This is a genomic window from Ruegeria sp. BJ6 (genome assembly GCF_056537885.1).
In genome coordinates this window covers 110,266-166,692 of record NZ_JBQFSG010000004.1, presented here as the reverse complement: position 1 = coordinate 166,692, position 56,427 = coordinate 110,266, and the positions used below count along the sequence as shown (strand labels likewise).

General features: G+C 58.5%; 59 protein-coding genes (2 of these 59 cut by a window edge). 30 read left to right on the top strand and 29 right to left on the bottom strand.

Features of this window, described 5'->3' with window-relative positions:
- Both ACR0D6_RS11525 and ACR0D6_RS11520 read left to right on the top strand, forming a co-directional pair.
- Positions 1-778: the 3' portion of a sulfite exporter TauE/SafE family protein gene (locus ACR0D6_RS11525; protein ID WP_480765597.1), read on the top strand. 146 nt of this gene lie to the left of the window's left edge; the window shows 778 of its 924 coding nt (coding positions 147-924); the start codon falls outside the window, past its left edge; the stop codon is at positions 776-778.
- A gap of 1 nt (position 779) precedes the next feature.
- Positions 780-1,544 carry a TIGR02186 family protein gene (locus ACR0D6_RS11520; RefSeq protein WP_480765596.1) on the top strand — a complete coding sequence of 255 codons (765 nt, stop codon included), beginning with the start codon at positions 780-782 and terminating at the stop codon, positions 1,542-1,544.
- A gap of 3 nt (positions 1,545-1,547) precedes the next feature.
- Here the strand turns inward: ACR0D6_RS11520 and ACR0D6_RS11515 are convergent, their stop codons facing one another.
- The 6 genes from ACR0D6_RS11515 to ACR0D6_RS11490 form a co-directional block, all read right to left on the bottom strand.
- A complete protein-coding gene (locus ACR0D6_RS11515; RefSeq protein ID WP_480765595.1) occupies positions 1,548-2,276 on the bottom strand; it encodes an SDR family oxidoreductase in 729 nt (242 codons plus the stop codon).
- Complete coding sequence (locus ACR0D6_RS11510; RefSeq protein WP_480765594.1) at positions 2,273-3,805, bottom strand: ATP-dependent DNA helicase; 1,533 nt, start codon at positions 3,803-3,805, stop codon at positions 2,273-2,275. Before ACR0D6_RS11510 ends, ACR0D6_RS11515 begins: the two co-directional genes overlap by 4 nt.
- 61 nt (positions 3,806-3,866) lie before the next feature.
- Positions 3,867-4,505 (bottom strand): acyl-homoserine-lactone synthase, encoded by a 639-nt coding sequence (locus ACR0D6_RS11505; protein ID WP_480765593.1) that lies wholly within the window; start codon positions 4,503-4,505, stop codon positions 3,867-3,869.
- An 83-nt stretch (positions 4,506-4,588) separates the two neighbouring features.
- Positions 4,589-5,308 (bottom strand): helix-turn-helix transcriptional regulator, encoded by a 720-nt coding sequence (locus ACR0D6_RS11500; RefSeq protein ID WP_170654718.1) that lies wholly within the window; start codon positions 5,306-5,308, stop codon positions 4,589-4,591.
- Positions 5,309-5,671: 363 nt separating this feature from the next.
- On the bottom strand, positions 5,672-6,958 hold the full coding sequence (gene ccrA, locus ACR0D6_RS11495) for a crotonyl-CoA carboxylase/reductase (RefSeq protein WP_170654716.1): 1,287 nt from the start codon (positions 6,956-6,958) through the stop codon (positions 5,672-5,674).
- 113 nt (positions 6,959-7,071) lie between these two features.
- Positions 7,072-8,460, bottom strand: coding sequence for a 1-acyl-sn-glycerol-3-phosphate acyltransferase (locus ACR0D6_RS11490; RefSeq protein WP_480765592.1), 1,389 nt, complete (start codon positions 8,458-8,460; stop codon positions 7,072-7,074).
- A gap of 146 nt (positions 8,461-8,606) precedes the next feature.
- On the opposite strand from ACR0D6_RS11490, the gene ACR0D6_RS11485 reads away from it, so the two are divergent.
- The 3 genes from ACR0D6_RS11485 to deoD all read left to right on the top strand — a co-directional run bounded on the left by ACR0D6_RS11485 (position 8,607) and on the right by deoD (position 11,726).
- On the top strand, positions 8,607-10,574 hold the full coding sequence (locus ACR0D6_RS11485; protein WP_480765591.1) for a methylmalonyl-CoA mutase family protein: 1,968 nt from the start codon (positions 8,607-8,609) through the stop codon (positions 10,572-10,574).
- A 106-nt stretch (positions 10,575-10,680) separates the two neighbouring features.
- Entirely contained in the window at positions 10,681-10,998 is a 318-nt protein-coding gene (locus ACR0D6_RS11480; RefSeq protein WP_480765590.1) for an H-NS histone family protein, read from the top strand.
- Positions 10,999-11,012: 14 nt separating this feature from the next.
- Positions 11,013-11,726: a purine-nucleoside phosphorylase gene (deoD, locus tag ACR0D6_RS11475; protein WP_480765589.1), complete on the top strand. Its 714-nt coding sequence runs from the start codon at positions 11,013-11,015 to the stop codon at positions 11,724-11,726.
- A 51-nt stretch (positions 11,727-11,777) separates the two neighbouring features.
- Here the strand turns inward: deoD and ACR0D6_RS11470 are convergent, their stop codons facing one another.
- The 11 genes from ACR0D6_RS11470 to ACR0D6_RS11420 all read right to left on the bottom strand — a co-directional run bounded on the left by ACR0D6_RS11470 (position 11,778) and on the right by ACR0D6_RS11420 (position 20,245).
- Positions 11,778-12,623: an urea carboxylase-associated family protein gene (locus tag ACR0D6_RS11470; protein WP_480765588.1), complete on the bottom strand. Its 846-nt coding sequence runs from the start codon at positions 12,621-12,623 to the stop codon at positions 11,778-11,780.
- Between the two features lie 321 nt (positions 12,624-12,944).
- Positions 12,945-13,091, bottom strand: coding sequence for a hypothetical protein (locus tag ACR0D6_RS11465; protein WP_480765587.1), 147 nt, complete (start codon positions 13,089-13,091; stop codon positions 12,945-12,947).
- Positions 13,092-13,228: 137 nt separating this feature from the next.
- Positions 13,229-14,008: a succinate dehydrogenase iron-sulfur subunit gene (locus tag ACR0D6_RS11460; protein ID WP_170654704.1), complete on the bottom strand. Its 780-nt coding sequence runs from the start codon at positions 14,006-14,008 to the stop codon at positions 13,229-13,231.
- A gap of 12 nt (positions 14,009-14,020) precedes the next feature.
- Complete coding sequence (gene sdhA / locus ACR0D6_RS11455; protein ID WP_480765586.1) at positions 14,021-15,826, bottom strand: succinate dehydrogenase flavoprotein subunit; 1,806 nt, start codon at positions 15,824-15,826, stop codon at positions 14,021-14,023.
- Between the two features lie 18 nt (positions 15,827-15,844).
- Positions 15,845-16,216, bottom strand: coding sequence for a succinate dehydrogenase, hydrophobic membrane anchor protein (gene sdhD, locus ACR0D6_RS11450; RefSeq protein ID WP_480765585.1), 372 nt, complete (start codon positions 16,214-16,216; stop codon positions 15,845-15,847).
- A gap of 12 nt (positions 16,217-16,228) precedes the next feature.
- A complete protein-coding gene (gene sdhC / locus ACR0D6_RS11445; RefSeq protein WP_170654698.1) occupies positions 16,229-16,615 on the bottom strand; it encodes a succinate dehydrogenase, cytochrome b556 subunit in 387 nt (128 codons plus the stop codon).
- 212 nt (positions 16,616-16,827) lie between these two features.
- Positions 16,828-17,490, bottom strand: a complete 663-nt coding sequence (locus tag ACR0D6_RS11440; protein ID WP_480765584.1) for a DUF1194 domain-containing protein — start codon at positions 17,488-17,490, stop codon at positions 16,828-16,830.
- Between the two features lie 88 nt (positions 17,491-17,578).
- Entirely contained in the window at positions 17,579-18,607 is a 1,029-nt protein-coding gene (locus tag ACR0D6_RS11435) for a MaoC family dehydratase (protein ID WP_480765583.1), read from the bottom strand.
- Entirely contained in the window at positions 18,607-18,813 is a 207-nt protein-coding gene (locus ACR0D6_RS11430) for a DUF1737 domain-containing protein (protein WP_480451495.1), read from the bottom strand. The genes ACR0D6_RS11435 and ACR0D6_RS11430 overlap by 1 nt, the downstream gene beginning before the upstream one ends.
- Before the next feature lie 12 nt (positions 18,814-18,825).
- Positions 18,826-19,380, bottom strand: coding sequence for an NnrU family protein (locus tag ACR0D6_RS11425; protein ID WP_480765582.1), 555 nt, complete (start codon positions 19,378-19,380; stop codon positions 18,826-18,828).
- Positions 19,381-19,387: 7 nt separating this feature from the next.
- Complete coding sequence (locus ACR0D6_RS11420; protein WP_480765581.1) at positions 19,388-20,245, bottom strand: HpcH/HpaI aldolase/citrate lyase family protein; 858 nt, start codon at positions 20,243-20,245, stop codon at positions 19,388-19,390.
- 180 nt (positions 20,246-20,425) lie between these two features.
- Between ACR0D6_RS11420 and ACR0D6_RS11415 the strand changes: the two genes are divergently transcribed.
- Positions 20,426-20,731: a hypothetical protein gene (locus ACR0D6_RS11415; protein WP_480765580.1), complete on the top strand. Its 306-nt coding sequence runs from the start codon at positions 20,426-20,428 to the stop codon at positions 20,729-20,731.
- Here the strand turns inward: ACR0D6_RS11415 and ACR0D6_RS11410 are convergent.
- Positions 20,728-21,483 carry a sulfite exporter TauE/SafE family protein gene (locus ACR0D6_RS11410; protein WP_480765579.1) on the bottom strand — a complete coding sequence of 252 codons (756 nt, stop codon included), beginning with the start codon at positions 21,481-21,483 and terminating at the stop codon, positions 20,728-20,730. The two genes, ACR0D6_RS11415 and ACR0D6_RS11410, sit on opposite strands and share 4 nt — an antisense overlap.
- Before the next feature lie 159 nt (positions 21,484-21,642).
- Between ACR0D6_RS11410 and mdh the strand changes: the two genes are divergently transcribed.
- From mdh to ACR0D6_RS11350, 12 genes are all read left to right on the top strand, one after another.
- Entirely contained in the window at positions 21,643-22,605 is a 963-nt protein-coding gene (gene mdh / locus ACR0D6_RS11405; protein WP_480765578.1) for a malate dehydrogenase, read from the top strand.
- 428 nt (positions 22,606-23,033) lie between these two features.
- Positions 23,034-24,341 (top strand): Hint domain-containing protein, encoded by a 1,308-nt coding sequence (locus ACR0D6_RS11400; RefSeq protein ID WP_480765577.1) that lies wholly within the window; start codon positions 23,034-23,036, stop codon positions 24,339-24,341.
- A gap of 364 nt (positions 24,342-24,705) precedes the next feature.
- On the top strand, positions 24,706-25,899 hold the full coding sequence (gene sucC, locus ACR0D6_RS11395; RefSeq protein WP_170654678.1) for an ADP-forming succinate--CoA ligase subunit beta: 1,194 nt from the start codon (positions 24,706-24,708) through the stop codon (positions 25,897-25,899).
- 84 nt (positions 25,900-25,983) lie between these two features.
- Positions 25,984-26,865, top strand: coding sequence for a succinate--CoA ligase subunit alpha (gene sucD, locus ACR0D6_RS11390; RefSeq protein WP_058278790.1), 882 nt, complete (start codon positions 25,984-25,986; stop codon positions 26,863-26,865).
- A complete protein-coding gene (locus ACR0D6_RS11385) occupies positions 26,862-27,623 on the top strand; it encodes an alpha/beta hydrolase family protein (protein ID WP_480765576.1) in 762 nt (253 codons plus the stop codon). The genes sucD and ACR0D6_RS11385 overlap by 4 nt, the downstream gene beginning before the upstream one ends.
- 91 nt (positions 27,624-27,714) lie before the next feature.
- Positions 27,715-28,269, top strand: a complete 555-nt coding sequence (locus tag ACR0D6_RS11380) for a DUF805 domain-containing protein (RefSeq protein ID WP_480765575.1) — start codon at positions 27,715-27,717, stop codon at positions 28,267-28,269.
- A 12-nt stretch (positions 28,270-28,281) separates the two neighbouring features.
- Positions 28,282-29,016: a sulfotransferase family 2 domain-containing protein gene (locus tag ACR0D6_RS11375; RefSeq protein ID WP_480765574.1), complete on the top strand. Its 735-nt coding sequence runs from the start codon at positions 28,282-28,284 to the stop codon at positions 29,014-29,016.
- A 39-nt stretch (positions 29,017-29,055) separates the two neighbouring features.
- The gene (locus ACR0D6_RS11370; RefSeq protein ID WP_480765573.1) at positions 29,056-32,013 is read left to right on the top strand and encodes a 2-oxoglutarate dehydrogenase E1 component; all 2,958 of its coding nucleotides are present in this window, start codon (positions 29,056-29,058) and stop codon (positions 32,011-32,013) included.
- Between the two features lie 3 nt (positions 32,014-32,016).
- Positions 32,017-33,534, top strand: a complete 1,518-nt coding sequence (gene odhB / locus ACR0D6_RS11365; protein WP_480765572.1) for a 2-oxoglutarate dehydrogenase complex dihydrolipoyllysine-residue succinyltransferase — start codon at positions 32,017-32,019, stop codon at positions 33,532-33,534.
- A gap of 1 nt (position 33,535) precedes the next feature.
- The gene (locus ACR0D6_RS11360; protein ID WP_170654668.1) at positions 33,536-33,805 is read left to right on the top strand and encodes a hypothetical protein; all 270 of its coding nucleotides are present in this window, start codon (positions 33,536-33,538) and stop codon (positions 33,803-33,805) included.
- 74 nt (positions 33,806-33,879) lie between these two features.
- The gene (lpdA, locus tag ACR0D6_RS11355; RefSeq protein WP_480765571.1) at positions 33,880-35,268 is read left to right on the top strand and encodes a dihydrolipoyl dehydrogenase; all 1,389 of its coding nucleotides are present in this window, start codon (positions 33,880-33,882) and stop codon (positions 35,266-35,268) included.
- 163 nt (positions 35,269-35,431) lie between these two features.
- The gene (locus tag ACR0D6_RS11350; RefSeq protein WP_480765570.1) at positions 35,432-36,280 is read left to right on the top strand and encodes a tellurite resistance TerB family protein; all 849 of its coding nucleotides are present in this window, start codon (positions 35,432-35,434) and stop codon (positions 36,278-36,280) included.
- A 15-nt stretch (positions 36,281-36,295) separates the two neighbouring features.
- Here ACR0D6_RS11350 and ACR0D6_RS11345 read toward each other — a convergent pair whose 3' ends face one another.
- The 4 genes from ACR0D6_RS11345 to ACR0D6_RS11330 are packed head-to-tail and all read right to left on the bottom strand — an operon-like array spanning position 36,296 to position 39,201.
- Positions 36,296-36,901, bottom strand: a complete 606-nt coding sequence (locus ACR0D6_RS11345; protein ID WP_480451519.1) for a pyridoxamine 5'-phosphate oxidase family protein — start codon at positions 36,899-36,901, stop codon at positions 36,296-36,298.
- Entirely contained in the window at positions 36,888-37,628 is a 741-nt protein-coding gene (locus ACR0D6_RS11340) for a lysophospholipid acyltransferase family protein (protein WP_480765569.1), read from the bottom strand. The genes ACR0D6_RS11345 and ACR0D6_RS11340 overlap by 14 nt, the downstream gene beginning before the upstream one ends.
- On the bottom strand, positions 37,628-38,527 hold the full coding sequence (locus ACR0D6_RS11335) for a cell division protein FtsX (protein ID WP_480765568.1): 900 nt from the start codon (positions 38,525-38,527) through the stop codon (positions 37,628-37,630). The genes ACR0D6_RS11340 and ACR0D6_RS11335 overlap by 1 nt, the downstream gene beginning before the upstream one ends.
- Positions 38,524-39,201 (bottom strand): ATP-binding cassette domain-containing protein, encoded by a 678-nt coding sequence (locus ACR0D6_RS11330; protein WP_170654902.1) that lies wholly within the window; start codon positions 39,199-39,201, stop codon positions 38,524-38,526. The genes ACR0D6_RS11335 and ACR0D6_RS11330 overlap by 4 nt, the downstream gene beginning before the upstream one ends.
- A 182-nt stretch (positions 39,202-39,383) precedes the next feature.
- On the opposite strand from ACR0D6_RS11330, the gene ACR0D6_RS11325 reads away from it, so the two are divergent.
- On the top strand, positions 39,384-40,127 hold the full coding sequence (locus ACR0D6_RS11325) for a zinc-ribbon domain-containing protein (RefSeq protein ID WP_480765567.1): 744 nt from the start codon (positions 39,384-39,386) through the stop codon (positions 40,125-40,127).
- A gap of 18 nt (positions 40,128-40,145) precedes the next feature.
- On the opposite strand, the gene ACR0D6_RS11320 is transcribed toward ACR0D6_RS11325, so the two are convergent.
- The 5 genes from ACR0D6_RS11320 to argH form a co-directional block, all read right to left on the bottom strand.
- Positions 40,146-42,641 (bottom strand): TIGR02302 family protein, encoded by a 2,496-nt coding sequence (locus tag ACR0D6_RS11320; RefSeq protein WP_480765674.1) that lies wholly within the window; start codon positions 42,639-42,641, stop codon positions 40,146-40,148.
- A 68-nt stretch (positions 42,642-42,709) separates the two neighbouring features.
- Positions 42,710-43,975: a diaminopimelate decarboxylase gene (gene lysA, locus ACR0D6_RS11315; RefSeq protein WP_480765566.1), complete on the bottom strand. Its 1,266-nt coding sequence runs from the start codon at positions 43,973-43,975 to the stop codon at positions 42,710-42,712.
- Between the two features lie 53 nt (positions 43,976-44,028).
- Entirely contained in the window at positions 44,029-45,213 is a 1,185-nt protein-coding gene (locus ACR0D6_RS11310; protein WP_480451527.1) for a sugar-transfer associated ATP-grasp domain-containing protein, read from the bottom strand.
- A 138-nt stretch (positions 45,214-45,351) separates the two neighbouring features.
- Positions 45,352-45,534, bottom strand: a complete 183-nt coding sequence (locus ACR0D6_RS11305; RefSeq protein ID WP_170654650.1) for a hypothetical protein — start codon at positions 45,532-45,534, stop codon at positions 45,352-45,354.
- A complete protein-coding gene (argH, locus tag ACR0D6_RS11300) occupies positions 45,531-46,922 on the bottom strand; it encodes an argininosuccinate lyase (protein ID WP_480765565.1) in 1,392 nt (463 codons plus the stop codon). The genes ACR0D6_RS11305 and argH overlap by 4 nt, the downstream gene beginning before the upstream one ends.
- Before the next feature lie 21 nt (positions 46,923-46,943).
- Between argH and ACR0D6_RS11295 the strand changes: the two genes are divergently transcribed.
- The 11 genes from ACR0D6_RS11295 (at position 46,944) to yddG (ending at position 55,399) form a co-directional block, all read left to right on the top strand.
- Complete coding sequence (locus ACR0D6_RS11295) at positions 46,944-47,510, top strand: TlpA disulfide reductase family protein (protein WP_170654646.1); 567 nt, start codon at positions 46,944-46,946, stop codon at positions 47,508-47,510.
- A 64-nt stretch (positions 47,511-47,574) separates the two neighbouring features.
- Complete coding sequence (locus ACR0D6_RS11290; protein ID WP_480765564.1) at positions 47,575-47,937, top strand: hypothetical protein; 363 nt, start codon at positions 47,575-47,577, stop codon at positions 47,935-47,937.
- 90 nt (positions 47,938-48,027) lie between these two features.
- Positions 48,028-48,357: a hypothetical protein gene (locus tag ACR0D6_RS11285; protein ID WP_170654642.1), complete on the top strand. Its 330-nt coding sequence runs from the start codon at positions 48,028-48,030 to the stop codon at positions 48,355-48,357.
- Between the two features lie 59 nt (positions 48,358-48,416).
- Positions 48,417-48,803: a hypothetical protein gene (locus ACR0D6_RS11280; RefSeq protein WP_480451534.1), complete on the top strand. Its 387-nt coding sequence runs from the start codon at positions 48,417-48,419 to the stop codon at positions 48,801-48,803.
- Positions 48,800-49,771, top strand: coding sequence for a sterol desaturase family protein (locus tag ACR0D6_RS11275; protein WP_480765563.1), 972 nt, complete (start codon positions 48,800-48,802; stop codon positions 49,769-49,771). Before ACR0D6_RS11280 ends, ACR0D6_RS11275 begins: the two co-directional genes overlap by 4 nt.
- Before the next feature lie 95 nt (positions 49,772-49,866).
- Positions 49,867-50,058: a hypothetical protein gene (locus ACR0D6_RS11270; protein WP_170654637.1), complete on the top strand. Its 192-nt coding sequence runs from the start codon at positions 49,867-49,869 to the stop codon at positions 50,056-50,058.
- A gap of 109 nt (positions 50,059-50,167) precedes the next feature.
- A complete protein-coding gene (locus tag ACR0D6_RS11265) occupies positions 50,168-51,004 on the top strand; it encodes an EAL domain-containing protein (RefSeq protein ID WP_480765562.1) in 837 nt (278 codons plus the stop codon).
- A 195-nt stretch (positions 51,005-51,199) separates the two neighbouring features.
- Complete coding sequence (locus ACR0D6_RS11260; RefSeq protein ID WP_480451537.1) at positions 51,200-52,375, top strand: acetyl-CoA C-acetyltransferase; 1,176 nt, start codon at positions 51,200-51,202, stop codon at positions 52,373-52,375.
- Positions 52,376-52,561: 186 nt separating this feature from the next.
- Entirely contained in the window at positions 52,562-53,284 is a 723-nt protein-coding gene (gene phbB, locus ACR0D6_RS11255) for an acetoacetyl-CoA reductase (protein WP_170654631.1), read from the top strand.
- 304 nt (positions 53,285-53,588) lie between these two features.
- Complete coding sequence (locus tag ACR0D6_RS11250) at positions 53,589-54,536, top strand: transcriptional regulator GcvA (protein WP_480729390.1); 948 nt, start codon at positions 53,589-53,591, stop codon at positions 54,534-54,536.
- Positions 54,533-55,399, top strand: a complete 867-nt coding sequence (gene yddG / locus ACR0D6_RS11245; protein ID WP_480765561.1) for an aromatic amino acid exporter YddG — start codon at positions 54,533-54,535, stop codon at positions 55,397-55,399. Before ACR0D6_RS11250 ends, yddG begins: the two co-directional genes overlap by 4 nt.
- Here yddG and ACR0D6_RS11240 read toward each other — a convergent pair.
- Entirely contained in the window at positions 55,396-55,560 is a 165-nt protein-coding gene (locus ACR0D6_RS11240; RefSeq protein ID WP_170654624.1) for a DUF465 domain-containing protein, read from the bottom strand. The two genes, yddG and ACR0D6_RS11240, sit on opposite strands and share 4 nt — an antisense overlap.
- Before the next feature lie 109 nt (positions 55,561-55,669).
- On the bottom strand, positions 55,670-56,427 hold the 3' portion of the coding sequence (locus tag ACR0D6_RS11235; RefSeq protein ID WP_480765560.1) for a tRNA1(Val) (adenine(37)-N6)-methyltransferase. It continues 22 nt past the right edge of the window; the window shows 758 of its 780 coding nt (coding positions 23-780); its start codon lies beyond the right edge, outside the window; its stop codon occupies positions 55,670-55,672.

Here is a 56,427-nt window from a genome sequence, read left to right as displayed (position 1 = left end):
TCCAGCCGTCGCGGTTGCCACCGAAGCGAACCAAATCGTCGCATCATCATTTTCGGGCGTTCTGGCCCATTTCCGACGAAAGACCGTGGACCTCAGGATGGGGACGGTATTGCTGATAGGCGGATTAATCGGCGCGGCGCTTGGCGTTGTGGTGTTCAACTATCTCAAAAGCCTCGGTCAGGTCGATCTGCTGGTAAAGCTTTGCTACGTGGTGTTTCTGGGGGTCATCGGTGGGCTGATGTTCATCGAAAGCCTCAACGCCATTCGTAAGCTGCGCAAGGCCGACGGAGCGCCGCCACCCAAACGCCGTCAGCGCGGATGGGTTCATGCGATGCCCCTCAAGATGCGGTTTCGGACATCTGGCCTGTATATTTCGGTCCTCCCACCGCTGGTCGTCGGCCTTTGCGTTGGCGTGTTGTCCGCTATCATGGGCGTCGGCGGCGGATTCATCATGGTTCCAGCGATGATCTACATTCTGGGGATGCCAACCAAGGTCGTGGTGGGAACGTCGCTGTTCCAGATCATCTTTGTCACCGCATTCACCACGATGCTGCACGCGACCACCAACTATACGGTTGATGTGATGCTGGCCGTTCTGCTGCTGGTAGGCGGAGTGATCGGAGCCCAGATCGGTACCCAGATCGGAGCGCGCATGAAAGCCGAGCAGTTGCGTATTTTGCTTGCCCTCATGGTTCTGGCCGTCTGCGGAAAGCTGGCTTTGGAACTGCTTCTTCAGCCATCGGAGCTGTATTCACTTGGCACGGACGGAGGGCACTGAGATGTTGCGTCTGATCGCTGTTTTCTGTCTGTTGTGTTCCTCTGTTCTTGCTGACGGGGAACAGGTTGTTCTTGGCCTCAGTCAGGACCGTGTTGCCATTACCGCCAATTTCGACGGCTCCGATATCCTGATCTTTGGTGCAGTCAAACGTGAAGCCCCAATACCATCGGGCCCACCGCTGGAAGTGGTCGTTGCAGTGTCCGGCCCATCCGAACCGGTGATGGTGCGCCGCAAGGAAAAGAAATTTGGTATCTGGGTGAATGTGGACAGCGTACTGGTGGACTCGGCCCCCAGTTTTTACGCAGTCGCAACCAGTGCACCGTTCGATCAGGTGCTGACCGATACCGAAGACCTGCGGTATCGCATTTCCATCGAGCGGGCCATTCGCTCGGTTGGGGCTGCCATGCATATCCGCGAGGCACAGTCATTTGCTGATGCGGTCGTTCGCATCCGTGAAAAGGAACACCTGTATTCCATTCGCGAAGACACGGTGGCCGTGGATCAGCAGACCTTGTTTCGCACCTCAATCGAGATGCCTGCGGATCTGACCGAGGGCGAGTACGTCGCCCGGATTTTCCTGACGCGCAGGGGAGAGGTCATTTCACAGCTGGAAACCGCAATCGATGTGCGCAAGGTCGGACTGGAACGCTTTCTTTACAACCTGTCACGGCAAAACCCGATGGTTTATGGCCTGATGTCTCTGGCGATTGCCATTGCCGCAGGCTGGAGCGCGTCTACGGCATTCCGTCTGCTGCGCGAGAACTGATCGTCAGCCGCGCCCGATATACGGCATTGTTGTCGCCATCACGGTCATGAACTGTACGTTCGCCTCGGGCGGCAGCGTCGCCATGTGCATAACGGAACGGGCCGCGTCTTCGACAGCCATGGTCGGATCGGGCTGCTGCCCTTGTGTTATCGCCGCATCGACCAAGCCCTGCACCATGGGCGTTCTTGCGTTGCCGATATCGATTTGACCACACGCGATGTTCAGGTCACGACCGTCCAGAGAAAGGCTACGGGTCAGTCCGGTGATCGCGTGTTTGGTTGCCGTGTAGTGAATCGAGTTCGGGCGCGGCACATGTGCCGCGATAGAACCGTTGTTGATGATACGCCCCCCTTGCGGAGACTGCCTGCGCATGGTGCTGAAAGCTGCCCGGGCGCACAGGAACATTCCATTCAGATTAACGTTGACCGTCTGAAACCAATCCTCCAGCGCGATTTCGTCAATCTTTCCTGCTGGGGTAAACACACCGGCATTGTTGAACAGCACATCCAGCCGCCCGGCCTTTTGTGCAAATGACAGAAAGGCGGCGTCGACTGCCTGCGGGTCCGTCACGTCCGCAGTCAGCGGAACAGCGTTTTCGTATTGGTCAGCCATCTCCGACAGAACGCCACCGCTGCGCGCCAAAAGGCCCACAGTCCATCCCTGTTCCAGAAACAGCACGGCAGTGGCCCGGCCTATGCCCGAGCTTGCACCGGTCACGATGATTGAACTCATGTTTCTTCCGCCTCCAGTGTCAGGGATGCAGCCGGAACCTGCCGCAGATCATCCACACGCAGTTCGTGTGTTGGTTTGGCCAAACGATTGCGCACGACCCAGATCAGGCGTTCCTGAGCGCGGGTTATCGCGACATAGGCCAGACGTTTCCACAAGGGCTGTCCGGCCTCAGTCCGGCCCATTCTGGCGGCCGCATAGATATCCGGGGCAAAGACCTGTACCGTGTTCCATTGCGATCCCTGCGCCTTGTGAATCGTGACCGCCGCGCCGTGCAGGAATGTGGCCCCCATGCGTGCGGCGTAGGGGATGAATGGCTCTTCCTCGTCCGGCTTTTCGATTTTGACGATGGATGCGGCACTGACCTGCGGGTCCTCGGCGCCGATAACATGCAGCCGGGAAAACCCCGGTTTCCGCCCCGGCCCCAGATAGATGACCTGTGCGCCTTTGATAAGCCCGCGCGCTTCAAGGTCGAGGCGTTTTTTGCGGTGCTTCAGCGGCAGTTCAATTCCGTCGCAAATCAGCGGCTCGCCTTCCAGAAGTTCCGTTTCAGGCGCACCGTGAACATGCCGGAATGCGTTAATCAATCGTATCCGTGTTGCATTACGCCAGACCAGAACCGGGCTGCGGGCCATCAAATCGACCTCGACCCGCTGGCCCCAGATCACGCGATCATCCTTACGCGAGGTTTGTTCAATCAGGTGCTCGAATTCTTCAAACCCCATCGCCGGGTCGGCCAAAGCATGCGCAAGGTCCAAAATCGGATTGTCCGCGTCCTGTCGGTGGACGCGGTGCAGGGTCAACTTTCGGGGCTCTGCCAATCCGTCAAAGACCATCGATCCGGACTGATTGACAGGCGCCAGCTGTGCCGGATCGCCAAACATCAGAAGCGTCGGAAAAATCTCCTGCAGATCCTCGAACTGCCGGTCGTCCAGCATCGACGCCTCGTCCACAAAGCCGATGTCCAACGGTTCTTCCCTGCGTTTCCAACCGGTTATGAAATCCGACCCGCGCAAACCGGCGGCGGCCAGAGCCCCGGGGATAGACTTGTTTTTCTCGTAAAAGGCAGCCGCTCGATCCAGCGCCTCATCCGTCAGGCCCTCGATCTCGGGGCGGTCCCCGTTGCCAGCAAGCCATTCGGCAATCCGCTCGTATTCAGGGTCATATACGGGCGTATAGAGAATGCGGTGGATCGTGGTCGCCGGGACCCCGCGCAATCGCAGAACACTGGCGGCCTTGTTCGTAGGGGCCAGAATGGCAAGGCTGCGTTTGTCCTTGGACTTGCGGCTTTCGTAATCGCCGGACACAACATTCACACCCGCCTCGGCGAGTGCCTTGTAAAGCTCGGCAAGCAGCAGCGTTTTTCCGGAGCCTGCTTTACCGATTACCGCCATAACCCCGGACTTTCCGCCGCCCGGTGGCCGCAGCAGGGCGTCGTCTTCAAGGTCGATTCCAGCTGTTTTCAGCATCTCGGCGATGCTGTCATAGGCGGTCGCCTGATCGTCGGAAAAGGTCACATTCGGCAAGGACATGGCGCGACCCTACAGGGCCGCGCGACCCATCACCAGATGCGGAATAAGGAATTCGCGGGCATCAGGCCGAAAGGGCGAACCGGGGTTTGGCCATCTTCCCGAAAGCCGCGTTGAACCACATGCGTGACAGTTCCCTGGGGACACCCGCCCTTTCAGCCACACGCGCGCAATCTGCCGGGGAATACGGCCACAGACCAACAGAAATCTGATCCCGGCCTTCGCCTTCCGAACCCAGAATAACCGGAGACGATCCGATCAACCGATAAATGCGCACCATTCGTGCGTCAAATACCCCGGCGATGTGAGTCAGCCCGAAACCTTCCATGACCTCGCCCCCACTCAGCATGATTGCGCCCGCCGTTCGGGCGCTGGCCTTGCGGGACAGGCAGAACCGCGTCACCTCCCAGATCAGCGGGCTGTGAACAGGCTTGCCCCCGGTCAGGTGGCCGAACACATCATTGACCATGACCGGGCCCGTTGTCGGCAGAATTCGCATCGAACCGCCATGACTGCCATCTTCTTCTTCCCAGATCACATAAAGGGGGTTCAGGTCGTCGTATTCATCCCGCTCTTCACCCTTTTCGTTGATCTGAACGTCCCACCCCAACCGGACCTTGAACTGATCTGCGCGATCCTGAAACATCCCTTCAGCAAGTTTCGGATATTTGAATAATTCATCGGCATACACATAACGCAGCATGACTTGTTCCCCTTGTCGTCCATGTCTGGAACAAAGGGGGTACAAACCTATGGTTAATTTACCGTGTGACTACCGAACGCCCGTTAAACCACTATTAAGCCTCTGCTCATTGCCGTTGCAATGGCGTGGGTGGTGTTGAGCGCCCCAAGCTTGAAGCGCGCGCTTTCGATGTAAACCCTTAGCGTATGCTCGGAAATCGATAGTGAATGCGCGACTTGTGCACGGCTGTATCCCAGCGCAAGCAAGGTCATTGCATCGACTTCCCGCGGAGACAATGAGCAAGACGTTTCAGGTGTCCGGTCGCTTTCGAATTCAAGCGCTTTCTTGTTAAAAAAATGTGCAATCAGAATCAGGTCATGGCCATAGGTCTTCATAAAACCCTGCCAGGTTTCGTCATCACAGCTATGGTTGGCGGTGAACAGAGCAAACTGACCGTTCGGCCCTCTGATGGGAATTGAATAGCCCTGATTCCCAATCCCGTGACTCAGCGCATCCTGCAAGAACGCCTTGGCGATTTTGCCCGACCAATCCAGCGTTTTCCAGTCAACCGGCTGGAACCTTTGAAAGCACCCCAGAATTACGGGATCGATTCTGTGGTAATTTCTTTCCAGGTACCGTTCAGCCCAGGCATCCGGATAGGTGGTACACCCATATTGATCGCCGGCGCTGTCTACCCAGTGATAGATGATATGAGCAACACCAAGCCTGTCCCTGATGGAAATCGCTATTCGCTCTAAGTCTTCAAGCGAGTTGGTGTCTTCCAAATCTCCCAGGACCTGGCTCAATTCGACTTTCGTTCCCATAAACTGGCGCCCGTGCCTCATCTTGTAGGGACGCGATCTCGGTTGCGGCGATCAGCTTGGTGTCATCAAGCTGTTCGGCAAGCGTACTCATCCCATTCGCGGCGGCGAAAGTTCTGAGATCCGACAGTACGTCCAGTATCCACTCATTTTGCGCCATCAGGGTCTCTCCGAAAGAGTTAACGAAAGGTTAACACAACCATAGCATGTAAGGCACTGGTGCGAATATTCACCGGTTTCTACTCCCCAAAAATAGCGAGACGCAGAATTGTAACGGACTGAAACTCCTGAGGCTGGTTTCACAATGAAAAAGCCCGCGACTCACCGAAGCGATTCGCGGGCTTTCCAGTCGTGTTTTTTACGCGATCAGTCTTTCGCTTCGAGAACTTCTTCCAGCGTACGGAGACCAGTGCGCGGTGCCTGAACGAGAACAGACATGTTGCCGGGTTTATGTTCGTTCCGGCGCATTTTCATATGTGCCTCGGGCAGATCGGCCCAGGTGAACACTTCGGACATGCAGGGATCAAGACGCCGTTCGACCATCAGCTTGTTGGCCGCCGCCGCCTGCTTGAGGTGCGCAAAGTGTGAACCCTGCAGACGCTTCTGGTGCATCCACATGTAACGCACGTCGAAGGTCAGGTTGTAACCGGTGGTTCCGGCGCAGATCACAACCATGCCACCTTTTTTCACAACAAAGGTGGAAACCGGGAAGGTGCTTTCGCCTGGATGTTCGAACACCATGTCAACGTTCACGCCCTTGCCGGTGATGTCCCAGATGGCTTTGCCGAACTTGCGGGCCTCTTTGAACCACTCAGCATATTCCGGTGTGTTTACGGTCGGCAGCTGACCCCAGCAGTTGAAGTCCTTGCGGTTCAGAACACCCTTGGCGCCCAGCCCCATGACAAAGTCGCGCTTGCTTTCGTCCGAGATCACGCCGATCGCATTCGCACCCGCCGTATTGATCAGCTGGATCGCGTATGAGCCCAGACCGCCCGACGCGCCCCAGACCAGAACGTTCTGGCCTGGCTTCAGGTCATGCGGCTCGTGTCCGAACAGCATCCGGTAAGCGGTTGCCAGAGTCAGTGTGTAACAGGCGCTTTCTTCCCAGGTCAGATGTTTCGGGCGCGGCATCAGCTGCTGTGCCTGAACATTTGTGAACTGCGCGAACGAGCCGTCGGGAGTCTCATAACCCCAGATGCGCTGCGAATCCGAATACATCGGGTCGCCACCGTTACAATGTTCGTCGTCACCGTCATCCTGATTACAGTGGATCACGACCTCATCGCCGACTTTCCAGCGAGTGACCTTTTCACCAACAGCCCAAACGATGCCCGACGCATCCGACCCCGCGATATGATAGGGTGCCTTGTGACCATCAAACGGGCTGATCGGCGTGCCCAGTGACGCCCAAACACCGTTGTAGTTCACACCCGCCGCCATCACGAGAACCAGCACTTCGTGACTGTCGAGCTTTGGGACGTCGACCACTTCAAGCTGCATGGCCGTATTCGGCTCACCATGGCGCTCCTTGCGGATGGCCCAGGCATACATCTGTTTGGGCACATAGCCCATCGGAGGGATCTCTCCCATCTCATAGAGGTCTTTTTCGGGTGCCTCGTATGACGCGATACCGCTGTCCGTGTCCAAAGCCATGGTGGCCTCCTTTGTTCAATTCCGTTGCCGCGACGCAGAATCGCGAACCTCAAAGGAGGAAATATTAGCCCCAAAGAAACAATGCAATAGTTTTTGGGCATAGTTTTGTAATTTTATGACCCAGCGGATGCAGAAATCTCCTTTGCACTCGCAGCATCAGAGATATCGTCAACGACCGGGGCCGATGCGGCGTAATACTCCATCAGGTCCAGCCGCTCGATCGAAGGCAATAACAGGCCCTCTGCGCGGCAAAGGATTCTCCGCTCCACAAGCTGCTCAATGGCCGCATTTGTATCTTCAATACAGCTTTGGGGCTGGCCGCCATTTCGCGCAAGAATTTTGCAGATCCGCTCTTTCACGACCTCCTCCGGCATCGACCCGTTCTCGCGAACAAGCCGACACGCAGCAGGTGCCGGAACTGGCGGGATGGCAGCGCCAATCCTTGCCATCAGTTCGCGCGCCAAATCGGTCATCAAATCCCGCTCCCCACCCTTTCTGAAGGCGCGCAAGGAAATCGGAGTGCCATACCGTACTGAAGCCAGACCAAATCCGCGGTAGCGCCCGATCAAGCGCAACCAGATTTGCTTGAGAAACCATCGCGTGATGACCCCGATTCTTGCCCGGAAGCGCCTCTCGCTGCCCAGCGCCGCGCGGGTAAGTATGGTATCCTCGAGGACCCGGTCATAGTTCAGCGCGACAGGGACGAAAACGACGTCTTTTCCGTCGACGCTGGTGCCGTCAAGAATATACTTCAACAACCCGAGCTTCGGTCGCCCCAGGCCGCCCGTCAGACTCAGCCCGCCTTCGGGAAACATGGCTTGCGTCACACCGGCCTCGGTCGCATGCCGTACGTAACAGGCCAGAACCTGACGATAGAGCTCGCTCCCAGATTTTCTGCGAATGAAATACGCCCCCATCGCCCGGATAAGGCGGCTGAGCGGCCAGACACGCGCCCATTCCCCCACCGCATAAGACAGTGCCGAATGTTGTGCCGCCAGATAGGTGACCAGAACATAATCCATGTTGCTGCGGTGATTCATGACGAACACAACCGTTGCATCACTATCAATGTCTTTCAGCGCCTTTTCGTCCTCGTAACTCAGCCGAACGTGATAAAAGGCGTTACTCAGCCAGCGCGCGAGCCGGATGGCAAAGCTAAAATAGGTAAAGGCCGAGAACGAAGGCACGATTTCCCGCGCATACCCACGAGCCTGTTCCGACGCGACCGCCTCGGGGATACCGGTTTCGCGCGCATGTTCCTGTACCGCCTTACCGACCTGAGGATCGTATATCAGGCGCTGAATCATATCGTGACGCCGCGCCAGCTTGAACGGTTGTATCGGGCGTTGCAGCCGTTGATTCAGCCTTGCGACTGCCCGTTCCAGACGACGCCGAAAAAACCAACGAACGGACGGAAAAAGAAAATGCGAGGCAAATGTGACCGCAGCAAACACGACGATCAACACAAACAGCCAAATCGGAACTTCTACGGTCTGCCACATAGCTGCACCCTGCCACCAATCGCCAGCGGGAACAATCTGAAGAAACCTGCGGATGCCGCAACGCAGCGAATTGACATATCCCGAAAATTGCGATTTAGAACGCTACAGTGAAATATTATTGCCCACTCAAGCACGAGGCCCTTGTCATGACGCAGACGCAGAAAGATCGCCCCTGGCTCATCCGGACTTATGCGGGTCACTCCACCGCCAAAGCCTCGAACCAGCTTTACCGGTCCAATCTGGCGAAAGGTCAGACCGGCCTTTCCGTGGCCTTCGATCTGCCCACCCAGACCGGGTACGACAGCGATCACACTCTGGCGCGCGGTGAAGTGGGAAAGGTGGGCGTCCCCATCTGCCATCTGGGTGACATGCGTGTTCTGTTCGATCAGATTCCGCTTGAGCAGATGAATACCTCAATGACCATCAACGCAACGGCGCCGTGGCTTTTGGCCCTGTATATCGCCGTTGCCGAAGAACAGGGTGCGGATATCTCCAGCCTGCAGGGTACGGTTCAGAACGACCTGATCAAAGAATACCTGAGCCGCGGAACTTATGTCTGCCCGCCCAAGCCATCCCTCAAGATGATCGCTGATGTGGCCGAGTACTGTTACACCAACGTCCCCAAATGGAACCCGATGAACGTGTGTTCGTATCACCTGCAGGAAGCGGGTGCGACGCCCGAGCAGGAACTGGCCTATGCGCTGGCCACTGCGATTGCGGTTCTGGACGAATTGCGCCCACGCGTACCTGCCGACGATTTCCCGGCCCTTTGCGGGCGCATCTCATTTTTTGTGAATGCGGGCATCCGCTTTGTCACTGAAATGTGCAAAATGCGCGCCTTTGTCGACCTTTGGGACGAAATCCTTGAACAGCGTTACAACGTGACGGACCCCAAATTCCGCCGATTCCGGTATGGGGTACAGGTGAACTCGCTGGGTCTGACCGAACAGCAACCCGAAAACAACGTTTATCGCATCCTGATCGAGATGCTGGCGGTGACGCTTTCCAAAAAGGCCCGCGCACGGGCAGTGCAGTTGCCGGCCTGGAACGAAGCACTGGGTCTGCCGCGCCCATGGGATCAGCAATGGTCGATGCGGATGCAGCAGATTTTGGCCTATGAAACCGACCTACTGGAATATGGCGATCTGTTTGACGGCAATCAGGTCGTCGATGCCAAGGTTGAAGAGCTGAAGAACGGCGCGCGAGCCGAACTGGCCAATCTTGAGTCCATGGGCGGCGCGGTTGCTTCGATCGAATACATGAAATCCCGACTTGTTGATTCGAATGCCGAGCGCCTGAACCGCATCGAGCGGAACGAAACGGTTGTCGTCGGCGTGAACAAGTGGGTCGAAGGCGAAAGCTCGCCCCTTCAGACCGAGGATGGCGGCATCATGGTTGTCGATCCGGCAGTCGAGCAGGAGCAGATCAATCGCCTCAATGATTGGAAGTCCTCACGCGACAGTCTGGCGGTCGAGGCTGCGCTGGCCGCACTGCGCGACGCGGCAAAAGCCGGCACCAACATTATGGAACCATCAATCTCAGCCGCCAAAGCCGGTGTAACCACAGGCGAATGGGCCGAAGAAATGCGCAAAGCCTATGGCACCTATCGTGGCCCGACTGGTGTATCGGGATCGGTTTCCAACAAGACCGAAGGACTGGACGATCTGCGCGCCGCCGTGGATGCCGTCAGCGATCAACTGGGGCGCCGCCTGAAGTTCCTGGTCGGCAAGCCGGGGCTGGATGGCCATTCGAACGGCGCCGAACAGATCGCGTTCCGCGCGCGGGATTGCGGGATGGACATCAGCTATGAAGGCATCCGTCTGACGCCTGAGGAAATCGTCAAGGCGGCCGCAGAGGAACAAGCCCATGTGATCGGTCTTTCGATCCTGTCCGGCAGCCACCTTCCGCTGGTTGAAGACGTGATGGTGCGCCTGCGCGAAGCGGGGCTCGGGGAACTTCCAGTGGTGGTTGGCGGCATTATTCCCGATGATGATGCAGAAAGACTGCGCGAAATGGGTGTGGCCAAAATCTATACGCCGAAGAATTTCGAATTGAATTCGATAATGGGCGACATCATTACGCTGGCCGATCCCAAGGATATTGCCGCTGAATAACTCCGACGTCCTTCTCAAATAATTGAGGGATGGATAATGGCGATGTATGTAATTACGGTGGCCAAAAATTGGCCACCTAATTGGCTTTCGCCATACGGAGATAATGATGGGAATCGATCTGAGTAAAATGACCCGCAAGGAATTGACCGAATTGCGGGGCAATATCGACGATGCTTTGAAAGAGGCAGAAGTACGTGAACGCCGTGAGGCACTTGAGGCCGCCGAAAAAGCAGCAGCAGAGTATGGCTTTTCGCTAGCGGAATTGTCTGGGGATGCGCGCCGTTTGGCAAAAGGTGCAAAGGCAAAGGCCAAATACCGCAATCCAGCCAATTCCGACCAGACCTGGTCTGGGCGCGGTCGCAAACCGCAATGGGTGCATGATGCGCTGAAAGCCGGGGCCGACATATCCGATCTGGAAATCTGATCGAGGCGGCGAAGATGACCATTCACATAGGCGCAGAAAAAGGCGACATCGCAGAAACTGTATTGCTGCCGGGTGATCCATATCGGGCCAAATGGGCGGCCGAAACTTTTTTGACCGACGTCCGGAAAATTAACAACGTCCGCGGAATGTTGGGATTTACCGGAACATGGAAAGGATTTCCGGTTACCATTCAGGGCAGCGGAATGGGAATGCCGTCGCTGTCCATTTACGTGAATGAACTGATCCGCGACTTTGGCGCAAAAACCCTGATCCGGATTGGTTCATGCGGGGGAATGCAGGAAAGCATCGATGTGCGTGATGTCATTCTTGCGATGACGTCCACCACACTCAGCACGCCGTCGCGTGGCATCATGAAAGAGCTGAACTACGCCCCCTGTGCAGATTGGGGGCTGTTGCAGGCCGCCGCGAAGGCCGCACAGGCGAAAGGCACGCCAACCCATATCGGCGGTATCTATTCCTCGGATGTTTTCTATGACGAACGCCCCGACCTGAATGAACAGATGGTGCGCCACGGAATTCTCGGGGTCGAGATGGAGGCGGCTGAGCTCTATATCCTCGCCGCACGGCACAAGTGCCGGGCTCTGGCCGTTCTGACTGTTTCGGATCACCTACTGACTGGCGCGGCTTTGCCGTCATCGGAGCGCGAAAGCAGCTTTGGCGATATGGTCGAGATCGCTCTGCAGGCGGCATTTCCAGACGCTGGATGATAATTCTATCCGGGCGAAACCTTCTTTCGCCCGGCCCCCTCAAAATCGCCCTCAGCTTCCATGCGTGCGGTCGTACCCGTTACGAGCAGGGCTTATCCAATCTGACAGTGCGCTGTTTTTAGGCGCAAACACTTCCACTAGCAGCGGATAACAGGCCGCAGTATCGGATGAATGTTCCGACGAGCAATCGCCGCCCGGGCAGGCGCTGAGATTGCCAAGAAGGTCGATTTCGGCAAAGAACTCCAGATAATCGCCGGGTCGAACCGGTGAGGCTTTCATGAAATACTGCCCTGTGTCACGGGTAAACCCGGTGCACATGAAAACATTCAGAACGTCGTGAACGTGCGGTTCAGCTTCGGCTAGCGGTATGGACAAGTGGTCCGCCAGAGCCCGCGTCAGGTTGGAGTGGCAACAGTGATGGTATTGCGATTCGGAAAGCAGGTTGCCCGTATAGGGATCGCACCGGGTTCCAATCACGTCATGAACCGAACCGCCATACTGATCTATGCCATACCAGCTTAGAGTATCTTCTGTGACCGTTGCCATCGGTCGCAGATACGGAAAGCTCGACCACATACGTTCACCGGTGGATATATGGGTACCGTGCAACGCCCGGGTCTTGCCGGAATAGAAGCGTTCCAACAGATCGTCACGATTCCAGAGGTTCAGATCGCCGACCTGCGGGCCTTCTACCGAAGTTATGCGAAAGAAATGTCCGGCCGGAACCTCAAAGCATCGCGCATCACGTGGTGGAACCACCGTTTCCGAAACCTTTTTGGCTTCTACACGAGCCTTGCCATACAATTCCAGATCCGGCTTGGGCAGCGTATCATTCGGATAACAGATGACGGGGGCGATTGCGCGCCGGGCGTTGGCGTCGGATGGTGGGTGGCTCATGATTGCCCTTTCGGAAGTTTCACGCAGATTGGCGCAAACTGCCCGAATAGGAAACCCTGACACGTAAGTGGATTTAAGACCTGTTTCGCAGACATTGCGTCGGCTGAGCGTCACCTTCTGATTTGGCGCCGCAGTAGGTACAAACCCATCGGCCTTCCTTGCGGTGTTGTCGCCAGCGGCAATCCCGAGTCAGAGTTGTTGTCCGCGCGCGCCACAGGAAGTAGGCAAATACACCGGCGGCAAGTAACAAAAGAAGAATGGGCATTCTTTCGGTTTGCCCATTTCCTTCGATAAATTCAATCGACTTTAACGCACCAAGCTTCAGGCGGCGTTTGCATATTCGAAAAGCTCGGGTTCATGTTCGGACGTCGGATAAACCGGTTCAGGTGTGTAATAGGCCCATGCCTGCTCCAGCAGTTTCAGCGCCTCTGCTGCATCCGATTTTTCCGAATTACGGCTCTTGTCCATTGGGGTGACCTTTTTGGTTTTGATCACTCCTCCCCGACGATCAGCCTAGGCTGTTGGCGAAGCGGCCGCACCGCACAATTTCGCAACATCGCTTTGCACTAGCCGCAACGCGGCCAGTGCCTTTTTCATTTTTTTGCTCAGACGGTCCGTTCCACCATCATCTTCTTGATTTCGGCAATTGCCTTTGCGGGGTTCAGACCTTTGGGGCAGGTCTTGGCGCAGTTCATGATGGTGTGGCAGCGATAGAGCTTGAAGGGGTCTTCCAACTGATCCAGACGCTCACCCGTTGCCTCGTCCCGCGAGTCGATGATCCAGCGATACGCATGCAACAACGCAGCCGGGCCAAGATACCGGTCGCCGTTCCACCAATAGCTGGGGCACGAAGTCGAACAGCTGGCGCACATCACACACTCGTAAAGCCCATCCAGTTTCTTGCGATCTTCGATCGACTGCTTCCACTCTTTCGCTGGGCGGTTGGTCTTGGTTTCCAGCCACGGCATGATCGAGGCGTGCTGAGCATAGAAATGGTTCAGATCGGGGATCAGGTCCTTGACCACCGGCATATGCGGCAGGGGATAGATTTTCACATCACCCTTGATTTCATCCATGCCATAAATGCAGGCCAACGTGTTGATCCCGTCGATATTCATCGCACAGGACCCGCAAATTCCTTCACGACAGGACCGGCGGAAGGTCAGCGTCGGATCGACCTTGTTCTTGATATAGATGAGCGCGTCCAGAACCATCGGCCCACAATCGTCCATGTCGACGAAATAGGTATCCACGCGCGGGTTTTGGCCGTCATCCGGGTTCCAGCGGTAAATCTGGAATTTACGGACATTGGTCGCACCGTCAGGTTTGGGCCATGTCTTGCCGGTCGTGATGCGCGAATTCTTCGGGAGGGTCAGTTGTACCATGTGTTCCTCTCCTTAGAAGGTCCGCGCCTTGGGCGCGATTTTCTTGAGGCTGATGCCGCCTTCGTCTTCGGTGGTCAGCGGGTCAACGATGACCGGACGATAGCTGAGGTCGACCTTGTTGCCGTCGATATGGCTGATCGTGTGAACGCGCCAGTTCTCATCGTTGCGCTCGGTGAAATCCTCGTGTGCGTGGGCTCCACGGGATTCCTTACGCGCCTCGGCACCGATGATCGTGGCCAACGCGTTCGGCATCAGGTTGGTCAGCTCAAGCGTTTCCATCAGATCGCTGTTCCAGATCAGGCTGCGGTCGGAAACCTGGATGTCATCCATCTTGGCCGCAATGGCCGTCATCTTTTCAACGCCGTCGGCCATTGTTTTCGCCGTACGGAAAACAGCGGCATCCGCCTGCATGGTTTTCTGCATCTCAAGCCGCAGCTCGGCGGTCGGGATCGAACCGCTGGCGTTGCGGATGGTATCAAAACGGTCGAACGCCTGGTCGACCGAAGCCTGATTCAGCACCGGGTTCGGGGCCTCGGGGTCCACCACCCTGCCCGCCCGAATGGCAGCCGCCCGGCCAAAGACCACAAGGTCAATCAACGAGTTCGAACCCAGACGGTTTGCGCCATGAACAGATGCGCAACCCGCCTCGCCCACGGCCATCAGTCCCGGAACGATGGCGTTCGGATTGTCTGCAACCGGGTTCAGAACCTCACCCCAATAGTTCGTGGGAATGCCGCCCATATTGTAGTGCACGGTCGGCAGAACCGGGATAGGTTCCTTGGTCACATCAACACCGGCAAAGATCTTGGCCGATTCCGAAATACCCGGCAGACGCTCGTGCAGCGCTTCGGCTGGCAGGTGGCTGAGGTTCAGGTGAATGTGATCACCATCTTTACCAACCCCCCGGCCCTCGCGGATTTCCATCGTCATCGAGCGCGAAACATAGTCGCGTGGCGCCAGATCCTTGTACTGGGGCGCGTAACGCTCCATGAACCGCTCACCTTCCGAGTTGGTGAGGTAACCGCCCTCACCCCTCGCGCCTTCGGTGATCAGACAGCCCGAGCCATAAATGCCGGTTGGATGGAACTGAACGAACTCCATGTCCTGCAGGGCCAGCCCGGCACGGGCCACCATACCGCCACCGTCACCGGTGCAGGTGTGGGCCGAGGTGGCTGAGAAATAGGCGCGACCATAGCCGCCGGTCGCCAGCACCACCATCTTGGCGTTGAAGACATGCATGGTGCCGTCGTCAAGCTTCCAGCAGACGACGCCCTGACACTGACCATCGTCAGACATGATCAGGTCGATGGCAAAATACTCGATGTAGAATTCGGCGTTGTTCTTCAGCGATTGGCCATAAAGCGTATGCAGGATGGCGTGGCCGGTCCGGTCGGCGGCGGCGCAGGTGCGCTGAACGGCAGGGCCTTCGCCGAACTCGGTCGTGTGGCCACCAAAGGGACGCTGATAAATCTTGCCCTCTTCGGTGCGCGAAAAAGGAACGCCATAGTGTTCCAGTTCGTAAACAGCCTTGGGCGCGTGGCGGGCGAGGTACTCCATCGCATCGGTGTCGCCCAGCCAGTCCGATCCCTTCACGGTATCGTACATATGCCATTGCCAGTTATCCGGACCCATGTTCGACAGCGACGCCGCGATACCACCTTGCGCAGCAACGGTATGTGAACGGGTTGGGAACACCTTGGTCACACAGGCAGTACGCAATCCCTGTTCGGCCATGCCCAGCGTGGCCCGCAGACCCGCACCACCGGCGCCGACCACGACCACGTCATATTCGTGCGTTTCGTATTCGTAAGCAGCCATTTCTTTCAGCTCCGGTCTTTATAGGGCAATGCGCGCGATGGCGAACAGGCCAGTCGCAGCGGCGGCGTAGGACAAGCAGATCACCAGAATGATCAGTATCTTCTGCATGAGCCCATGCACGTAATCCTCGATCATCACCTGCGCCCCGTCAGCGAAATGTTTGAAGCCAACGATCAGGGTCAGCGCGGCCACGATAGCCGGGAATGGTCGCGAATAATAATCCAGCATCACGTCATACGGTTGGCCCAGAACGGGTCCGAACGTGAAGACAAACAAGGGCACAAGGATCAGCAAAGCCACCGAGCTGACCTTCATGGCCCAGAAATGAGCGGTCCCGGACTTGGCCGAGCCCATGCCAACAGCGCGTTTGCGGTCAGTTAAATAACGCATCGTCCGCCTCCGTTATGCGACAATCAGAAGGGTCAGGATGGTCAGGATGAACGATCCGATCACCACCGCCCAGCCCAGCTTATACGCGGTTGGGATGTCTAGCCCGATGGCATTGTCCCAGATCAGATGCCGGACACCTGCCAGCGTGTGATACCAGATACCCCAAAGCGACAGCGCCATGACCAGATCGCCCAAGACTGAAGTGATGACCCCATTGGCAAAGGCGTAAGCTTCGGGTGAAGTTGCAGCGGCAAGGAACCACCAAACGATCAGCAGAGCGGCAACGATCAGCGCGTTCCCAGTGATCCGGGTCAGGATGGAGGTGACCGAGGTCAGCTGAGGACGATAAATCGTCAGGTGTGGTGAGAGCGGGCGATTGCCCCGATTCACATCGGCCATGGTGGCTCCTTTCCGGTTGGCTACCGAACGTTTTACCGCATTTTGCGACACTGTCACGCGCTGCAAGTGCAAAAAGAAGCGAAAATTGACGCATGTCTACAGATATCGAAGTTATGTGATCACGCAAAATGATCATGTGATCACAAACCAGTGGCCAGGCTAACTATGTGAGCGATATCAACGTCGCGCACTTGTGATCACGAATCTAGAATTCAGCGCAGACCAGCGGTTTGCTGCGTGACCTCACGCAGCAATTTTTTACGGATGCGCTCAGGATAATCCCGGAAACCCGCCGCTGAAACAACAAATGCCCCTTCTCCGACTATGACATTCTCGAAGAAATACGCCGTAAGGTCCGGCTCACTTTCTTCAATTGCAATTGCATTCACCGTGATGCCGTGACTGCGCAGGGATTGGCGCAGCTTGGCGGGCTCGATCCCTTCATTTGAAATGCCGTCTCCTGAGATATCAATCAGATGCCTGTCGCATTCCTGAACCTCTTCAAACGCAGGTATCGTGGTTTCAAGGGCTTCTCCTATCGCGGTGGAGAAGTTTCGCCAGATCCTTGGGTCCTGCGCAACTTGCTGTGCGAAGGTTTCGAGCCTGTCAAAGCTGTCGATATGGGTCCAAGGAATGGTGATCTGTTGTCGCGATGCGCCGGTCCATTGCACCAGCATCAGGCGCGCGTTTGACCGAACCAAAGCCTCGGAGACAACCGGATCACGCAATCCCTCAGCCAGGCCGTCCATCTGTATTCGAAACTCATTGGAATCCACCGACCCCGACACGTCCACTGCCAATGCCAAGGCCAGATCGCAGGCCGCCGCTGGAGGCGCGAGGCATAGGGACACAGCAAGGCAACGCAGAGCTTTCATGATCGCAGACTAGCATGAAATATGGCGTCTGCGATCACATGAATGTCAGGTGGTACAATGACTGTGCCGCGGGCTAAAAAGCCCTTTATTACATGGGCATAAGCGTCCAATAATCCAGATCGAGCAGAACATCGGGACTGTATTTACCGTCATCCGAGCGCAGCACAAACGGGTCACCGCCCTTGGTTGCAACCAGTCGTAGACGGATTGCTCCGACGCCCGGCACATCCGTTTCGGCCTTGTCCAGTACTTCGCTCCAGGCCTTAATGGTGTCGCCTGCGAAACAGGGGTTTGCATGGGCGCCACCGTTAAGGCCGACGATCATCTGCGCATTTGCCAACCCGTTGAAAGATAGTGCCCGCGCCATCGAGATGACGTGGCCGCCGTAGATCAGGCGGCCATCGGGGCGGAAGGTCAGGTCGAAATGCACCTTGGCGGTGTTCTGCCATAGACGGGTCGCCAGCATGTGCTCGGCCTCTTCCACGGTCACACCATCGATGTGATCGATCGTTTCTTCCGTTTTGTAATCATCCCAGCGGTGCGACTCTCCGGATTGTACAAAGCTGTACTTCGAGAAATCGAGCCCCTGCGGCACCACCAGATCCTGCGGATCCAGCGCCTTTTTCAGTTCGGGCACAACGGTGTCCGGCGCGGGGGCGTCGAGGTTCGATTTGCGCACCATCACCCAACGGACATATTCGATCACCACCTCGTCGCGCTGGTTCAGACCCCGGGTTCGGACCCAGACAACGCCGGTCTTGCCGTTGGAATTCTGCTTGAGGCCGATCACCTCGGATTCGGACCGAAGCGTATCGCCGGGATAAACCGGTTTCAGCCAGCGCCCTTCGGCATAGCCAAGATTGGCGACCGCGTTGAGGGATATATCCGGGACCGTCTTTCCAAACACAACGTGGAATGCGGCCAGATCGTCGATGGGACTTTGCGGCAGGCCACAATTCCGGGCGAACTCGTCCGAGGAGTAGAGCGCATGGCGCGCGGGATAGAGCGCGTGGTAAAGCGCGCGCTCGCCATCGGTTACGGTGCGCGGCACCGCATGGTGCAGGACCTGCCCGACATAGTAGTCCTCGAAAAAGTGGCCCGGATTTGTTTTCGCCATTATTGCTGTCCCAGTTTCATTTCGGGTGAGTAGTCGGCCTTAACCTCTTTGGTTACCGCCTGCGCGCAGCGCATCACGTTGTTGGCCGGGTCGAATGCATACGAAGGAGAGCCGTGCAACTCCCACCCTTTTGCCAGCGCGTCCGAAACCTTGTGACAGAAGGCCGAGGTGTCTTCTTCCGTTAGCAACCGATAGAGTTTTGCCATGATGTCAGTTCCTTAACCGCCAAAGGGCCAATAACCCAGCTTCCAATGGATAAAGCCGATGATACCCATCAGCACGATTGAGGCCCCGAAGAACATGGCATCCTTGCCATATGTTCCGGGCTCTCCCGGGGTCCAGTCGGGTTCAGACCTGTTGATCACGATCACTTCGACCACGGCCCATGCCAGCAACCCGCCGAACAGGACGATCGAGGCCAGATCACCGTTCACCAGCAAATGCGCAAAAGCCCATGTTTTGAAACCCGCAAGCATCGGATGGCGCATTCCGTTCAGCAGACGCCCCTTTTGCCCGGCGGGGCTCATCAAATAAATGGCGATCAGCACCAGCAGATTGTTGATGTGAATCATAAAGGGCGGTGGCGACCAGACGTAGATGAAATCGGTCATGCGATAGCCGAAAATCATCAGCAGGATCGACGCCACCAGCGCCAGCGCGACAACGCCCTTGGCCGCGTTGCCCATTGCGGCACGCTGTTCAGGCATCACACGTTTGAAAAGATGCGCGGCCCACCAAAGTGCCACACCCAGAATTAACAGAACAAAGCCCATTGCTGGCTTACCCCGCTTGCAAAGCTACTATCGCTTCTGCTTTTGCCAGAATTTCGCGGGCAGTTACAACGTGCAGGTTTTCAACGATCTTGCCATCGACAACGGCAACCCCCTGCCCCTGCGCCTCTATCTCTTCAAAGGCAGTGATCTGACGGCGGGCCAGATCGATCTCGGCATCCGAGGGGGCATAGGCGGCGTTGGTGACCTCGACCTGGGCCGGATGGATCAGGGTTTTGCCATCAAAACCCATGTCGCGGCCCTGCGCGCATTCGGCGGCCAGCCCCTCATCATCCTTGAAGGCGTTGTAGACGCCATCGATGATAATCAGCCCCTCGGCCTTGGCGGCCAGAAGGCACAGACCAAGCGAGGCCATCATCGGCAAGCGATCAGGGCGGAAGCGGGTTTGCAGTTCCTTGGCAAGATCGTTTGTTCCCATGACAAACCCGGCCATCAGCGGATGGGCGGCAATTTCAGCCGCATTCAGCATCCCGCGCGGCGTTTCCATCATGGCCCAGATAGGCAGATCGCCGGTGATGGCCGCCAGCGCGTCTACATCCGCGGCGGAGCTGACCTTGGGCAGCAAGACGACATCGGCGTTCATATCGCGCACGGCCTCGGCATCGGCGCGACCCCATTCGGTGTCCAGCCCGTTGATTCGCACGATCCTGACACGTTCACCATATCCACCGGTCGCCAGTGCAGCCTTGAGAGTTTCCCGCGCGTTGTCCTTTTCGTCCGCTGCAACTGCATCTTCCAGATCGAAAATAATCGCATCGACCGGCAGGTTACGGGCCTTGTCCAGCGCCCGCTCTTTCGAGGCGGGGATGTAAAGAACGGAACGATAGGGGCGCTGGCGCGGGTCCATTGGCTTCTCCCAGAGAAATAAAGTTGCGCGGAATGGGGCATTTTTTGCCGGAAAGTTCAAGCGCAAAATCGCCGCGATGCAGCATTTGACGCTGCAGGCGGCGCAACGCACGCCGCCTTAACGGTATTTCGCAAGGAGTGCGGCACCCTTTTGAGCATCGGATGAAAGAAGGGGCCGCAGATGAAGAAGACAGTTTTCAAGATGACCATGGGGCTGGGGATCATGGTGTTGGCGGCGCAGCAGCTGAACGCTCAATCCCGCAATTGTGCGCCGCGCGCGGATGTGATCCAAAGGCTGGCCGAGACTTATGGCGAGACACGCCGGGGTATCGGCATGGCCCGGCAAGGTGCGGTGATGGAGGTTTTTGCATCCGAGGGGACCGGCAGCTGGACAATTGTTGTGACCTTGCCGGATGGAACATCCTGCCTGATCGCCTCGGGTCAGGGGTATGAGGCGCTTGCCGAGGGCTTGCCGCCCAACGTCTAGCTCAGCGCATCCCAGATCAGTTTGGTGCCGGTGAGTGTCAGCAGCACATAGGCGATGCCGAAAAACAGACGTTCGGACACCATCCAGTGGGCGCGAACGCCCAGCCACGCGCCCAGAACGGCAAAGGGCGCCAGCAGCAGATCGGCAAGGGCAGTGTGCCAGGTAAACATGCCCAGATAGGCATAGGGGATGAACTTGGCGATGTTGACGGCCCAGAAGACCAGAACGGTGGACGCCTGAAACTGAGTTTTCGACAGGCGTTGTGACAAGAGGTAGACAGCGGCGGGCGGGCCACCGGCATGGCTGACAAAGCTGGTAAAACCGGCAACCAGCCCGGCGAACAGGCCCGCGGCTGCTGGCAGGCGGCGCGCGGCAGGTTTCATCCAGCCGCGGGATTGTGCCAAGTGCCAGAGGACGAACCCGACGGAAATGCCGCCGATCAACAGGCGCAGCAGGTCGGCATCAGTTACACGATAGAGCCACGCGCCCAGCGCCACCCCCGGCACCGCCCCCAACATCAGCAGGCGGGCGTCGGGCCAGCTCCAGCGTTTCCAGTAAGGGCGGAGTGTGGCCAGATCGATGATCATCAGGATCGGCAGCATCAGCGCAAGCGCCTGTCCGGGTTCAAGTATCAGCGCCAGAATCGAGGCCGAGGCAAAGGCCACGCCTGAACCGAACCCGCCCTTGGAGATACCCGCAAAGATCACAGCGGGGATCGCCACAGCAAAAAACGTCAGATCCAATTCGAACATGCGGCGGCCCCGAAACCCCGGTTTCTCAGGACCTTTAGCGCAATCGGCCGGACAGGCGCAAACGGTATGCGGTCGCATGCCGCGTCGCGGAACCCTTGCGCAATGCCGTTTTAGCGACTAGCAAAATCGCGATTTCAAAACCGACCGGAGAGATTCCAAATGGCCAGACCCAAGATCGCGCTGATCGGCGCAGGTCAGATCGGCGGCACGCTCGCCCACCTCGCAGCTATGAAAGAACTTGGTGACGTTGTCCTGTTCGACATCGCCGAGGGCACCCCGGAGGGCAAGGCGCTTGATATCGCCGAATCCGGTCCGTCCGAAGGCTTTGACGCCAAGCTGAAAGGCACCCAGTCCTACGAGGATATCGCTGGTGCCGACGTCTGCATCGTGACCGCAGGTGTGCCCCGCAAACCAGGGATGAGCCGCGACGACCTGCTGGGCATCAACCTGAAAGTGATGAAATCAGTCGGCGAAGGCATCGCTGCCAACGCCCCGGATGCGTTTGTCATCTGCATCACCAACCCGCTGGACGCGATGGTCTGGGCCCTGCGTGAGTTCTCGGGCCTGCCACACAACAAGGTCTGCGGCATGGCCGGCGTTCTTGATTCGGGCCGGTTCGCACATTTCCTGTCGGAAGAGTTCAACGTGTCCATGCGCGACGTCACTGCCTTTGTTCTGGGCGGCCACGGCGACACCATGGTGCCGTCGGTACGCTATTCGACCGTTGCGGGCATCCCGCTACCGGATCTGGTCGAGATGGGCTGGACCACACAGGAAAAGCTGGACGCCATCGTGCAGCGCACCCGTGACGGCGGCGCCGAGATCGTTGGCCTGCTGAAAACTGGTTCGGCTTTCTACGCCCCCGCAACCTCGGCCATCGAAATGGCCGAAGCCTATCTGAAAGATCAGAAACGCGTTCTGCCCTGTGCCGCCTATTGTGATGGCGAACTTGGCGTCGAAGGCATGTATGTGGGCGTACCCACCGTGATCGGCGCGGGCGGCATCGAGCGTATCGTTGACATCAAGCTGAACGAAGAAGAACAGGCCGGCTTCGACAACTCGGTCAACGCCGTGAAGGGCCTGATCGAGGCCTGCAAAGGCATCGACAGCTCGCTGAGCTAAACAGGTCAACGATTTATCGTGAACCTACGCCGGTCCACGTGACAAGCATTGATATTTCGAAGCCCCGTCAGAATTTTGACGGGGCTTCTTTTTTGATAAATCAGCGCTGAACAGAAAGTCATTGGCCTTGATCCCTCGGGTCTTTGCCTTGGCCCGGCATCGGGCGACAGGAGTGGTATTTACTAGCAAGGACTAATCAAACCACCTCAGCACGTCGGCTTTTGATTTACTGCTGCTCAAACCAAATGAACGGGCAAGAAAAATATCAACTGGAACCCAAGGCATTACGTTACGTAAACATTTGTAATTTAATGCTTTTTTGCCCATCACAACTAGAATTTTGCCACAATTTCCGTAGATAGCCTCGGCGACTTTGGACAAGTCCCGAGTGATCTATTGATTTTCGCTTGAAACAAGGAACGATTGGTTTGGGAACCTTTACATACACCAATACATTTGATCCCGACGGCGACGGCGACAATCTTAACGGCGCCACGGAATACGGAACAAACGGTACCAATCTGGGGGTTCTCAACTCGCCCAATTCTGGCGATGGCGACAATGAATTTGTCTTTTATTCGGGACAGGGTGAGGAAAACCGGCTGGACCTCAACGCCAACCTCACCGGATCGGAACGGGTGAACCATTTCGACGCCAATATGACGTTGGATTTCACAACCGCGCCCGGCCCTTGGGGCGATGGCGAATCCGACGGCTTGACTTTTAACCTTGGCGACCCGGCATCGCTGAGCTCGACCGAGGAACAGGGGGTTTCAACCGGGCTTTCCATTCGCCTTGCCCCCTTTAACTGGGGAACCGCGGGCTATTCAGGCAATGTGATTGAAATCCGTTGGAACGGCGCGGTCATCGGCTCCACCTCGGTCAGTGACATGAGCTCGCCTGCTGCTGCAGATTTTTCAGTCAGCGTCGATGCCTCTGGAAACGTAACGGCCAGTTTTGGTCCCGACACCGTCAGCGGCTCCATTCCGGGTAACGAATGGATAACCACCAGCCAGGATGGCTGGGATTTCGTCATGGGCGGAAGAACCGGCGGAAACGCTGGTGAGGTTTACATCGACGATGTGGATCTGACAGCCAATACCGTTTGCTTTTCCGCAGGAACCCTGATCGAAACCCCAAGCGGGCCTGTACCTGTGGAAAATCTTGCACCCGGTGACGAAGTCCTGACCTTGGACAACGGGCCGCAAACGATACGTTGGATCAATGCCCGAACAATTCACGCAAACGAGTTGCAGGCAAGGCCCAACCTTCGCCCGATCGTCATTCATGCAGATGCGCTTGGAGAAGGGTACCCCAAAACCGATCTGCATGTTTCAAGACAGCACCGCGTCATGGCCCGGTCCCCAATAGCTGAACGTATGTTCGGCGACCGTGAAATTCTGATTCCGGCGGTGAAGCTAACCGATCTTCCCGGTGTCTGCGTCGACACAAATGCCAACTGTGTCACATACGTCCATTTCCTGTGCCAGCGCCACGAGGTCGTATTCGCGAACGGTTTGCCCAGCGAAACGTTGTTGTTGGGGGAAGAGGCGCGCAAAACGCTTGGGCAGGACGCGCTGGACGAGATTCGGGCCATTTTTCCGGATGCCGAGACGCAAGGGTTATTGACCGCAACGGCAAAAGTTGTCCCGGATCGGCGCAGGCTGAGCAAGTTCGTAGCGCGGCATCAGACCAACGAAAAACCGCTGGTGGATATGGCGCAGGCCGAAAGCTGATAATTCGGAAGTGTGATTGCATCTCTGGCGCCTGTTCTTGATGGCTTTCGCAAATCCCGGCGCCGATTGACATCGGCCATGACCGGTGGCTTGGGTCATTCAGCAAATATGCTAAGTTGCGGTCTTCGCGCTCAACGTCGGTAATGTTGGCGCAAACGTCTTTTTTGGATGCGTTTTTCCCTGCTTGCCTGCAAATTTCGAATCATTTGCGTGCAAGTTCAGTTTTGTGATCACACCCCAAAAACCCGTGATCACAAATATGAAAAATCTTCGACAAAAAACCGTTACACGTCAAAAAACCCTTTAAACTTGATCCCTAGACACGCCTATATCGGTGTAATCGTAGTCAGACGGGACAATTTCGATGAACATTCACGAATATCAGGCCAAAGCCCTTCTTCGCAGCTATGGGGCTCCGGTCTCGGATGGCCGCGTTGTTCTGCGCGCGGAAGAGGCGAAGACGGCTGCCGGTGAACTGGACGGCCCCCTTTGGGTGGTCAAGGCACAGATTCATGCGGGCGGGCGCGGCAAGGGGTCGTTCAAGGAAGCCGACGCCGGGGAAAAAGGAGGCGTGCGCCTGACCAAATCGGTCGAGGAAGCCGCCGAGGAAGCCAAAAAGATGCTGGGCCGCACGCTGGTCACCCATCAGACCGGCCCGGTCGGCAAGCAGGTCAACCGTATTTACATCGAAGCAGGTTCGGGGATTGAACGCGAACTGTATCTGGCCCTTCTGGTGGATCGTCAGACCAGCCGCATCTCGTTCGTTTGCTCGACCGAAGGCGGCATGGACATCGAAGAGGTGGCCGCAGCCACGCCCGAGAAAATCCTGTCCTTCTCGGTCGATCCCGCGACAGGTTATCAGCCCTATCACGGTCGCCGCATCGCGTTTTCGCTGGGCCTGCAAGGTGCTCAGGTCAAGCAATGCGTCAAGCTGATGAACCAGCTCTACAATGCCTTCATCGAGAAGGATATGGAGATGCTGGAAATCAACCCGCTGATCGTGTCCGACGGCGGCGACCTGAAGGTACTGGACGCCAAGGTCGGCTTTGACGGCAACGCGGTCTACCGCCACCCGGATATTGCCGAGCTGCGTGACACTACCGAGGAAGACCCCAAAGAACTGGAAGCGTCGAAATACGACCTGAACTACATCGCGCTGGATGGCGAGATCGGCTGTATGGTCAACGGCGCGGGTCTGGCGATGGCGACGATGGATATCATCAAGCTGTACGGTGCCGAGCCTGCCAACTTCCTCGACGTGGGCGGTGGCGCGACCAAAGAGAAAGTGACCGAAGCGTTCAAGATCATCACCTCGGACCCGCAGGTCAAAGGCATTCTGGTCAACATCTTCGGCGGCATCATGCGCTGTGACGTCATCGCCGAGGGCGTTGTCGCCGCGGTTAAAGAGGTCGGCCTGAAGGTGCCGCTGGTCGTGCGTCTGGAAGGCACGAATGTCGAAAAGGGCAAAGAGATCATCAACACCTCTGGCCTGGACGTGATCGCGGCGGACAACCTGAAAGACGGTGCCGAGAAGATCGTGAAGGCCGTCAAAGGCTAATCCCAATTCCGTGGGGTGGGCTTCGGCTCACCTTTCCGAAGAATTCTGGCAGGCCGCGGCCCGCCTAAAATAGGAGAACGCCAGATGGCAGTCCTCATCGACGAAAATACCAAAGTGATCTGTCAGGGCTTTACCGGCTCGCAGGGCACATTCCACAGCGAACAGGCCATCGCCTATGGCACCAAGATGGTCGGCGGCGTGACGCCTGGCAAAGGCGGGATGACCCATCTTGACCTGCCCGTGTTCAACTCGGTTCACGAAGCCAAGCATGTGACCGAAGCCAATGCCAGCGTGATCTACGTGCCGCCGCCCTTTGCGGCTGACTCGATCCTCGAAGCGATTGATGCCGAGATGGAAGTGATCGTCTGCATCACCGAAGGTATCCCGGTTCTGGACATGATGAAGGTGAAGCGTGCACTGGAAGGCAGCAAATCGCGCCTGATCGGCCCGAACTGCCCCGGTGTCATCACGCCCGACGCTTGCAAGATTGGCATCATGCCCGGTCACATCCACAAGCGTGGCTCGGTCGGCGTTGTGTCGCGTTCGGGCACCCTGACCTATGAGGCCGTCAAGCAGACCACCGATGTGGGTCTGGGCCAATCCACATGCGTGGGCATCGGCGGCGACCCGATCAAAGGCACCGAGCATATCGACGTGCTGGAATGGTTCCTGGCGGATGACGAAACCGAGTCCATCATCATGATCGGTGAGATCGGCGGCTCGGCCGAGGAAGAGGCCGCGCAGTTCCTGGCGGATGAGGCCAAGAAAGGCCGCAAGAAACCGACCGCCGGTTTCATCGCAGGCCGCACAGCCCCTCCGGGCCGCCGCATGGGCCACGCGGGCGCGATCGTCGCCGGCGGCAAGGGTGGTGCCGAGGACAAGATCGAAGCCATGCGCAGTGCCGGCATCGTCGTGGCCGAAAGCCCGGCGCAGCTGGGTGAGGCTGTTCTGGAAGCGATTGGATGAGCCGGCTGGCCGGATTACGTCTAAGCTTGGCGGCCCTGCTTTGGGTCGCCTTTTCGGCATTTGCCTTTGCGCAATCTCCCGGCCCTCTTCAGGGCAAGGTTTTTGGATCAGGGAATAAGGCTCTGGTCGTTGTGCTTCATGGGGATGTCAGCAGTGGCGGACCGGCCAACTACCATTACAACATTGCCTCGAAAGTCGCGTCAGCCAACCCGGGTGTTACTGTGCTTGCCCTGTTGCGGCCGGGATACGGGGACGGGTCCGGATTGAAGTCCAAAGGGTCCAACAACAATCGCCGCGATCACTATACAAAGCGAAACAACGGCCTGGTTGCTCAGACCATTCAGGCCATGGCGCAGCAGGTCGGAACAAGCAAAGTTGTTGCCGTCGGACATTCCGGAGGCGCGGCGCAGGTCGGCGGCGTTCTGGGGTTGGCCCCGGGATTGGTTGACAGTGCAGTACTTGTGTCCTGCCCCTGCGACATCTCGAAATGGCGCAACATGCGCGGACGATCCGCCTGGACAAAAAGCGGCAGTCAGTCGCCGCACAAACAGGTCAAAAAAATCGCCAGCGGAACGCGCATTACGCTCGTCGTAGGGACTGAAGATAACAACACGTTTCCGGTACTCAGCGAGGACTATGTGAGCAAGGCGGCATCGCGCGGTCTTAATGCGAAACTGGTGACCGTGCGCGGTGCCGGACACAACTTCAATGCACTTCAGGGCACGGTCCTGAAAGTTGTAAACGGTGAGGTTAGATAACAAGGATGGCGTGCGGTCAGTTGCATACCATATTCCGCGCATTCCGGTGCGTGGATCTTGTATTCACAGGCCAACTGAGAGGGTGCGTTCAATGACCTTCTCCGACGCCGTCCGCACCTGCTTCGCCAAGTTCTTCACCTTTTCGGGGCGCGCTGCCCGCCCAGAATACTGGTTCTTTTTCCTGTTCATCGTGATCTGGAACATCATCGCCGGGATTATCGACTGGCAGTTCTTCACACAGGTCTCGGTAGCCGAAACCGATGAGGTGAAATCCGTCACCGCCACGTCCTCGCGCCCTGTCCAAAGCATCGTGGGGCTGATCGTCTTCGTCCCGCATCTGGCCGTGGCCTTCCGCCGGATGCACGACACCGGGCGCAGTGGGATTTTTGCCTTGCTGCCGATCCTGCTGATGGTTGGTGCATTTGCGGTCCTGATATTTGGTATCGGCATCGCCAGCCAGTTCCACGGCGGCACGATGGATATCCTTCTGACCCGAGCAACGCTGCTGGTGGTTATTCCGACACTGCTGGTTCTGTTTGTGTCGCCCCTTCTGGTGCTTTGGTGGCTGACGCGACCCAGCCAGCCAGGTGCCAATCAATACGGTCCCAACCCATCCAATGAATCCCAACGGCCGAGTTCGAGTTAATGAGTAAAGTAGATGCCGATCAATCGTACATCGGGAAGGATCAGTGAAATGGTTCTCGTTTGTTATGAACACCGCTTCATATATTTGAAGACGACAAAGACGGCGGGTACTTCGGCGGAAAAGGCTTTGCAGCCTTTGTGCGAAGAGCCTGGTCTGGGTGTTTTGCAACCTGGAGAGGTCCGTACTTCCAGATATGGGATAGTGGGCGCCAGAGGAGAGGTATCGGACCGGCGGCGGCCAAAATGGCATTTCTGGCGCAACCACCCATGGCGCAATCACATGCCTGCCCAGGAGGTCAAAGAAAACCTGGGGCGCAGGACATTCGAGTCCTACACAAAGATCGCAAACGTGAGAGATCCGTTTGACCGGGCGGTTTCACAGTTTCACTTCAGGAAGCATCGGCGAAACCTTCCGTCTGAGGACGCAAGTACAGAATTCAAACAATTCAGAGCTTTCATCCTGTCAGAAAACTGGAGCAACGATTGGGAAATCGTGTCGGTCGACGACAAGTTGATCATCAATCGATTTATTCGAAAAGAACATCTGCTTTCCGACCTGAATGAAACCTATGCTGGCTTTGGGCTGGCGGAGAACAGCTTTGATCTGCCTCATGAGAAGTCAATGAGCGAACGACGAAAGGATATCCCTGTGTCCGATTACTTCGACCCGGAAACGATAGAAGTCGTGCGGCGAAAGATGGACTGGGTCTTTGAGGCTCTGGATTATCCGGACCACCCGCAAAACTGAAATCAGAAACGTAACCGCCTACCCATTCGAGGTCCCACAATGACCGAACAAACGCCCAACTCTGCCTTTCATGCCTCAAGCTTTATGCAGGGGCACAATGCCGAATATCTGGAGCAGTTGTACGCCCAGTACGCCAAGGACCCCGGCGCAGTGGATGCCGCCTGGGCCGAGTTCTTCAAGGCCATGGGGGATGCCGAACCGGATGTGCGCAAAGAGGCCGAAGGGCCGTCATGGGCACGCGCCGACTGGCCGCCGATGCCAAGCGATGACCTGACGGGCGCACTGACCGGCGAATGGGCCGAGGTCGACGCCAAGGCTGCCGGCACCAAGATCAGGGACAAGGCCGCCGCAACAGGCGTTACGGTCAGCGACGAACAGATCAAACGCGCGGTACTGGATTCGATCAGGGCGCTGATGCTGATCCGGGCCTATCGCATCCGGGGCCATCTGGTTGCCGATCTGGACCCGCTGGGCATGCGCGCGACCACACCGCACCCCGAGCTTGATCCAAAGACCTATGGCTTTACCGACGGGGACATGGATCGCCCGATCTTTATCGACAACGTGCTGGGCCTGCAGATGGCCAGCATGCGGCAGATCGTCGAGATCGTGAAACGTACCTATTGCGGCACTTTCGCAATGCAGTACATGCATATTTCCGATCCCGAACAGGCCGCCTGGCTGAAAGAACGGATCGAGGGATATGGCAAGGAAATCTCGTTCACCCGCGAGGGGCGCAAGGCCATCCTGAACAAGATGGTCGAGGCCGAAGGGTTCGAGAAGTTCCTGCATGTCAAATACATGGGCACCAAGCGGTTCGGTCTGGATGGCGGCGAGGCGCTGATCCCCGCGATGGAACAGATCATCAAGCGCGGCGGTGCGCTGGGTCTTGAGGATATCGTGATCGGGATGCCGCACCGCGGGCGTCTGAACATTCTGGCCAACGTGATGGCCAAGCCCTATCGCGCCATTTTCAACGAGTTTCAGGGCGGCAGCTTCAAACCGGAAGAGGTCGATGGATCGGGTGACGTGAAGTATCATCTGGGTGCGTCCAGCGATCGCGAGTTTGACGGCAACACCGTGCACCTGTCGCTGACGGCCAACCCGTCGCACCTCGAGGCGGTCAACCCGGTCGTACTGGGCAAGGTCCGCGCCAAGCAGGATCAGAAAAAAGACAGTGACCGCACCCGGGTCATGGGCATCCTGCTTCACGGGGATGCGGCCTTTGCCGGACAGGGTGTGGTGGCCGAAGGGTTCGGACTGTCGGGCCTGCGCGGGCACAAGACGGGCGGCACGATGCATATCGTGGTGAACAACCAGATCGGGTTCACCACCGCGCCGCATTTCAGCCGCTCCAGCCCCTACCCGACCGATATCGCGCTGATGGTCGAGGCACCAATCTTTCACGTGAACGGCGACGACCCCGAAGCGGTCGTGCACGCGGCGAAGGTGGCGACCGAGTTCCGTCAGAAGTTCCACAAGGACGTGGTTATCGACATCTTCTGCTATCGCCGGTTCGGTCATAACGAGGGCGACGAGCCCATGTTCACCAACCCGATCATGTACAAGAAGATCAAGACCCATAAGACCACGCTGAGCCTGTATACCGAGCGGCTGGTTAAGGACGGCCTGATCCCCGAGGGCGAGATCGAGGACATGAAGGCCGCGTTCCAGGCACATCTGAACGACGAGTTCGAGGCTGGAAAGGACTACAAGCCGAACAAGGCCGATTGGCTGGACGGTCGCTGGTCGCACATGGACAAGAGCAAAGAAGAATATGTGCGCGGCGAAACCGCAATCACGCCGGAGACACTTGCCGAGGTCGGGACGTCGCTGACCCGCGCACCCGAGGGGTATGCCCTGCACAAGACCGTGGGCCGTCTGCTGGATCACAAGAAGCAGATGTTCGACAGCGGTACGGGCTTTGACTGGGCCACAGGTGAGGCGCTGGCCTTTGGGTCATTGCTGACCGAGGGATATCCGGTGCGTCTGGCCGGACAGGACGCAACGCGCGGTACCTTCAGCCAGCGTCATTCCGGGTTCATCCATCAGGAAACCGAAGAACGGTATTATCCGCTGAACAACATTCGCGCGGGGCAGTCGAATTACGAGGTGATCGACTCGATGCTCAGCGAATATGCGGTGCTGGGCTTTGAATACGGATATTCGCTGGCGGAACCCAACGCGCTGGTCCTGTGGGAGGCGCAGTTCGGCGATTTCGCCAACGGAGCGCAGATCATGTTCGACCAGTTCATCAGTTCGGGCGAGAGCAAGTGGCTGCGCATGTCCGGTCTGGTCTGTCTGCTGCCGCACGGCTTTGAGGGACAAGGTCCCGAACACAGCTCGGCGCGGCTGGAACGCTATCTGCAGATGTGCGGGCAGGACAACTGGATCGTGGCGAACTGCACGACGCCTGCAAACTACTTCCACATCTTGCGCCGTCAGTTGCACCGGACCTTCCGCAAGCCGCTGATCCTGGTGACGCCCAAATCGCTGCTGCGTCACAAGCTGGCCGTCAGCACGGCCGAGGATTTCACCACCGGGTCCAGTTTCCACCGGGTGCTGTGGGATGACGCGCAGAAAGGCAACTCGGACACCAAGCTGGTCAAGGACGACAAGATCAAGCGCGTGGTGATGTGTTCCGGCAAGGTCTATTTCGACCTGCTGGAAGAACGCGACGCGCGCGGTATCGACGACGTCTATCTGATGCGGATCGAGCAGTTTTATCCTTTCCCGGCGCACTCGCTGATCAACGAGCTTGAGCGCTTCAAAGGGGCCGAGATGGTCTGGTGTCAGGAAGAACCCAAAAATCAGGGGGCCTGGACCTTTATCGAGCCCAATATCGAATGGGTGCTGACCCGCATCGGCGCCGATTACAAACGACCCCGCTACGTGGGTCGCGCAACTTCGGCCTCGCCCGCGACGGGTCTGGCCAGCCAGCACAAAGCCCAACAAGAAGCGCTCGTCAACGAAGCGCTGAGCATCGAAGGAAAGTAAGCGATGACGATTGAAGTTCGTGTTCCCACGCTTGGCGAGTCGGTAACCGAAGCCACGGTTGCGACATGGTTCAAGAAACCCGGCGACGCCGTTGCGGTTGATGAGATGCTCTGTGAGCTGGAGACCGACAAGGTAACGGTCGAGGTACCCTCGCCCGCCGCCGGTGTCATGGGTGAGATTGTCGCCGCCGAAGGCGAGACCGTGGGTGTCAACGCCCTGCTGGCCACCATAACCGCCGGAGAAGGGGCTGCACCGGCGCCTGCTGCGGCGCCTGAACCGACGGTTGCGCCAGCCCCGGCAGGTGGCAGCATCGACGTGATGGTGCCGACACTGGGTGAATCGGTCAGCGAGGCGACCGTTTCGACATGGTTCAAGAAAGTCGGCGACAGCGTGGCGCAGGACGAGATGCTGTGTGAGCTGGAAACCGACAAGGTCTCGGTCGAGGTTCCGTCCCCTTCGGCGGGTGTCCTGGCCGAGATTGTGGCCCCCGAAGGCACAACGGTGGATGCATCGGCCAAACTGGCAGTGATTTCGGGCGCCGCATCGGGCGCAAGCCCGGCTCCTGCGGCCCCCGCAGCAGCGGTTACGCCTGCGGTTGCCACTGGCGCCGCCAAGGATGTGGCCAACGCACCATCGGCGGAAAAGGCCATGGCCGAGGCCGGATTGTCTGCGGATCAGGTAACCGGAACAGGACGCGACGGACGCATCATGAAAGAAGACGTGGCAAAAGCCGTCGCAGCGGCCACGGCTCCGGCGCCTGCAGCGGCGGCACCCGCCCCTGCGGCACAGGCCCCGCGTGCACCAGTCGCCGCCGAGGATGCGGCGCGCGAAGAACGCGTGCGCATGACCCGTTTGCGCCAGACCATCGCCAAGCGTCTGAAGGACGCCCAGAACACCGCAGCCATCCTGACCACCTATAACGAGGTGGACATGACCGAGGTGATGGCCCTGCGCAATCAGTACAAGGACCAGTTCGAAAAGAAGCACGGCGTGCGTCTGGGCTTTATGTCCTTCTTCACCAAGGCCTGCTGTCATGCGCTGAAAGAGGTTCCCGAAGTCAACGCCGAGATTGACGGCACCGACATCGTCTACAAGAACTTCGTGCATATGGGCGTTGCCGCCGGGACCCCACAGGGTCTGGTGGTGCCGGTGATCCGCGATGCCGATGCGATGTCCTTTGCAGCCATCGAGAAGGCCATCGCCGAAAAAGGCAAGCGCGCCCGCGAAGGCAAGCTGAGCATGGCCGAGATGCAGGGCGGCACCTTCACCATCTCGAACGGTGGCGTCTACGGCTCGTTGATGTCTTCGCCGATCCTGAACCCGCCGCAATCCGGCATTCTGGGCATGCACAAGATTCAGGACCGCCCGATGGTCATCAACGGCGAGATCAAGATTCGCCCGATGATGTATCTGGCCCTGTCCTATGATCACCGGATCGTTGACGGCAAAGGTGCCGTGACCTTCCTTGTCCGCGTGAAAGAGGCGCTGGAAGATCCGCGCCGCCTGCTGATGGATCTGTAAAATGGCGACACATGTACTCTGGCAGGCCGATGTGGCCGATTTCGATGTCTGGCTGAAAGTGTTCCGCGAGGACAAGCCGATGCGCAAGGCCGCGGGTATCCGCGACCTGCACGTCTGGCGTGATCCCGATCAGAAGGATCACGCGATCGCCATGTTCGAGGTCACGGATCTGGACAAGGCCCGGGCCTTTTTCGGTTCCGAGGAACTGTCGATGCATCACGAACGCGGCGGTATTGCGCATATCTCGATCAAGCTGCTGGAACCTGTTTGAAGAACGACGTGCAGTGATCCGGCAAGATCGGATCCTGCAGACACCGGTCAACCCGGTCGATTTAGGAGAGTATAATGGCTAACTATGACGTCATCGTAATCGGCGCCGGGCCCGGCGGCTATGTCTGTGCGATCCGTTGCGCGCAACTGGGGTTGAAAACCGCCGTTGTCGAGGGGCGCGAGACGCTGGGCGGCACCTGCCTGAACGTCGGCTGCATCCCGTCCAAGGCGCTGCTGCATGCCAGCCACCAGTTGCATGAGGCCGAGCACAACTTTGCCAAGATGGGTCTGAAGGGGAAAACCCCTTCGGTCGACTGGAAACAGATGCTGACCTACAAGAACGAAGTGATCGAAGGCAACACCAAGGGCATCGAGTTTCTGTTCAAGAAGAACAAGATCGACTGGATCAAGGGCTGGGGATCGATCCCTGCCGCCGGCAAGGTTCAGGTGGGTGACGAAGTTCACGAAGCCAAGAATATCATCATCGCATCCGGGTCCGAAGCGGCCTCGCTGCCCGGTGTGGATGTTGACGAAAAGGTAGTCGTTACCTCGACGGGCGCGCTTGAGCTGGGCAAGATTCCGAAGAAGATGGTCGTGATCGGCGCGGGCGTGATCGGGCTGGAGCTGGGCTCGGTCTATAGTCGTCTGGGCGCCGAGGTGACGGTGATCGAATTCCTCGACGTGATTACACCCGGCATGGATGGCGAGGTGCAGAAGACCTTTCAGCGCATCCTCAAGAAGCAGGGCCTGAAGTTCATCATGGGCGCGGCGGTGCAAAAGACCGAAGCGACCAAAACCAAGGCCAAGGTGACCTACAAGCTGCGCAAGGATGACAGCGAGCATGTCATCGACGCTGATAGCGTTCTGCTGGCCACCGGTCGCCGCCCTTATTCCGAGGGTCTGGGGCTGGATGCTTTGGGTGTCGAGATGACCAAACATGGCCAGATCAAGGTCGGCGCCGACTGGCAGACCAATGTTCCCGGCATCTATGCCATCGGCGACGTGACCGAGGGGCCGATGCTGGCGCACAAGGCCGAAGACGAGGGCATGGCCGCCGCGGAACAGGTGGCGGGCAAGCATGGTCATGTAAACTATGGCGTCATTCCCGGCGTGATCTACACCGCGCCCGAAGTGGCCAATGTGGGTGAGACGGAACAGACGCTCAAGGAACAGGGGCGCGCCTACAAGGTGGGCAAGTTCATGTTCATGGGCAACGGTCGGGCCAAGGCCACGCTGGCCCCGGACGGGTTCGTTAAAATCCTCGCCGACAAGGAAACCGACCGCATTCTGGGGGCGCATATCATCGGCCCGGCAGCGGGTGAATTGATTCACGAGGTCTGTGTCGCGATGGAGTTCGGCGCATCCGCCGAGGATCTGGCCCTGACCTGCCATGCACATCCGACCTACTCCGAGGCTGTGCGCGAGGCAGCCTTGGCCTGCGGCGACGGCCCGATTCACAGCTGACGACCGCAAATAGAAACCTGAAGAGGCAGGCCAAATGGCTTGCCTTTTTGTTGACGCCAATCAGCCTCAATTTTGCTCTCCCTAGGGTTGAACTGCCAAAGTTGTAGCGACCCTGAATTGAAACTGGGATCGCCGTTTTCACAAATCAATTATTGAGGCACCAATGCGGTTTCTGATTTTATGCGCAGCAACGATTACCTTTACCATTTTCTTCGGCGACGAAGCACAGGCCCGGCGCGGCGGAGCGGTCTGGGGCACGTCCGAGCAGATGAGTTTTGTTGCGGACACGCAGATCACCGATAATTCCGGACAGCATCTGTCGTTGTGTCATCTGACCAAGAAAACTCACGTCATGTATGCAGGTGTCTGGCGCAGTTCCAAGGGGTATTCGCTGGCCGCGAACAAATGCGAGACTGACGGATATTATGCTGTTACAGCCACTGAAATGGCACAGGGAAAGGCGCTTGGCGACATTCCGAAGGACCTGCCAGATCAACCCGCGATGTCGATGAATGACATGATCTCCGGCTTTTGGGGGTTGGCGGTAATTGTGCTGTTGGTGGGGTTTGTGGGGGTCAAATGGGCAGGCCGCACTGCAAGAACAAACAAGCGTACCGCGGAAATGAAGGGCGCTGTGCCCGCTGCGGTTAAGGCCATGGATGCCATGTGCCACGCCGCAAAGGCGGACGGCAGGCTGGACGAAAATGAAATTGCCCTGATGGCCAATATCGCCATGCAAATGACCGGGGAAACCTTCGACGAAGCCCGCATCCGCCGCATGTACGATCTGGCCGAGGCCAAGCCGACCGATCTGCAATTCGCAGCATTCGGAAAGGGTTTGAGTGCGGATCAGAAACGGCTGGTCATACGGGCCGTTCTGATGGTCATCGGCGCGGATGGCGATCTGGACAAACGCGAAATGGAGTTTGTTCAGAAACTGGCCAACGGGCTGAAGATCGGCGCGGATGAGGTCAGGTCGATCTTCCAGTCCATCACCGCCGCGCCCGCTTAAACCGAGCCGACAATCCTACCACATCGTCTTTGCTGCGCGTGCACCCCATTCCTGATCATAGCGCGCGCCGCCTTCTTCTCCGTCTGTCATTTCGGCCAGTATCTCACCGACGGTTGGCAACTGCGGACTTTCATCCGCGCCCGCCCATGTTTTTGCCCGGATGAGGGCACGGGCGCATTGTGTGTAGATTTCTTCGATCTCGATCACGATCACGGTCGCAGGGCGTTTTCCGTTCTTTTCAAACCGATCGCGCAATGCCTCGTCCGCGGTCAGACGCGCCCTGCCGTTCAAACGCACCACGTTGTTCGATCCGGGCACCATGAACATCAGCGCGACGCGCGGGTCACGCACGATGTTGCGCAGGGAATCCAGCCGGTTGTTGCCGCGCCAGTCCGGCAAGGCCAGCGTGCCCGGGTCAAGCTCGAGCACCACCGGCCCATCGTCGCCGCGCGGGCTGCCATCGACGCCTTCCGGTCCGACCGTGCTGAGCACGCAAATGCGAGAGGCCATGATCCATTGCCGATAAAGCGGTGTCAGGCGGCGGGCCACCTTGCGCAGGGCCGGAGCGCCCGGGGAACCATAAAGCGCCTCAAGCGCCGCGATATCTTCAATGAACTGCATCCGGATCAAACCCCACTTCGCGCATCAGTTCGTTCGAGCGCGTCTCGACCATATCCTCGAGCCGTGCCATGAAATCGTTTTTGCGGACCCCCGGTGCGATCGGTTCGAGAAATTCCACAATCGCGTGGCCGGGTTTGCGCAGGATGCCGGTTCTGGGCCAGAAAACCCCAACATTTGTCGCCGCCGGAACACAGGGGTTTTCAAGCCCTTCGTACAGAACGGCGGTACCGACCTTATAGGGTTTCTTCACCCCCGGTGCGACCCGGGTTCCCTGCGGGTAGATCACAAGCTGGCCGGGTTCAGAGAATTCGCGGGCGACGTCCTTGACCATCTTTGCGATCGCTGCACCCTTCCTGCCTCGGTCGACGGGAATGCACCCGAGCCGCTTGGCGTAGATGCCGATGATGGGTGTCCACAAAAGCTCTCGTTTCATGATGAATTTGGCATGCGGTACGGCGTCGAAAATGATCAGAATGTCAAAGAACGACTGGTGTTTCGCCGCGATCATCACCTCACCGGTCGGGACCGGCCCGCGCACCTCGCTGCGGATGCCGACCATCCATCGCGCCAGCCAGATCGTACTGCGCGCGTACAGCTTGCATGCCTGCAGGGCGCCTCTTTTGGTGACCAGTGCATAAGGCGCAAACAGAAGCCCCAGAAACAACATCCAGACGTACATCAGGGTCGTGAAAATAAGCGACCGCACCCACTGAATTGCCAGGGCCATCACGAAAGCTCCTTTAACTTGCGGCGTGCCGCGTTCCATGTGGCGAAAAACGCCACGACTGCACCCAACAGAGGGATCAGAGCGGGCAGAACCCAGCCGATGCCCTGAAACCCAAGACCGGTCAGAAACCCGCCCGCATCTGTTGCCTCGGGCAGCAGCAGCACGCCGGTCATGCCAAACAGCGTTCCGACGGCAGAACCGAATAGGGCGCGATAGGTAAAGCGGCGCACGAAAGCGCCGGCGATGAAGCGGTCTTTTGCCCCGATCAGGCGTAACACCTCGATCACCTGCGCGTTCGCAGCCAGCGAGGCATTGGCCGCCAGCGTGATCATTGCCGCAGTGGCCCCGCCAATCAGCAGGATCGAGATCAGGCCCACACGCCTGAGCGAGATGGCGGCATCCACCAGAGGTTCGCGCCAGCGCGTATGATCGTCCAGCACGGCGCCCGGAACCTCGGCCCCAAGCCGCAGGCGCAGACCCATGGTGTCGATGCCCGGCTCACCTTCGGTAATCTCGATCAACTGGGGAACCGGCAGGGTGTCAAGCGGCAGGTCGGGGCCGAACCACGGGGCCAACAACGCGGCCTGTTCTTCGGTTGTCAGCGCCCGGGCCGAGGCAACGCCGGGGGTTTGCTGCAGAACCTTCAGCGCCGTCTCGGTCTGTGCTGCGCGCTGATCGGCGGGCGCATTGATACGCAATGTCGCGGCGCCCGCAAGCTCTGAGGCCCAGCGGTCGGCCAGACGGCCAGACGCAATCGAAAGTGCCAGCGCAAAAACGGCCAGAAAGGCCATAGCCCCCGACACAAAAAGAGTTAACTGCGCCGTGATCCCGGTTGGCGGCACCACCCGGTCGGCGCGTTTATCTGCATGCAGCAGATTGCGGATGTCGCCCTTGCTCACAGGTCTGCCCCCGCCAGTTGCAGGCGCCGCTGCGAGATACGCAGAACGCGCGCCTGAATCTGGCTTTTTGCAGCGCGGATCAGGCTCAGGTCGTGGGTTGCGATCAATACGGTCTTGCCCATCCGGTTCAGCTCGACCAGCAGGCGCAACAGCCGCTGCGACATGTCCCAGTCCACATTGCCGGTCGGCTCGTCAGCCAGCACCACATCCGGCGAAAGGATGACCGCACGGGCCAGCGCCGCGCGCTGTCGTTCACCACCGGACAGTTCAGGCGGATGCGCGTCCAGCCGGGCACCCAGCCCCACCCATTGCAGCAATTCGTTCAGGTTGTCCTGTTCGTCGGCCACTCCGCGCCCCGACACCATCAGCGGCAGCGAGACGTTTTCGGCCACCGTCATGTGATCGAGAAAGCGGCAGTCCTGATGCACCACCCCGATCCGGCGGCGCAGCACGGCCATCTGGTCCCGGTCCAGTCCGGCGACGTTTTCGTCAAAGACGCTCAGCCGCCCCGCGGTGGGCAACAATGCACCATAACAGAGCTTGAGAAGCGTGGTCTTTCCGGCCCCGGACGGGCCGGTCAGAAAATGAAACGAGCCGGGCTTTAACTGCATCGAAACGTTGCTCAGCAACTCCCCTCCGCCGTAGCTGTAGCTGACGTTTTCCAGCTCGATCACACCTGCCCCCTTTGGTTTGGCGTTCTTCTTGCCCCAGCCCCCGGACAGTTTCAATGCCGGTAGCGGGTCGAATTGGCGACACTTGCCTCACGAAACCGAAAACGCCCTTTGCTCGCAGGTATTAACGGAATATCATTCCTGAAAAAACTACTATCAGATCATAAGGCAGGCCCGGAGGCAGTATGCGTCTTACATGTCCGAAATGCAGCGCACAATACGAGGTACCGGACGAGGTTATCCCCGAGGGCGGACGGGACGTGCAGTGTTCCAATTGCGAGGAAACGTGGTTTCAGGAAAAGACACCGTCAAAACCGACGGATGTTGAGCCGGCACCATCCCAAGCCAAAGAGCCCGAGCAGGTCGCCGCAACCGAGGTCAAGGTCGAGGATACAGCCGAGGCCGAGACACCCGAGGCCGACGCGCCGAAGCCGCCAAAAACTGACAGTGACAGCAATCTGGACCCATCGGTTGCCAGCATCCTGCGCGAAGAAGCTGAGCGCGAGGCCGGATTGCGGGCGCAGGAAACCGAAAATCTAGAAAGCCAGCCGGATTTGGGGCTGGAGACGCACACCGAGCCCGAAGCCAAAGTCGCGCCGAAAAGGCCTGCAGCAACGGAAACCGCGTCTGAGGGATCGCGCCGGGACGTCCTGCCGGATGTCGAGGCGATCAGCACGACGCTGCGCAGCGATACTGCCGACGACACGCCGGAAGCCACCGAACCCCCGCGCAAATCCAGCGGCTTCATACGTGGATTCGGGCTGATCCTGACCATCGGTATCGTTCTGTATCTGGTCTACGGGAACGCGCGCCAGATCAGCGATGCGGTTCCTCAGGCCGAACCGATACTGAAACCTTATGTGTCACTGGTGGATCAGGCGCGCATCTGGCTGGAATCTCAGGCTGCGGGCTCCGCACCTCAGGAATGACCGGACCCTAGGGTCGGGTCAGAAACGTTCCAGCAGGCGTTTGAGGTATTCCAGTTCGATCCGGGGCCGATCCGATTCACCCGAGCGGCGGCGGATTTCCTCCAGCAACTCGCGAGCGCGTCGATAGACATCCTCGCGTCCCAATAGGTTTTCGTCTGTATCAAAGGCGCCCACGCTGCCCGGATTTCTTCCCAATGGGTCGCGATTGGTGGCCTGAATGTCACCGTCCTGCGTGCCCTGACCCGGCTGGGATTGCTGCGCCATATCTTCACCCAGAGACCGCATTCCTTCGCGCAGGGCCTCCATGGCTTCTGACTGGCGGTCAATGGCTTCCGCAAGGTCGTTTTCACGCAGCGCGCCCTCGGCGTTTTCCATCGCGCGCCCGGCACGTTCCAGCGCCTCTCGGGCGGCCTCACCTTCGGACGTGCCGGTACGTGGCAAGCCCTGCTCCTGACGGCGGAGTTCCTCGCGCAGGGCCTGCTGGCGATCAGCCAGACTACCTTGTCCCTGCTGGCCCTGTCCCGCCTCATCCTGGCCCTGGCCCTGGCCACCCTGGCCTTCGTGGCTTCGACCCCGGCCCTGACCACCCGAGGTGCCCTCGTTGCCCCGGCTTTCACCGGCCTGCGCGCCGGGATTGAACTGTTCCTGCAGGTCACGGAACGCCTGATCGCTGAGGCCTTGTTGTTCGCGCAGGGTTTCGGCCAGACCTTCCATTGCCTGCTGACCTTCGGATTGCCCGCCCTGACCTTGTGTGACGCGCATGTTTTCCATCATCTGCTGGAATTCCTCCAGCGCCTGCTGTGCCTCGGCCATACGGCCTTGTTCCATCAGCTCCTGAATCCGGTCCATCATGCGTTGCAGATCGTTCTGCGACATCTGCATGCTTTCACCGTTCTGGCCCGGCTGGCCCTGATCGTCGCCGTTTTCCTGTGCCTGACGTTGAAGCTGTCGCAGGTAATCATCGGTTGCATCGCGCAGTTCCTGCATCAGCCTGGCGATTTCCTGATCGCTGGCGCCGTTCTGCATCGCTTCGGACAAACGCTCCTGCGCCTGACGCATCCGTTCCAGCGCATCGGCCAGAGTTCCGTCTTCAAGCAGGATGGCCAGATCCCACAGCGCCTGGGCTATTTCGGCCTGCTGTTCGGACGTCAGCCCATATTCGGTATAAGTTTCGAGCCTGCGCAGTGTCACGCGCAGGCGCAGATAGGCCGTGTCCGAGCGGAACAGGTCCTCGGGCCGGTGCGAGACAGCGCGCAAAATCTGGGCGATGCGCGGCGCGTTGGCTCGCGCCCAAAGCAGATCGCGGCGTTGTTCGATAACGGCCGCAGCCAGCGGATCAAAGAACCGGCGCGCGGGCAGGTTTGTGGCAAGGACCTCGGATTGCGACTTCTGACCGGCTGCGTCCTCGACCGACAGAATGATCTTCACTGGCAGATGTGCCCAGGGGTGCTGGGAAAAATCTTCGATCAGATCTTCGCTGAATTCGGCCCGGTCCCCGGCGATGGGCATTGGCAGATCGATCGTGACGGCCTGCCGGATGTCCGGCTCGGTCGCCAGACCATAGCGGCGATTCACCGACGAAAGATCAAGATCGATACGGGCGGAGCCAGAAACCACCCCGTAATCGTCGCTGGCGATGAAGGGCAGCGTCATCTGGCCACCGGCACCTGTTGCGGCCGCGCCCGTCACTGCAACCTGCGGTGCTTCATCGGCCACGATACCGATCACCCATTCACGACCCATCGGGCCTTCAATTCGCATCACACCGGGGCGCGTTGCCACAAAATCCTGCTCGGGCGCAGTGGCTGCTTCGGTTCCGGTGACCGAGGTTGTTTCAGTCAGGGAATGACCACCGACTTCACCATAGAAACGCAATGTAATCCGGCTGCCTTCGGGAACGCTCAGGGCACCGTCCTCCTGATCGGCCAGATACAGCGCTGGCCGTCCGGTATGAAGCGGCGGTTCAACCCAACCCTCCCATGTCGGGCCTTGCGCTGCGACCGCCGTGCCCGGCGCGATTTCCGCGACGGTGCCGATACGCCAGAATGACCCAAACAGAAAGGCGACAACCAGTGCCAGCAGCGCCGCATACCGCAAAGCGTAAGGATCACGCGCGGCGAGCCGCAGATCGGGTTTGACCGGTTCGGCTGTGGTTGCTTTTGCAGCCATACGTGCCTGATGCGCGCGCCACATGGCGACCGAATCCGCATCCATCGACCCGATCGCCTGATCGTCGATCAACGCTTGAATTGGGCGGCCGGGCAGCGATTCGTCCAGCCGGACCAGCGCCTCGGCCCTTGTCGGGAAGTGAAAGCGCCTGATTCCGACACCCGCCGAAACCAGCAGGGCCACCAGCGCCGCCGCAAAGACGGCCCAGACGACCTCGGCCATCACCAGATCGTGCAGGCCCAGCATCAGAGCGGCCAGAATCGCCATGAAGATCGAGAAAAACGGCCAGAACGCGCGCAGAACCCGCTCGGCCAGCATCCCCGCATGCGTCAGCAGCAGCGACATCCGGGGAATCGGCAACTTTTGTCTGGCGCTCAAAGCGGGCCTCCTGTCCGGCCCGCGCGGTTATCGCGTCAAAGCCACGAAGGTATGGTATCGCGGTTTATGATTTCGTCAAAGCTTGGCCTTGGGCGAATAACCGCGAATTGATCCCCATTGACCAGAACTTCGGGGATCAGGGGGCGGGTGTTATATTCGCTGGCCATCACCGCGCCATAGGCGCCAGCGCTGCGGAATGCGATCAGATCACCGGCAGCCAGCGGCGGCATGTTGCGTTGCTTGGCAAAAGTATCGCCGGTCTCGCAGACCGGGCCGACGATGTCATAGGGCTGCGGCTCCAGCCCCGGCGCGGGTTCCCGCACGGCGATAATATCGTGATGCGCCTCGTACATGGCGGGGCGGATCAGGTCGTTCATGGCGCCATCGAGGATCAGGAAATCGCTTCCCTCGCCTGATTTCACGTAAATCACCTTGCTGATCATCAGGCCCGCATTGCCTGCAATCAGGCGTCCCGGTTCGATCTCGATCTCGCAGCCCAGATGGCCAAGGGTTTTCTTGATCAGCGCACCATATTCAACGGGCAGAGGCGGCGCGTCGTTCGAACGGGTGTACGGAATCCCCAAACCGCCACCAAGATCCAGACGGCGAATATTGTGGCCCTCGGCGCGCAGCCGTTCGGTCAGTTCAGCAACTTTCTGGTAGGCCAGCTCAAACGGCTCAAGCTCGGTCAACTGCGAACCGATGTGGACATCGATTCCGACCACCTCCAGCCCCGGCAGGCTTGCCGCGCGTGCATAAACCTCGGACGCGCGGGCGATCGGGATGCCGAACTTGTTCTCGGACTTGCCGGTCGCGATCTTGGCGTGGGTTTTGGCATCCACATCCGGGTTCACGCGAACGGTGATCGGTGCAACAACGCCCAGTTCCAGCGCGGTGGCGTTGATCACCTCCATCTCGGGTTCGGATTCGACGTTGAACTGGCGGATGCCCCCCGTCAGGGCCGTGCGGATTTCGTCGGCGGTCTTGCCCACGCCAGAAAAGACGATCCTGTCCCCCGGAACACCCGCTGCTTTGGCCCGCAGGTATTCGCCGCCCGAAACCACATCCATTCCCGCTCCGGCCTGCGCCAGCGTTTTCAGGATCGCCTGATTGCTGGCGGCCTTCATCGCGTAGCAGACAAGGTGGTCGGTGCCATCCAGCGCGTCGTCGAACAACTGGAAGTGCCGCAACAGGGTTGCCGTCGAATAGACGTAGAACGGCGTTCCCACCGCGGCGGCTATTTCGGTGATCGGTACGTCTTCGGCGAAAAGCGCGCCGTCGCGGTAGAGAAAGTGATCCATACCTGCGCGCTTAATCCGAAAGAACGATGCGGATCAATAGCCCCGACCGGGATTCACCGCCTTGATCCGTTCCGTTTGCGCTTTTTTTCGACCGGGCGTTGCAATTGCTCGGAATAGGCCTCCACCTGATCGAATACAGGTTTGAATTCCGGGTTCATCACGCCACGCTGATAGGCAAGCTGGTACAGCGTGTGCAGCGGGCTTGTATTGCCTTCCACAATGGTCGGGCCATTGTCGGTCAGCGCAACATCCCACCCCAGCACCCCAAATTCTGGGAACATGGCATGCGCGTCCAGCACGGTCTTTTTGGCGTCTTCCCAATCGGGCATCGTGATATCGGCAAATTTCACCTGCGATACCGGGTGCTCTTCGATCTCGTGCGCCTCGGTCGATTTTCCGGCCCAGCAGGTGCCGACCTGGCCAGTGTCCCTGTCCACACGCGCGATCATGCTGCCGCTTTGCCAGAAATTGTCGGACATCGCGGCTGGTGACGGTACTTTCCACAGCGAGTACAGCAACTCGGGCTGGGTCGAGCGTCTGATGGTTACCATCCGGACCGTTCCGGTGACATTGCCCACAACCGAAGCCAGATCCGGATGAGGCAGAAGGGCATCCTGCAACAGGTATCCGTCCGAGAACTTCAGAAACACCTCGGCGCAGAAGGCCGAAATCGGGATTGCCTTGCCGTTTCCAAGGATCAGCGTATCGCCTTCCAGACCGGTGATCAGGATCGATCCAACACTCATCGAAGAAAATTGCGGCTTTCCGAAGAGCGGGAATTTTGCCTGTTCCCTGAGATAGGCCTCAAGGGTTTCCGGAGACGACAGGACCGGAAGGTTGCCCAGTGACCGGATCGATGACGCATAGGCCTGCGTATGCGTCGATCGCAATCCCATCGCGTTGATGAACGTTCCGTATATCAGCTTGTGATCGACGATATGCTCCATCCCGGCCCGCGTTTTTTCCGACATCCGCAGATTCAGGGCACGGCTGGCATTTGTGCCGACATACTCTTTCTTTTCGTCAATCGATTTAGACGGATCGTACAGCCGGAAAGAATAGTATTCATCCGAGTTTAACTTGCCCGGACCAAAATGCAGCTTGCTCATCTCAGCGAACTGGCGAAACGGGCTGATGCCCGAGTCGCGCGCGACCGACACGATCAAAGATGAGGCAGGGGGAACCGGATCTGGGGGAACCTGTAAAAGAGTTGCTGCATTCTGGCCGTCAGTGGACATCATTATTCCTAATTCTGCGCAATCGTCCTAATCGGGATACGCGGACAAAATGACAGAAATTTGGCAAGATTGCTTCCAAGACACGCAATTTGCCTTCACCCGGTGAAGGCAAAGTTGCCGCGACTTTCGATCAGGTGATCAGAAACCCAGATACAGTCCCACGGGGCCTTTAAAAAAGCCGACCCCGCCACCGACATAAGTCCCGCTTCCCGAGACACCGACATTTGCATTCAGCGTCGGTTGAATGGGCTCACCATCGGCTCCGCAACCCGCCAGAGCGAACCCGGCGGCTGTCAGTACGATCACACGCAAAAGGGTCATGGCAGCATTGCCCTCCATCTGTCGATCTGGGCACGGACCTGAGTCGGGGCCGTGCCACCATAGGACTGGCGTGAGTTTACAGAATTTTCGACAGTAAGGACAGAATAGACATTATCCGTGATGTCCGCATGAACCGATTGCATATCCTCAAGCGTCAGGTCAGGCAGGTCGCAGCCCTTGGCCTCGGCCATTGCCACCAGCGATCCGGTGACGTGATGCGCATCTCGGAACGGCAGGCCCAAAACGCGCACAAGCCAGTCAGCCAGATCGGTCGCGGTCGAGAAGCCCGAACCGGCAGCAGCGGCAAGGCTTTCGCGGTTGGCGGTCATGTCCTTGACCATGCCTTCCATCGCAGCCAGCGCCAGCATCCAGTTGTCTGCAGCATCAAAGACCTGTTCCTTGTCTTCCTGCATGTCCTTGGAATAGGTCAGGGGCAGACCCTTCATAACCATCATCAGACCGGTATTGGCCCCGTAAATCCGCCCGACCTTGGCCCGGATCAGTTCTGCAGCATCGGGGTTTTTCTTTTGCGGCATGATTGACGAGCCGGTCGAGAAGCGATCCGACAGTGATACAAAACGGAACTGGGCCGAAGACCAGATCACCAGTTCCTCGGCGAAGCGTGACAGGTGCATGGCACAGATCGAAGCGGTCGACAGGAATTCCAACGCGAAGTCGCGGTCGCTGACCGCATCCAGCGAGTTGGCGGCGGGGCGGTCAAAACCCAAGGCCTCGGCCGTCATGTGGCGGTCGATGGGGAATGAGGTGCCGGCCAGCGCGGCTGCGCCAAGGGGGGATTCGTTCATCCGGGCGCGGGCATCGCGGACACGGCTGAGGTCACGACCAAACATCTCGACATAGGCCATCATGTGGTGGCCCCATGTCACGGGCTGCGCGGTTTGCAGGTGGGTGAACCCGGGCATGACCCAATCAGCCCCGGCCTCGGCCTGCGCCAAAAGCGCGCGGATCAGGGCCAGCAGGCCGGTCTCGGCCGCGTCCAGCTGATCGCGGACCCAGAGTTTGAAATCCGTCGCAACCTGATCATTGCGGCTGCGGCCTGTGTGCAAACGGCCTGCGGGCTCTCCGATCACTTCCTTCAGTCGCGCCTCGACGTTCATGTGGATGTCTTCCAGCGCGGTCGAGAACTGAAATTCTCCGCTCTGGATTTCTGACAATACGGTGAGCAGCCCTTCCCGAATTGCTTCGGCGTCACTATCAGTAATAACGCCTGTGGCCGCGAGCATGGCGGCATGGGCGCGCGAGCCTGCGATGTCCTGGGCTGCCATCCGCTGATCGAACCCGATCGAGGCATTAATCGCCTCCATGATCGCGTCTGGACCGGCGGCAAAGCGGCCGCCCCACATCTGGTTCGAGGATTGATCGGTCATGTTGGAGAACCCGGAGTTGATATGCGCCTAATTCGTCTGATCCCCCTTTATATGGCCCTTGCGCTGGGTGCAAACACCGCGCTGGCGACAGATGCCGAAACATTGGCGCCTCTGCGTGACGGCACTCTGAAGCGGTTGATCCTGCATTCAGAGCCAAAGCCCGTCGAAGTGGTCGAATTTCAGCTTGAGGATGACACCGGCACCGGGTCGCTGGCGGATTATCGCGGCAAATACGTCTTGCTGAATTTCTGGGCCACGTGGTGCGCCCCCTGCCGCAAGGAAATGCCTCAGATCGCCGAATTGCAGGACGAGTTCGGGGGCGACAAGTTCGAGGTGCTGACGCTGGCCACCGGGCGCAACTCGCCCGCGGGTATCAAGAAGTTCTTTGACGAAAACGGCATCACCAACCTGCCCCGCCATCAGGACCCGAAACAGGCTGTTGCGCGAAAAATGGGTGTGGTCGGCCTGCCGATCACCGTGATCATCGACCCCGAGGGCAACGAGATTGCCCGCCTGATCGGCGATGCCGAGTGGAATTCGGACAGCGCCAAGTCGATCATTTCAACGCTTGTTGGCGGCGAGAGCTGAGGCCAGGGCGAAAAATTATCCGAAATGTGCTATTCTCCCGATCTTTGTGATTGGGAGGATTGTTATGAAGATTGTTGCCCTATTGGCCGCAGTGGCCAGCGTTTCGTTTTTCCTCGCAGAAACCGCTGAGGCCAAGGAAATCCGCAAAAAGCAGCAATTCCTGGAGGCTGTGGCCGGTAAAAAGCTGGTCAGCGGAGAGACTTGGTTCGTCATCTCACCGGATGGAAAAATATCGGGTGTTGGCAGAAACAAAGCCAAAGTCGTCGGGGCCTGGGCCTGGAACAGACGGTACTGGTGCCGAAACGTTATTGTCGGTGACAAACAACTCCCCGAGGATTGTCAGAAAGTTTCCATAGACGGCAATCAGGTCACTTTCACCCGCGACAAGGGCAAGGGTGAGTCCGGTACCTTTACGATATCCAACTAGCGCCACGCCATCCGCTTCGTTTTTGTGCTACACTGAACACGGCCCATAACGGGCCGGTTCTGACTTGCAGCCGTGGGAAAGGAGGCGGCTATGAAACCCGTGGTTCTGTTGATCGGACGACTGCCGAATGTAATCGGCGACGTCGCGCAAAAACTGGAGCATCTGCCCATTGAGTGGCTAGGCGCCCACGATCAGGAAGAGGTGAAGCGCCAGTTGGAAACAGAACGGCGTATCGCCTGTGCCATTATCGGCGCCGGGCTGGATGACAGGGTGCGAGGTGAGCTTGTCGGCATCATCGCGTCCCGAAGGCCCGATATCTGCATTCACCTGAAGGACCGGCAATCCGGCCCTGACGGGCTGGTTCCCTTTGTTGAACGCGTCGTCCGGCATGAAGTGCTTGAGCAGATGCAGACTGGCTGACGCCACGCCACCTTTGACAGTCTCCGGCGTCCTTTGCACGGTATCGGCAGGAGGACTGAATGCCACTTGAAATCCTGTTGGTTCTGGTGATCGGAGGCCTTGCCGGGATCGCGCTGTTACTGCATCTGACCGGCAGATCGCAGCGGCGCGTGCTGACGCCCGACAACGCGCGAGCCGAGTGGCGCCGCCATTTCCCGGAAGACATGGTGATTGATGTCACCGTCGCGCATGACTGCCATTCGGCCCTGATCCGTACCGAAACCGGGGCAGGTTTGCTGTGGTCCTTTGGCGCGGATACCGTCGGGCGCCATCTGATGGATTTCGACTGGCTGGAACATCCGCAGGGTCTGGCCGTTCACTTTCACGATTTCGGTGCACCCAGTGTTGTTGTCCGCCTTGACGAAACCGAACGCCGCCATTGGCGGCATCTGATGGAGCCTGCATGACCGATCAGGTGACTTTCCCGGATGCGGTACAGTGGGCCGTACCGTTTTTCATTGCCGCCATTCTGGCCGAATTTCTTTGGATCTCCGTCAAACGGCGGGGCGGCCGGTATGAGACGCGCGACGCCGTGACCTCTCTGATCATGGGGGCGGGCAACATCGCCTCGGGTCTGTTGCTCGGCTTCATCGCCTGGGCGTTTTTCATGTGGTTGTGGGAGCTGACGCCGCTGAACCTCGGCACTTCTATCCCCGTCATTATCCTGTGCTTTGTTCTGGATGATCTGCGCTATTACTGGGTGCACCGGTTCGGGCATCGCATCCGCTGGGTCTGGGCCAGCCACGTGAACCACCACAGTTCACAGCATTACAACCTGACCACCGCCTTGCGGCAAACATGGACCTATACGTTCACCTTCATGATGGTGGTGCGCGCACCGCTGATCCTGCTGGGGTTCCACCCCGCGATGGTACTGTTCGTGGGCGGGCTGAACCTGATCTATCAGTTCTGGATACATACCGAAGCTATCGGCAAAATGCCCCGCTGGTTCGAGGCCGTGATGAACACGCCCAGCCATCACCGCGTGCATCACGGCCGCAACGCGCGCTATCTGGATTGCAACTATGCGGGTGTTTTCATCATCTGGGACAAGATGTTCGGTACCTTTGTGCCGGAACAGGAAGGCGAACGGGTTGACTATGGTCTAGTGCACAATATCGGCACCTTCAACCCGCTGCGCGTGGCGTTTCACGAATGGGTCGGCATCTTTCGCGATGTGATCCAGACCGGCCTGAGCCTGCGACAGCGGCTGGCCTATGCCTTTGCACCGCCGGGATACAGTCACGACGGCAGCCGCGACACCTCAGAGCAGATCAAGGCCCGTCATCTGGCGCGCCATCCCGAAGATCGCGGAACCCCCGGTTTCGAACAGGTCGGGACACCGCCCCCGACCCCGGCAGCGGAACGGGCCTGACGGAATACCGCCGGTTGTTTTGGCAACCGCTTGAAAAACGGCGCGGCAACTCCATATGACACGGGTGTTTCGAATGTGAACCCCCGGAGGCAGCAATGAGCCGTACAACCGCGATATACACCGCAATAGGCCTGATGGGTCTTGTTGTTGCGATGGCGGCCGCCCTGAACGAAGGTGTCCCGCCTGTGGGAATTGCCACCGGGTTTGCCATGATGGCAGTGGGAACGCTTGGGGCAGTTATTGGTGCCGCTGTAACACTAAGCCGCGCATGGCAGATGTCCCGCTGAGTCCGTCTGACCTGGGCAATACATAAATCCTTTGCGAATTAACTGCGGATTTACGGATTTTCCGTGAAACTGCTGCCGGACCTATTCCGGCAACGCACAAGGAATCACCGTGAGTAAGCGAAGCAATCCGGCGGATGTGCCCGAAGGCGCGGACACCCCCCTGAACGCGGCGGTCAGCGCGCGGGACCGTTCCGTTGTGGGCATGGCGACTGAGGCTGTGAAGCACAAACAGTGCAGGCTTGCCTTTCAGCCGGTCGTTCAGGCCAATCCACCACATGCGCTTGCGTTTTACGAAGGGTTTATCCGGGTACTGGACGAAACCGGCCGGGTCATTCCCGCCCGTGAATTCATGCCGCAGGTCGAGGACACTCCAATCGGACGAGAGCTCGACTGCGTCGCGCTTGAGCTGGGATTGCGTGCGCTGTCCAGAAATCCGCAAATCCGGCTGTCTATCAACATGTCGGCACGATCCATCGGCTATGCACGCTGGTCGCGGATTCTGAATAGGTTTCTGAACCGAAATGCCCAGTTGGGAGAGCGACTGATTCTGGAAATCTCGGAAAGGTCAGCCATGCTTGTGCCCGAGCTGGTGATCGATTTCATGGACCGTCTTCAGGCACGGGGAATTGCCTTTGCACTGGACGATTATGGCACCAGCAGCTTTAGCTTTCGCCACTTTCGCGACTTCCTGTTCGATGCCGCCAAGATCGACGGCCAGTTCGTGCGCGGCGTCAGCGGGAATGCGGATAATCAGGCGCTGGTACGGGCGCTGGTCTCGGTCGCGCGCGAATTTGACATCCTGGTCACCGCCGAATCGGTTGAAAGCGCCTCGGATGCGGATTTTCTGCTGGCAAGCGGCGTTGACTGCCTGCAGGGCTTTCTGTTTGGCGCACCATCGGTCACACCGCCCTGGAAGAAAAATAGTGACGGCCGCGCAAGCGCTTAGCCTCTGCCGTGCGTCCGCAAGAACCTGCTGATCACATTGATGAGACAAGCTGTCCGTTGCTGCGACTGCAGCATTACGTTATGGCAGGTACAGTCGGAGCGGGGGATAGTGAGGCGCTTGTGACCCGGGGATCGTTTTCCCGAAACCTGCGCCGTCAGATTTCCCAAAGGACCATGACGGTAAAGGATTGACCATATGACCAACGTAGTAATCGCATCCGCCGCACGCACCGGTGTCGGCAGCTTTGGCGGCTCGTTTGCGAACACCCCTGCACATGATCTGGGTACCGCCGTTCTGGAAGCGGTCGTCGAGCGCGCCGGAATCGATAAGGGCGAAGTGAGCGAAACCATCATGGGCCAGGTCTTGACCGCCGCTCAGGGACAGAACCCCGCGCGTCAGGCGCATATCAATGCCGGCCTGCCGCAGGAAAGCGCCGCATGGGGTATCAACCAGGTGTGCGGCTCGGGCCTGCGAGCTGTGGCACTGGGTGCCCAGCACATCCAGCTGGGCGACGCCGATATCGTGGCCGCTGGCGGGCAAGAGAACATGACCCTATCGCCCCACGCCGCCGCCCTGCGCGCCGGTCACAAGATGGGTGACATGAAATACATCGACACGATGATCCGCGACGGTCTGTGGGACGCCTTCAACGGCTATCACATGGGTCAGACCGCCGAGAACGTTGCCGAGAAATGGCAGATCAGCCGCGACATGCAGGACGAGTTTGCAGTCGCCAGCCAGAACAAGGCCGAAGCCGCGCAAAAGGCCGGCAAGTTCGCCGACGAAATCACGCCTTTCACCATCAAGACCCGCAAGGGCGACATCGTGATGGACAAGGACGAATACATCCGTCACGGCGCCACCATGGAAGCCATGGCAAAGCTGCGCCCGGCCTTCACCAAGGACGGTTCGGTCACTGCGGCCAACGCATCCGGTCTGAACGACGGCGCTGCCGCAACCCTGCTGATGTCGGCTGAAAATGCAGAAAAGCGCGGGATTGAGCCTCTGGCTCGGATCGCTTCTTATGCAACCGCCGGTCTGGACCCGTCGATCATGGGCGTTGGACCGATCTATGCCTCGCGCAAGGCACTGGAAAAAGCAGGCTGGTCGGTTGACGATCTGGATCTGGTCGAGGCCAACGAAGCCTTTGCCGCACAGGCCTGCGCCGTGAACAAGGACATGGGATGGGATCCGTCGATCGTGAACGTGAACGGCGGCGCCATCGCCATCGGCCACCCGATCGGTGCGTCAGGTTGCCGGGTCCTGAACACGCTGCTTTTCGAAATGAAGCGCCGCGACGCCAAGAAAGGTCTCGCGACCCTCTGCATCGGTGGCGGCATGGGTGTTGCCCTTTGCGTGGAGCGCGACTGATTGCGCTGATCCCAAAATCAAAAGGGCGCCAGAACGGCGCCCTTTTTTGTTACAATTCAAACTTATGGCAGTGATGCGACAAAATTGACAACGAGAGTTTGCATTTTTGCCGCGAAACAATATTGCGCATCTTAGCGCTCCAGAGTAACAGCATTACCAAGGCGATTATAATTGGAGGAATCCTGAATGGCACGTACAGCACTCGTAACCGGCGGCTCCCGCGGCATCGGCGCAGCAATTTCCAAGGCGCTCAAAGCCGAAGGATACAACGTTGCAGCCACCTATGCGGGGAATGACGAAGCCGCGGCGAAGTTCACAGAAGAGACCGGCATCGCCACCTATAAGTGGAACGTTGCCGACTATGACGAATCCAAAGCGGGCATCGAAAAAGTCGAGGCAGAGGTCGGTCCGATCGACATCGTCGTGGCAAATGCCGGTATCACCAAGGACGCTCCGTTCCACAAGATGACACCGGAACAGTGGCATCAGGTGATCGACACCAACCTGACCGGCGTGTTCAACACCGTGCACCCCGTCTGGCCCGGCATGCGTGAACGCAAGTTCGGTCGCGTGATCGTTATTAGCTCGATCAACGGTCAGAAGGGTCAGTTCGCGCAGGTGAACTATGCCGCGACCAAGGCGGGCGATCTTGGCATCGTCAAGTCGCTGGCGCAGGAAGGCGCCCGCGCGGGCATCACTGCAAACGCCATCTGCCCCGGCTATATCGCGACCGAGATGGTCATGGCCGTGCCGGAAAAGGTGCGTGATGCGATTATTGGACAGATTCCTGCGGGCCGTCTGGGTGAACCGGAAGAAATCGCGCGTTGCGTCGCCTTTCTAGCGTCCGATGATTCGCAGTTCATCAACGGATCGACCATTTCCGCAAACGGTGCACAATTCTTCGTCTGATCCAGACGACCGGAAAAACAGAACGGGCCGACCCCTTTGGGCCGGCCCTTCTTTTATCCCGTAAGAACGCGCGCGCTGCGTTCAGCGGGAACCAAACAACCAGTTCAATACCTTTTTGATCACCTTGCCGCGTTCTTCATGTGCACGTTGAAAGGCACAGCGTGCTGCGGGATTTGTCGTCATCTCGATCATGGCAATCTTCCTTTCAATTCAGGTGGACTTGACTTGCTTCAAGGATGACGCTTGATTTCAATCATGACAAACGAGAGTTTTCCCCGGATCAGTTAAACAATTCTTATCTGAAATGAGTGACCGCCTGCCCCCATTGACCGCCCTTCGCGCCTTTGATGCCGCTGCGCGTCATATGTCATTTGCAAAGGCCGCCGACGAGCTGAACGTCACCCCCGCCGCGTTGTCCTTTCAGATCAAATCGCTTGAGGAGCATCTGGGCCAGCCCCTGTTTCGCCGCCTCAACCGTGCGGTAGAACTGACAGAGGCAGGTAAGACACTAGCACCCGGTGCCGCTGACGGGTTTTCGGCCCTGCAGGCCGCTTGGGCAGCAACGCGCAGGTTGCAGGACAACACGACCCTTACCGTGACGGCTGGCCCGGCGTTGACGGCAAAGTGGCTGGCCCCGCGCCTGTACGAATTCGCGCGGTCGCATCCCGAAATCGATCTGAGGTTTTCGGCAACCCTTCGCATGATGGACCTGGAGCGGGACGACGTGGATGTCGCAATCCGATTTGGTTATGGGCAGGATGACGGGCTGTATTCCGTTCCGGTACGCAAAGAGTGGCTGACGCCTGTCATGACACCAGAGCTGGCCGAACGCTTTCCGAGCCCCGAGAGTCTGCGGGATGCGCCCCTGATTCATGACGATTCAATCAGTTTTCTGAATCCGCCGTGTGACTGGCCTGCCTGGTTTCGTGCCGTCGGTCAGGATTTTGAGCCCACGCATGGCGCGCATTTTTCAAACGCGGATCATGCCATCGATGCGGCCGTCGCCGGTGTCGGGGTTGCATTGGGCCGCCGTGCGATGATCATCAAGGACATGATCGAAGGTCGTCTGGTTGCGCCTTTCAGGACAGCCATCGAATCGCAGGCGCGGTTTCGGTTTCTGTGCCTGCAGGGGGCGGAAAAGCGGCCACAGATTGCCGCTTTCAAAGAATGGTTCGTGACAGAGATTGAAAAAACCGCCCATATCTCGGACGAGTTTGAAATCATACCGATTGAGGATGTCTACCGCCGATGACCAGATCACGCGCCACCGCCATCGGGTTCATCGCGGTACTTTTGTGGTCCTTGCTGGCGCTTTTTACCGTCGGTTCGGCCCCGACGCCGCCCCTGCTGCTGAATGCGATCTGCTTTACCATTGGTGGCATACTGGGCTTGATCTGGACTTCGCAAACAGCCGGTCTGGCGCAGCTGCGAGAGGTCAGCTGGAAAATCTATCTGATCGGCGCGATTGGTCTGTTCGGATATCACGCGCTGTATTTTTCGGCGCTGAGAATGGCACCTGCGGCCGAGGCGGGGTTGATCGCCTATCTCTGGCCCTTGTTGATCGTCCTGTTTTCCGGCCTGCTGCCCGGAGAATCCCTGCGCATCGGACATTTGTTCGGCGCATGTCTTGGATTTTCGGGGGCCGCCCTGATCATAACTGGCGGCGGCAGCGCCGGGTTTCAGGCAGCGCATCTTCCCGGATATGCGCTGGCCCTTATGTGTGCGCTGACGTGGTCCGGTTATTCGGTACTATCCCGTCGGCTGGGCAAGACACCCACCAGTTCGGTCGCGGTTTTCTGCGTGCTGACGGCTATGGCCTCGTGGGGATTGCATTTTGCGTTGGAAGAAACGGTCTGGCCTGCCTCGACACTTGGCTGGGCATCGACGATTGCCCTGGGCCTGGGGCCCGTCGGGCTGGCGTTTTACGTCTGGGATATCGGGGTCAAGCAGGGCGACATTCAGATGCTCGGCACCAGCTCATATGCGGCACCGTTGCTGTCAACCCTTGTGCTGGTACTGGCCGGGATCGCCGCGCCATCGTGGACGCTGGCGGTCGCGGCCCTGCTCATCACTGGCGGCGCGACAATTGCCGCGCGGGCCAGCCTGAAACCTTAAGTGGAAAGGCGTTCGATCTCTTCTTTCAGTTTTAGCTTTTGCTTCTTCAATTGAGCAATGTGGAGATCATCGATACCTGGCGAGCGCTGGGCTTCTTCTACTTCGACGCTGAGATTTGCGTGCTTTTTCTTCAGCTCGGTCAGATGTGCGCTCACGCTCATGGCGATCCTCCTTTTTTGTGAATGGTACCTATGAAGTTGATCACATCGTTTCCACCCTGTCACGCTGCGAGCGCACAGATTCTGTCATAAATCCGACATTTTCGGCTGTTCACCGCCTGTTTGAGCCGGGCCACGGCATGGCAGCAGCGTGACGCTGTATGGCCTCGATCTCAGAGTGATAGTGATCTTCGTCGCCGGGATGCCGATCTCCTTTATGCAAAATGACCGGAGCGTGCAGTCTGAACGCGGCTCGCCCTGCCTTTCTGGCGCGCAAAATCAGCAATTCGGCAGACCGACCTTCGCGAGGTGCCAGCGGCAGAATCTCAACCGATCCCAGACGCCCCGAACAGGCCGTTAGCATGTCGGGCAAGCGGTCGGCGCGCTGTATCATGTGAAGATAGCCGCGCGGTGCAAGACGCCGGGCTGCCACGTCAATCCAGACGGACAGAGGCGTTTGTTCCCCCAAGGCAATCCGTCGCCCTTCGTCTGGTGACTGGCTATGGGCGCCCTGCTGATAATAAGGCGGATTGGCGATGACGTGGTCGAATTGCCGCTGTTTCAGTTCAGACGGCAAGGCGGAAAGATCGGCCTGAACAACATCAAGCGCCTGGCTGTTTTCCGATGCGTTTTTGCGCGCCAGTTCCGCGTAGGCGGATTGCAGTTCGATCCCGGTCAGCGCCAGTCCCGGCACCCGGGCGGACAGGCAAAGGATCGCAGCCCCAGCGCCACATCCCAGTTCAAGCACCGATTGTCCGGCAGAGGCCGGAACAGAAGCCGCAAGATACACTGGATCAACACCCGCGCGATATCCGCTTCTGGGCTGCCACAACCTGATCCGACCACCCAGAAAGTCGTTTCGGGTCAGGT

Coding starts and splice junctions, on each gene's coding strand:
- ACR0D6_RS11500 (WP_170654718.1), bottom strand. CDS start 5,308: ATGGGAACGAAAGTCGAATTGAGCCAGGTCCTGGGAGATTTGGAAGAC.
- phbB (WP_170654631.1), top strand. CDS start 52,562: ATGGCACGTACAGCACTCGTAACCGGCGGCTCCCGCGGCATCGGCGCA.
- ACR0D6_RS11305 (WP_170654650.1), bottom strand. CDS start 45,534: ATGACCCTTTTGCGTGTGATCGTACTGACAGCCGCCGGGTTCGCTCTG.
- ACR0D6_RS11260 (WP_480451537.1), top strand. CDS start 51,200: ATGACCAACGTAGTAATCGCATCCGCCGCACGCACCGGTGTCGGCAGC.
- ACR0D6_RS11425 (WP_480765582.1), bottom strand. CDS start 19,380: ATGGGCTTTGTTCTGTTAATTCTGGGTGTGGCACTTTGGTGGGCCGCG.
- sucD (WP_058278790.1), top strand. CDS start 25,984: ATGGCAGTCCTCATCGACGAAAATACCAAAGTGATCTGTCAGGGCTTT.
- ACR0D6_RS11485 (WP_480765591.1), top strand. CDS start 8,607: ATGACGCAGACGCAGAAAGATCGCCCCTGGCTCATCCGGACTTATGCG.
- sdhD (WP_480765585.1), bottom strand. CDS start 16,216: ATGCGTTATTTAACTGACCGCAAACGCGCTGTTGGCATGGGCTCGGCC.
- ACR0D6_RS11465 (WP_480765587.1), bottom strand. CDS start 13,091: ATGGACAAGAGCCGTAATTCGGAAAAATCGGATGCAGCAGAGGCGCTG.
- ACR0D6_RS11310 (WP_480451527.1), bottom strand. CDS start 45,213: ATGTCCACTGACGGCCAGAATGCAGCAACTCTTTTACAGGTTCCCCCA.
- ACR0D6_RS11480 (WP_480765590.1), top strand. CDS start 10,681: ATGGGAATCGATCTGAGTAAAATGACCCGCAAGGAATTGACCGAATTG.
- ACR0D6_RS11380 (WP_480765575.1), top strand. CDS start 27,715: ATGACCTTCTCCGACGCCGTCCGCACCTGCTTCGCCAAGTTCTTCACC.
- ACR0D6_RS11515 (WP_480765595.1), bottom strand. CDS start 2,276: ATGAGTTCAATCATCGTGACCGGTGCAAGCTCGGGCATAGGCCGGGCC.
- ACR0D6_RS11350 (WP_480765570.1), top strand. CDS start 35,432: ATGCGGTTTCTGATTTTATGCGCAGCAACGATTACCTTTACCATTTTC.
- ACR0D6_RS11460 (WP_170654704.1), bottom strand. CDS start 14,008: ATGGTACAACTGACCCTCCCGAAGAATTCGCGCATCACGACCGGCAAG.
- ACR0D6_RS11510 (WP_480765594.1), bottom strand. CDS start 3,805: ATGTCCTTGCCGAATGTGACCTTTTCCGACGATCAGGCGACCGCCTAT.
- ACR0D6_RS11295 (WP_170654646.1), top strand. CDS start 46,944: ATGCGCCTAATTCGTCTGATCCCCCTTTATATGGCCCTTGCGCTGGGT.
- ACR0D6_RS11270 (WP_170654637.1), top strand. CDS start 49,867: ATGAGCCGTACAACCGCGATATACACCGCAATAGGCCTGATGGGTCTT.
- odhB (WP_480765572.1), top strand. CDS start 32,017: ATGACGATTGAAGTTCGTGTTCCCACGCTTGGCGAGTCGGTAACCGAA.
- ACR0D6_RS11240 (WP_170654624.1), bottom strand. CDS start 55,560: ATGAGCGTGAGCGCACATCTGACCGAGCTGAAGAAAAAGCACGCAAAT.
- ccrA (WP_170654716.1), bottom strand. CDS start 6,958: ATGGCTTTGGACACGGACAGCGGTATCGCGTCATACGAGGCACCCGAA.
- deoD (WP_480765589.1), top strand. CDS start 11,013: ATGACCATTCACATAGGCGCAGAAAAAGGCGACATCGCAGAAACTGTA.
- ACR0D6_RS11375 (WP_480765574.1), top strand. CDS start 28,282: ATGCCGATCAATCGTACATCGGGAAGGATCAGTGAAATGGTTCTCGTT.
- ACR0D6_RS11345 (WP_480451519.1), bottom strand. CDS start 36,901: ATGCAGTTCATTGAAGATATCGCGGCGCTTGAGGCGCTTTATGGTTCC.
- ACR0D6_RS11520 (WP_480765596.1), top strand. CDS start 780: ATGTTGCGTCTGATCGCTGTTTTCTGTCTGTTGTGTTCCTCTGTTCTT.
- ACR0D6_RS11360 (WP_170654668.1), top strand. CDS start 33,536: ATGGCGACACATGTACTCTGGCAGGCCGATGTGGCCGATTTCGATGTC.
- sucC (WP_170654678.1), top strand. CDS start 24,706: ATGAACATTCACGAATATCAGGCCAAAGCCCTTCTTCGCAGCTATGGG.
- ACR0D6_RS11285 (WP_170654642.1), top strand. CDS start 48,028: ATGAAACCCGTGGTTCTGTTGATCGGACGACTGCCGAATGTAATCGGC.
- mdh (WP_480765578.1), top strand. CDS start 21,643: ATGGCCAGACCCAAGATCGCGCTGATCGGCGCAGGTCAGATCGGCGGC.
- ACR0D6_RS11325 (WP_480765567.1), top strand. CDS start 39,384: ATGCGTCTTACATGTCCGAAATGCAGCGCACAATACGAGGTACCGGAC.
- ACR0D6_RS11440 (WP_480765584.1), bottom strand. CDS start 17,490: ATGAAAGCTCTGCGTTGCCTTGCTGTGTCCCTATGCCTCGCGCCTCCA.
- ACR0D6_RS11370 (WP_480765573.1), top strand. CDS start 29,056: ATGACCGAACAAACGCCCAACTCTGCCTTTCATGCCTCAAGCTTTATG.
- ACR0D6_RS11320 (WP_480765674.1), bottom strand. CDS start 42,641: ATGTCGCTGCTGCTGACGCATGCGGGGATGCTGGCCGAGCGGGTTCTG.
- ACR0D6_RS11410 (WP_480765579.1), bottom strand. CDS start 21,483: ATGTTCGAATTGGATCTGACGTTTTTTGCTGTGGCGATCCCCGCTGTG.
- ACR0D6_RS11250 (WP_480729390.1), top strand. CDS start 53,589: ATGAGTGACCGCCTGCCCCCATTGACCGCCCTTCGCGCCTTTGATGCC.
- ACR0D6_RS11280 (WP_480451534.1), top strand. CDS start 48,417: ATGCCACTTGAAATCCTGTTGGTTCTGGTGATCGGAGGCCTTGCCGGG.
- argH (WP_480765565.1), bottom strand. CDS start 46,922: ATGACCGATCAATCCTCGAACCAGATGTGGGGCGGCCGCTTTGCCGCC.
- lysA (WP_480765566.1), bottom strand. CDS start 43,975: ATGGATCACTTTCTCTACCGCGACGGCGCGCTTTTCGCCGAAGACGTA.
- ACR0D6_RS11340 (WP_480765569.1), bottom strand. CDS start 37,628: ATGGCCCTGGCAATTCAGTGGGTGCGGTCGCTTATTTTCACGACCCTG.
- ACR0D6_RS11430 (WP_480451495.1), bottom strand. CDS start 18,813: ATGGCAAAACTCTATCGGTTGCTAACGGAAGAAGACACCTCGGCCTTC.
- sdhA (WP_480765586.1), bottom strand. CDS start 15,826: ATGGCTGCTTACGAATACGAAACGCACGAATATGACGTGGTCGTGGTC.
- ACR0D6_RS11490 (WP_480765592.1), bottom strand. CDS start 8,460: ATGTGGCAGACCGTAGAAGTTCCGATTTGGCTGTTTGTGTTGATCGTC.
- yddG (WP_480765561.1), top strand. CDS start 54,533: ATGACCAGATCACGCGCCACCGCCATCGGGTTCATCGCGGTACTTTTG.
- sdhC (WP_170654698.1), bottom strand. CDS start 16,615: ATGGCCGATGTGAATCGGGGCAATCGCCCGCTCTCACCACACCTGACG.
- ACR0D6_RS11415 (WP_480765580.1), top strand. CDS start 20,426: ATGAAGAAGACAGTTTTCAAGATGACCATGGGGCTGGGGATCATGGTG.
- ACR0D6_RS11290 (WP_480765564.1), top strand. CDS start 47,575: ATGAAGATTGTTGCCCTATTGGCCGCAGTGGCCAGCGTTTCGTTTTTC.
- ACR0D6_RS11505 (WP_480765593.1), bottom strand. CDS start 4,505: ATGCTGCGTTATGTGTATGCCGATGAATTATTCAAATATCCGAAACTT.
- lpdA (WP_480765571.1), top strand. CDS start 33,880: ATGGCTAACTATGACGTCATCGTAATCGGCGCCGGGCCCGGCGGCTAT.
- ACR0D6_RS11435 (WP_480765583.1), bottom strand. CDS start 18,607: ATGGCGAAAACAAATCCGGGCCACTTTTTCGAGGACTACTATGTCGGG.
- ACR0D6_RS11420 (WP_480765581.1), bottom strand. CDS start 20,245: ATGGACCCGCGCCAGCGCCCCTATCGTTCCGTTCTTTACATCCCCGCC.
- ACR0D6_RS11275 (WP_480765563.1), top strand. CDS start 48,800: ATGACCGATCAGGTGACTTTCCCGGATGCGGTACAGTGGGCCGTACCG.
- ACR0D6_RS11470 (WP_480765588.1), bottom strand. CDS start 12,623: ATGAGCCACCCACCATCCGACGCCAACGCCCGGCGCGCAATCGCCCCC.
- ACR0D6_RS11385 (WP_480765576.1), top strand. CDS start 26,862: ATGAGCCGGCTGGCCGGATTACGTCTAAGCTTGGCGGCCCTGCTTTGG.